A 57,671-nucleotide genomic window follows, 5' to 3' on the forward strand; every position below is an offset into this window, starting at 1 on the left:
CCGAGCTGCCGCAGGGCACCGATGTCGTCGGCGTGCCCGGGGGCTTTTCCTTCGGAGACTACCTGCGCTGTGGCGCGATCGCGGCCCAGTCTCCGATCGCCCGCGCCGTGCGGGATTTTGCGCACAAGGGCGGCTATGTCCTCGGTATCTGCAACGGCTTTCAGATCCTGACGGAAACCGGCCTGCTGCCCGGCGCGCTGTTGCGCAATGTCGGCCTGACCTATGTCTGCAAGACGGTCGAGCTGCGGGTCGAGACGACGGACTCGGCCTTCACCTCGGGATATGGCCGCGGCCAGGTGATCCGCATCCCGATCGCGCATCACGACGGAAACTACAATATCGACGAAGACGGCCTGAAACTCCTGCGGGATCAGGACCGCATCGCTTTTACCTATGTCGACAATCCGAACGGTTCGGTGGCCGATATCGCCGGTGTGCTGTCGGAAAACCGGCGGGTTCTGGGCATGATGCCGCATCCGGAACGCATGTGCGAACCGGTCCATGGCGGCACGGATGGATCGGTGCTTTTCCGCTCGCTGATCGGCATGATGGCGCTTGGCTGACGGGTCGCCTTTCCGCCCGCGCTTGAGGCCGGCTGCGCTGCTGCCTAGAATTGCGCAATGAGCCGCGAAACACATCTTGACGACCGGACCGGGTCCGGGGCCACGCGCACGGGCGCTGGGTCCTCTGGCGAGACGGACCAGGGCAGGCGCGGTCTTGCCCGGCTTTACATGGCGGCCTTTGCGATCCTGGCGATCGCGGTCGTCTGGATGACCAATTCCTATCTGTCCGAGCGGCTTGTCGAATCCACGCGCAATCGCGCGCAGATCCGGCTTGCGCTTTATACCGGCCATGTCCTGTCCGAGTTGCAGCGTACATCCGTGGTGCCCTTGTTGCTCGCCCGCGATCCGGCGCTTGCCTCGGCGCTGAGTTCCGGCCAGTTCGAGCTGACCTCGCAAAAGCTGATCGCGGCACAGCAGGAAATCGGCGCGGCGTGGATCCTGCTTCTGGAGTCCAGCGGACGCGCGGTGGCGGCAACCGACCGGACCCGGATCGGATCGAACCATGGCAATGAACCCTATTTCGTCAGCGCGCTGCGCGCCTCCGATACCGTGTTCACGGTGGCCGAACGGCAATCGGGCGGATACGACTTCACCTATGCGCGGGCCGTTGTCTCGGACGGGCGCATCCTGGGCGTGATCGTCGTGGGGGTGGATCTGACAAAGTTCGAACGGGTCTGGGCCGGCATCTCGGACGCCGTCGCCGTCGTCAACAGCGAAAACCGTGTCCTGCTGTCGACCGAGCCGCGCTGGCGCGGTCTTCCCCTGGACCAGGCGCTTGCGGTCCGCCCCCCCATGACGGCAATCGAACGGGCCGTGCAGGTGACGGCGGACTGGGCCAAGACGCCGCCTGATGCCTATGTTCGGGGCGAGGCCGTGATGCGCAACGAGGCCCGGATCCCCTTCCGCGGCTGGCGTCTGGTCAGCTTCACGACCTATGATTCCGTGCGCGAGCGCGTGAATGCGGTGCTTGCGCTCGAGGTCATGGGATTTGCCGTCCTGATGGCCCTGGGCTTTTATCTCTCGACCCTTCGCACCCGCCGGCAATTCATCGATGCGCGCAGGGAATCGGCGGAATTGCGGCGCCTGAATGCGCGCTTGCAGCAGGTAATCGCGGAACGCGAAAAGGTGCGAAAGGATCTGGAGGTCGCCGAGCAGACGCTTGCGCAATCCTCCAAGCTGGCCGCCCTGGGCGAAATGTCCGCCGCCATCAGCCATGAGCTGAACCAGCCTCTGGCCGCGATGAAGACCTACCTGGCCGGGGCACGGCTGTTGCTGCAGCGTCAGCGCACCGAAGAGGCGCTGGCCTCGTTCCAGCGCATCGACGATCTGATCGAACGGATGGGGGCGATCACGCGCCAGCTGAAAAGCTATGCCCGCAAGGGTGGCGAGGCGTTCGAGCCCGTGGACATGCGCGAGTGCATTTCCTCGGCCCTGTCGATGATGGAGCCGACCTTGCGAAACCGGTCCGTCCGCATCAATCGGGTGATCGCGCGCGATCCGGTCATGGTCATGGCCGATCGCGTGCGGCTTGAACAGGTCATCATCAACCTGCTGCGCAATGCCGTGGACGCCACCCGCGATGTTCCCGACCCCGAGATCGAGATCATCCTGACCGCGGGGGAAACCGTCACGCTGGCCGTGCGCGACAATGGCCCGGGCATTGCCGAACTGGATCGCCTGTTCGAACCCTTCTACACGACCAAGAAGCCCGGAGAGGGGGTCGGTCTGGGGCTGGCCATTTCGTCGGGGATCGTGCGCGATCTGGGCGGCAGACTGACGGCGCGCAATGCGCCGGACGGGGGGGCTGTATTCGAGGTGCAGCTTCCCATATTGAAGGACAAGACACAGGCAGCCGAATGAAGAGGGTTTCATGGCACGCGCAATGAAGGTGGCGGTGGTCGACGACGAACAGGACATGCGTCAGTCGATTGGCCAGTGGCTTGCGCTGTCCGGCTTCGACGCGCAGACCTTTGCCAGCGCCGAAGAGGCGTTGAAGGAAATCGGTCCCGACTGGCCCGGAGTCGTCGTCAGCGACATCAAGATGCCCGGCATGGACGGCATGGCCTTCCTGAAAAAGCTGATGAGCATCGATTCGGGCCTGCCGGTCATCATGATCACGGGCCATGGCGACGTTCCCATGGCGGTCGAGGCGATGCGTGTCGGCGCCTATGACTTCCTGGAAAAGCCCTTCAACCCCGACCGCATGACCGCGCTGGTCAAGAAGGCGGGGCAGGCGCGGCGCATGACGCTGGACAACCGCGCCCTGCGCAAGGAATTGTCGGACGGCTCGACGATCATGAAGAAGCTGATCGGGGCATCGCCCGCGATGCAGCGGCTGCGCGAGGATATTCTTGATCTGGGCCAGGCCGACAGCCACGTCCTGATCGATGGCGAAACGGGGACAGGCAAGACGCTTGTTGCTCATGCCCTGCATGCCGTCGGTCCACGTGCCGCGCGGCGTTTCGCCCTGATCTCTTGCGCGGCCTGGTCCGAAGATCAGCTTGCGGCGCGGCTTTTCGGCCCGATCGAAGAGGGCGGCCAGATTCCCCTGGTCGAGGAGGCACGCGGCGGCACGATCGTGCTGGAGGATATCGAGGCTCTCAGCCAGCCGCTGCAGGCGCGCCTGCTGACCTTCATCAACGATCAGGGCACCCCGCCGGAAACCCGCATCATTGCCATCTGCAACAATCATCAGCAGGGCATGACCGTCGAGGACGTGCTGCGCCCCGACCTGTATTTCCGACTTGCCGCGCTCAAGATCACCGTGCCGCCGCTGCGCGCGCGGGGCGAGGATATCCTGACCCTGTTCACGCGCATGACGGAAACCTTTGCCGAGGAATATGGCTGCGAAGCGCCCCAGATCACGGCGCGAGAGGCTGCCCAGCTTCTGCAGGCGCCATGGCCGGGCAATGTGCGCCAGCTGATCAACGTCGCCGAACGGGCCGTCCTGCAGAACCGGCGCGGATCGGGGTCGATCGCCTCGCTTCTGATGGCCGACAACGAGGAAACCGGCCCGACGATCACGACCGAAGGCAAACCGCTGAAGGAATATGTCGAAAGTTTCGAAAAGATGCTGATCGACAATGCAATGCGCCGCCACAAGGGGTCGATCGCCGCGGTGATGGAGGAGTTGTGCCTGCCACGCCGCACATTGAACGAAAAGATGGCCAAATACGGCTTGCAGCGGGCGGACTACCTCTGAAGCGCGCCTTTTCCGGGTCTGGCGTTTCGGCGCAATGCTTCGGCGATCCGTGCGTCGGAATGAAAATTCCGATTGTATTTGGCGTGTCTTACCCGCTAATGTCACGAAACATCGGGAACTGTCCGCCTTTGGATGCGGATGGTCCGATCCAGCGAATTTGCCGCCTTCCCGACAGCCGGGCCCGAATGTCCCGGCAGGGGTTGTGCAGGCCGATAGGCCGCAAGGCCAAACATTCGCCCCGCAGCCCGTTTCGGCCGGGGCCAGAGTTGGGCGCCGCAAGGCGTCTGGGAACGAACCGCGATGAGACGCGAGAGGACCACTGAGCGATCGTCAGGCTGCCCATCGGGCGCCAACGGTCTTCTGTCCTCCGCGCCATTCGCCTCACGGAATGAACGCCAGACGCCCGCCCCGGCCAGACCGGCCCGGCGGGTTTCGGCATTCGGAAAGATTACATGGCCAAGAAAATGCTCATCGATGCCACCCACCCGGAAGAGACCCGGGTCGTGGTGGTTGACGGAAACAAGGTCGAGGAATTCGACTTCGAAACCGCAAACAAGCGCCAGATTGCTGGCAATATCTATCTTGCAAAGGTAACGCGCGTCGAACCGTCGCTGCAGGCCGCCTTTGTCGACTACGGGGGAAACCGCCACGGTTTCCTGGCATTCTCGGAAATCCACCCCGATTACTACCAGATCCCCGTCGCCGACCGTCAGGCCTTGCTGGCCGAAGAGCGCGCCGCAGTACGCGAAAGCGATGACGAGGACAGCAGCCGCGCGCGCCGCAAGGCCGAGCCGAAGGCAGAATCGGCAGGAGCGGAGCAGGCTGCAACGACGGCCCAGGAAATCCCCGGAATGGCCGTTGTCGATCTGGCGGATGAAGAGGATGCCGATAGCGGGCCGATCCCCGTGCCCGGCGCCGAGCAAGAGCCCGCGCCCTATGTCGCGGCCGATCATGCCACCGAAACGGACCCCGAGATCGAATCGGTGGCCGATGAGGACGTGGCCGAGGAAATCCGCCCGCCGCGTCGCCCGCGTCCGCGCCGCTACAAGATCCAGGAAGTCATCAAGGTCCGGCAGATCATGCTGGTCCAGGTGGTCAAGGAAGAGCGCGGCAACAAGGGGGCGGCGCTGACGACCTATCTGTCGCTTGCGGGCCGCTATTGCGTTCTGATGCCCAATACCGCGCGCGGTGGCGGCATCAGCCGCAAGATCACCAATGCCGCCGATCGCAAGCGCCTGAAGCAGATTGCGTCCGAGCTGGATGTGCCCGAAGGGGCGGGTCTGATCATCCGCACGGCCGGCAGCGAACGCACGAAGGCCGAGATCAAGCGCGACTACGAATACCTGCTGCGCCTGTGGGAGAAGATCCGCGAGCTGACGCTGAAATCGATCGCGCCCGCGCCGATCTACGAGGAAGGCGACCTGATCAAGCGCGCCATCCGCGACTATTACTCGCGCGATATCGATGAGGTCCTGGTCGAGGGAGAGCAGGGCTATCGGACGGCCAAGGACTTCATGAAGATGATCATGCCGTCCCATGCCAAGAACGTGAAGCTGTACAACGAATCCCAGCCCCTGTTCGCGCGCTACCAGGTGGAAAGCTACCTGGCCAGCATGTTCAACCCCGTCGTCCAGCTTCCCTCGGGTGGCTATATCGTGATCGATGCGACCGAGGCCCTGGTCGCGATCGACGTCAACTCGGGCAAGGCGACCAAGAAGGGCTCGGTCGAGGAGACGGCCCTGCAGACGAACCTCGAAGCGGCCGAGGAAATTGCCCGCCAGTTGCGCCTGCGCGATCTTGCCGGTCTGATCGTGATCGACTTCATCGACATGGAGGAGCGCAAGAACAACGCGGCCGTCGAGAAACGCCTGAAGGAAAAACTGAAAAGCGACCGCGCCCGTATCCAGGTCGGCCGGATCTCGGGCTTCGGCCTGCTGGAGATGAGCCGCCAGCGTCTGCGCCCCGGCATGGTGGAATCGACCACCGCGCCTTGTCCGCATTGCCATGGCACGGGCATCATCCGCTCGGATGACAGTGTGGCGCTGCAGATCATTCGGCAGATCGAGGAAGAGGGCACCCGCAAGCGTTCGCGCGAGGTGCTGGTGCGGGCGCCGGTTCCGGTCATGAACTACCTGATCAACAACAAGCGCGAACATCTTGCGCAGATCGAGGCGCGCTATGGCATGTCGGTCAGGATCGAGGCCGACCCGACCATGATCAGCCCCGATTACTCGGTCGAGAAGTTCAAGACCGCGACGCGCAATGTTCCCGAGTTCCACCACCAGGTGGTCAAGGTGGATGTCCTTGCCGAGGATGACGATGTCGTCGAGGACGAGGGGATCGAGGATCAGGCGCCCGACAGCGTCGAGGCTTCGACGGCCGAAGGCGAGGCACCGAAGAAGAAAAAGCGCCGTCGCCGTCGGCGCCGGAAGGGCAATGGCGCATCGTCGGACGTGGCTTCGCCCTCGACGGAAGCGTCGGGTGAATCCGAGTCCGATGCCGCCGATGCGTCCTCCACGGAGAGCGCGGCAGAGATGCCGGATGCCAATGAGGACGCTCAGGCGGCAAGTTCCGCGCCGGCCGAAGCACCCGAGATCGAAGCGGCGGCCGAACCCGCCAAGGTCGAGGAGAAGCCCAAGCGCACGCGCACACGTGGCGGACGCAAGTCGGCCAAGACCAAGGCTGCCGAGGCTGGAGACGATGCCGCCGCGCCGTCCGTTGCCGCACAGGTCAGTGACGCCGAATCTGCTTCGGATGAAGCCTCTGCAGGCGAAACCGAAGAGCCGGCCAGAAAGACGACCCGCAAACGCAGCTCGCGTTCGCGCAGCAAGGCGGCCGAGGCGACCGATGCTGCCGGTGCGGATCAGGCAGAGGAAACCCCGAAGCCAAAGACGCGATCGCGCAGCAAGCGAAAGAAAGAGGCAGACGCGGCCCCGGCCGAAACGGTCGAAACGACTGAAGCCCCGGTGGTTGCAGAGCCGACAGATACGACAGCAATGTCCGAAAGCGTCCAAGCCGAGGCAGAGCCGGAAGCGCAGGCAGAAATGCGGGATCAACCCGGTCCCGAAAATCAGGCGCCTGCACCGGCGGCCGAACCGGCTGGATCTTCCGGCCCGGCCCAGAGCAATGGCGAAGCCTCGCTTGTCACGGAACATGCTGGGGTCGAAAGCGGTCTCGACAGGCACGAAGATACGGTCGAGTCTCAGGCCACCGGCTCTGCGCCGATCGGATCTGCCGAGCAGGCCGAGACCCCATCAGAATCGCAATCCCCGGAGCCTCGGTCGTCGGAACCGCAGGCCCAGCAACAGGCCGCGGCGACCGAGGAATCCGGCAAGCCGCGCCGGCGTGGCTGGTGGTCTCTGGGCCGCTGATTGCCATGTAACAACAGGGAAATGCCGGGCGCACTGCCCGGCATTTTCACTTGGCCATCCGCCATCTGGATATATCGCGTTGCCCAAACTGGCCCTACGCGCCGCGTTGGTTCCGTGGTGACCTAAGGCAGAAGGTCACGGCCGCGGCGCGCGTGACATGATGACATGCCCCATTTCAGGTGATCGCGATGATCGATACTGTCCATGCGAACGATCCTTCGGCCGTGATCGAGGCCGACCGTGCTCATGTCTGGCACCATCTGACCCAGCACAAGCCCTTTGAAACCGTCGATCCCCGCATCATCGTCGAGGGCCGCGGCATGCGTGTCTGGGACATCAAGGGCAAGGAATATCTGGATGCCGTTTCGGGCGGCGTCTGGACGGTCAATGTCGGCTATGGGCGCGAATCCATCGTCCGGGCCATAGCGGACCAGCTGATGAAGCTGAACTACTTCGCCCAGTCGGCGGGGTCGATCCCCGGATCGATCTTTGCCCAGCGCCTGATCGACAAGATGCCGGGGATGAGCCGGGTCTATTACTGCAATTCGGGGTCCGAGGCGAACGAAAAGGCGTTCAAGATGATCCGCCAGATCGCGTACAAGCGTTATGGCGGCAAGAAATACAAGATCCTGTATCGCGAGCGCGACTATCACGGCAGCACGCTGGCGGCCATGTCGGCGGGCGGTCAGGACGAACGCAACGTGCAATACGGACCCTTTGCGCCGGGTTTCGTGCGTGTGCCGCATTGCCTGGAATATCGCCGCCACGAACAGGAAGGTGCCCCGTCCGAGCATTATGGCGAATGGGCGGCCGATCAGATCGAGCAGGTCATCCTGCGCGAAGGCCCCGATACGGTGGGCGGCCTCTGCCTGGAACCCGTTACCGCCGGTGGTGGTGTGATCACCCCGCCTGACGGCTATTGGGAAAAGGTGCAGGAGATCTGTCGCAAATACGATATCCTGCTGCATATCGACGAAGTCGTCTGCGGCCTTGGCCGCACCGGAACGTGGTTCGGCTATCAGCATTACGGCATCCAGCCCGATTTCGTGACGATGGCCAAGGGCGTTGCATCGGGATATGCCGCCATTGCCTGCTGCGTGACGACCGAGGCCGTCTTCGAGATGTTCAAGGACGACCCCTCGGACAAGCTGGGCTATTTCCGCGACATCTCGACCTTTGGCGGCTGCACGGCGGGGCCGGCCGCCGCGATCGAGAACATGCGCATCATCGAAGACGAAAATCTGCTGGAAAACACCCGGAAGATGGGCGAGCGGCTGATGAACAACCTGCATGAGCTGATGTCGCGTCACCGGGTGATCGGTGATGTGCGCGGCAAGGGGCTGTTCTGCGGTGCAGAGCTTGTGGCGGACCGAAGCACCAAGGAGCCGGTCGAAGAAGCCAAAGTTGCCGCGGTCGTGGCCGAATGTGCCGCGCAGGGTGTCATCATCGGGGCATCGAACCGCTCGGTTCCGGGGCGCAACAACGTGTTGTGTCTCAGCCCGGCGCTGATCGCCACGCCGGACGATATCGACGAGATCACCACGGCGATGGACCGCGCGCTGACCAAGGTCTTTTCCTGACGCGCAGCAAATCCGGGCTTGACCCAAGGACCGATCGGGGCACTCTGCTGTAAGTCCAGTTTGCGTCACCCGATCGGTCCAGCCATGCCCGTCGCCGCCGAAGGCTTCTTTCTTGACCCCGGCTACAGGGGCACGCTGCAACAGCAGATCCAGGAGATGGTGCTGGAAGGCATCCGCGCCGGGCGCTTGCGGGCGGGGGACAGGATGCCATCCTCGCGCGCGCTTGCGCGCCATCTTGGGGTCAGCCGCATCACCGTGACGCTGGCCTATACCGAACTGGTCGCGAATGACGTGCTGGAGGCAAGGGGGCGTTCGGGCTACTTCGTCTCGGCCGCGGCGCCGGCCCTTCCGCCCGCGCGGTCGGCCCCGCCCGAACTGGATACGGGCATCGACTGGGCCGCGCGTATCGGCACGCGCCATTCGGACCACGGCATGCCGCCACGCATTCAGGATTGGCACGCCTATCCCTATCCCTTCATCTACGGTCAGGCCGATCCGACATTGTTCGATCACCAGAACTGGCGCAAATGCGCCCTGATGGCCCTGGGACGAAGGGACTTTGATGTCCTGTCGCACGACTTCTATGAACGCGACGATCCGATGCTGGTCGATTACATCCTGCGCGCCATTCTGCCGCGACGCGGCATCACGGCGCGACCAGACCAGATCCTGTTGACGATGGGGGCGCAGAATGCGCTTTGGATCGCGGCTCATGTCCTGCTGCGCCCGGGCCAATCCGCCGCGATCGAGGAACCGGGCTTTCATGGGTTTCGCACCATCCTGAACCAGCATGGCGTGGCCATCCATCCCGTCGCCGTGGACGAAGGCGGAATGCCCCCCGAGGCGATACCCAGGGGCGTGTCCACGATCTTTGTCACACCCAGCCACCATTTCCCGACCAATGCCACGATGCCCGCCATCCGGCGCGCGGCGCTTCTGGATCTGGCTCGGCGCAGGGATTTCCTGATCATCGAGGATGATTATGAATTCGAAACATCGTTTCTGCGCCCGGCACAGCCCGCGTTGAAATCCCTGGATCGCACGGGCAGGGTGATCCATGTGGGATCCTTCTCGAAATCCCTGTTTCCGGGTTTGCGTCTGGGCTATCTGGTTGGCGCCGCGCCCTTCATCCGCGAGGCGCGTGCCCTGCGCGTGGCAATGCTGCGCCACCCGCCGGGGCATATCCAGCGTACCCTGGCCCACTTTCTTGCGCTTGGCCATTATGACGCACTGATCAACCGCATGAACACGGCATGGCGCCGACGCCGTCAGGCCATGAGCGAGGCCATCGCGCAGCATGGGTTGAACGTGGCCGGATCGGGGGACTTCGGCGGCTCCAGCTTCTGGATGCGGGCGCCCGATGGCGTCGATACCGAAGAGCTGGCCGCCCGGCTGCGACAGGACGGGGTGCTGATCGAGCCGGGCCATGTGCACTTTACCCGACAGCCGGCGCCGCGAAACCTGTATCGGCTGGCCTATTCCTCGATCCCGCAGGCGCGGATCGCCGAAGGCATCGCGCGGATCGCGCGGGCGATCGGCTGATCTGGCTATATGACCAGACGAAAACTGGCCCTACAGGGCGCCGCAAGGCTGGGCCTAGATCAAGCAGCCACATCCGTAACGGGTCGCGGCCAGACATGTTCAGGGAGGAAGCCATGCGGATGACGACCGAGGAAGCCTTCGTCAAGGTCCTGCAACGTCACGGAATCGAGCACGCTTTCGGTATCATCGGTTCGGCCTTCATGCCGATATCCGATCTCTTCCCCAAAGCGGGCATCAGGTTCTGGGACGTCGCACACGAATGCAACGGCGGCTACATGGCCGATGGATTTACCCGCACGACGGGCAAGATGGCGATGATCATTGCCCAGAACGGACCCGGGATCACGAATTTCGTCACCGCGGTCAAGACCGCCTACTGGAACCATACGCCGATGCTGTTGGTGACGCCGCAGGCCGCCAACAAGACGATCGGGCAGGGCGGCTTTCAGGAAGTCGAGCAGATGCGCGCCTTTGCCGACATGGTGGCCTATCAGGAAGAGGTCCGCGATCCCTCGCGCATCGCCGAGGTGCTCAATCGCGTGATCTCGAAGGGCAAGCGGCTGTCTGCGCCGGTGCAGATCAACGTTCCGCGCGATTACTGGACGCAGGTGATCGATATCGAGCTGCCCGAAATCGTCGAGTTCGAGCGCCCCTCGGGTGGGGAAGAGGCAATCGCTCAGGCCGCGCGCCTGCTGACCGAGGCGCGCTTTCCGGTCATCCTGAACGGTGCGGGCGTGGTGCTTTCGGGCGCGATCGAGGCAAGCCGCGCCCTGGCCGAAAGGCTGGATGCGCCGGTCTGCTGCAATTACCAGCACAACGATGCCTTCCCGGGCTCGCATCCCTTGTCGGTCGGACCGCTTGGCTACAATGGCTCGAAGGCCGCGATGCAGCTGATCGCGAAGGCGGATGTGGTGCTGGCGTTGGGTACCCGCCTGAACCCGTTTTCGACCCTTCCCGGCTATGGCATCGATTATTGGCCGCGTGAGGCCAAGCTGATCCAGGTCGATATCAACCCCGACCGGATCGGGCTGACCAAGCCCGTTGCGGTCGGCATCGTCGGAGATTCCCGCAAGGTGGCCGAGGCGATCCTTGCGCGGCTGGGCGATGGCGCGGGCGATGCGGGGCGCGAGGAGCGCCGGGCGCTGATCGCGCAGACCAAGTCGGCCTGGGCGCAGGAGCTCTCCTCGATGGATCACGAAGCCGACGATCCGGGGACCGACTGGAACGAACGCGCGCGCAAGGCCAAGCCCGACTGGATGAGTCCGCGCATGGCCTGGCGCGCGATCACGTCCGCATTGCCGAAGGATGCGATCATCTCGTCCGATATCGGCAACAACTGTGCGATCGGCAATGCCTATCCGACATTCGAGGCAGGGCGGAAATACCTGGCGCCGGGTCTCTTCGGCCCCTGCGGCTATGGCTTTCCCGCCATCATCGGCGCCAAGATCGGCAATCCGGACGTGCCTGTCGTGGGTTTCGCGGGCGACGGCGCCTTTGGCATTTCCATGAACGAGATGGTTTCGCTGGGTCGGCCGGACTGGCCCGCAATCACCATGGTGATCTTCCGTAACTACCAATGGGGCGCGGAAAAGCGCAACACGACCCTTTGGTACAACGACAATTTCGTCGGCACCGAGCTGAGCGAGCGCGTAAGTTACGCCGGCATCGCGCAGGCATGCGGGCTGAAGGGCGTTCAGGTGCGCACGATGGACGAACTGACCGACGCACTGGCCCAGGCCGTGCGCGACCAGAAGCAAGGCGTGACGACCTTCATCGAAGCCCTGATCAACCAGGAGCTGGGCGAGCCGTTCCGTCGCGATGCGATGAAGGCGCCTGTCGAGGTCGCCGGCATTGACCCGGCCGACATGCGGCCGCAAAGGGGCGCATGATGGATCTGCCCCTGGGTCTTGGCGCGCCGGGGGCAGCCTTTCTGCTGGTCGCCGTGCTGGGCGCGGCAATCGTGCGGGGTTTCGCGGGGTTCGGCTTTTCGGCGCTTGTCGTTTCTGCCGCGGGGTTTGTGGGTGACCCGATGCGTGCCGTGCCGGTCGTGTTGTTCTGCGAGGTCGTCATGACGCTGCAGGTCGCGCGCGGCATTGTGGCGGACATCGATTGGGTCCGCGTTGGCTGTCTGCTGATTGGCGCCCTGATCGGGCTGCCAATCGGGCTGAGCTTTCTGCTGGCGATTGGCGTCGATGGGGCGCGCGCTGCGATTTCGGTCTTCATTCTTGGCATTTGCATCCTGCTCGTGTCCGGCTGGCGCTTGCGCCGTGCCCTTGGGGCCCTGGGAAATGTCGGGCTTGGCCTTGTCTCGGGCGTTGCCAATGGCGCGGCCATGGCAGGACTGCCGGTGGCCGCGGCGATGAGCGCACAGCCGATCCCGCCGCGGGTCTTTCGGGCCACGCTGATTGTCTATTTCGCCGCGCTTGACCTTCTGTCGCTGCCGGTCATGTGGCGGGCTGGACTGATCGGGCGTGACACGGTGCTGGCCGCCCTTGCCACGATGCCTGTTCTTCTGCTGGGCAATGGGCTCGGTCAGTGGGGTTTTGCGCGGTCGCGTCCGGCCGGTTTTCGGTTGATCGCGGTCGCATTGCTGGCAAGTCTGGCCTCGATGGGGCTTGGCAAGGCGGTGCTTGGGCATGTCTGAACACACCATCCTGGTCATCAATGCCGGGTCGTCCTCGATCAAGGCCGCGCTGTTCGATGCCGGGCTTGACGTGATGATGCGCGCCAGCGTGACCGAAATCGGCGGGGCATCGCGGCTGGAAATCGGCACGGAAGTGGGCCCCTGCAGCGCGCCGACGCATCAGGCCGCGCTGCGCCAAGTGCTGGCGGCCCTGGCCCGGAACGGCTATCCGCTTGACCGGATTCGCGCTGCGGGACATCGCGTGGTGCATGGCGGCCAGAATTTCACCCGGCCCGCGCGCGTCGATCCGGCGGTTCTGGCGGGGATCGAGGCCTGCATCCCGCTGGCGCCTCTGCATAACCCACACAACCTGGCCGCCATCCGTGCCCTCGGCGATCTTGCGCCAGATCTTCCTCAGGTCGCGGTGTTCGACACGGCCTTTCACGCAACGGTCCCCGAAATTGCCGCGCGTTATGCAATCCCCGACGGCGAGAATGCGCGCGGAATTCGCCGATACGGGTTTCACGGCATCTCCTATGCCTCGCTGGTCGAACGGTTGCCCGATGCGCTGGACGGCAGGCTTCCGGGCCGGGTCCTGGCGCTGCATCTTGGCAATGGCGCGTCGATCTGCGCGATCAGGGAAGGCAGGTCGGTGGCCACGACCATGGGCTATTCGCCGCTATCGGGCCTGACGATGGGGACGCGCGCCGGGGATATCGATGGCAATGCCGTCCTGCGACTGGCCGAGATACACGGGATCGAAGCAGCCGCGCGCATTCTGAACCGCGAAAGCGGCCTGGTCGCCCTGGGCGGGGCGTCGGACATGCGCGTATTGCATTCAAGGGCGGATGCCGCGGCAAGATTTGCAATCGAGCATTTTTGCTATTGGGCTGCGCGCCATTCGGGGTCCATGATTGTCGCCATGGGAGGATTGGATGCGATCGTGTTCACCGGCGGTATCGGTGAGAACGACGCCGAGGCGCGCGGTCGCATCTGCGCGCATCTGGCGTGGCTTGGTGTCGAAATCGACCCGGCGCGCAATGAACGAAACGAGGCGCGGATCGATTCCGGTGGTCTGCCGGTGCTGATCCTGCCGGCTGCCGAAGAAAAACACATTGCGCAGCAGACTCGACAGGTGCTGGGGGACTGAACCCGGCCCGAAAGGGGGGAAGAAAGAAATGACGCACCAAGCGCCACAGCCGGAATTGTCGCCGCGCATTGCTGACGAGGTGCGGCAAACCACCTGCTACATGTGTGCCTGTCGCTGCGGCATCAACGTGCATCTGAAATCGGGCCGTGTCGTTTATATCGACGGCAATCGCGACCATCCGGTCAACCGGGGCGTTCTGTGCGCCAAGGGAGCATCCGGCATCATGCAGGTCACGGCGCCATCGCGCCTGCGCGCACCGCTGAAGCGGGTCGGCCCGCGTGGCTCGGGCGCCTTCGAAGAGATCAGCTGGGACGAGGCGCTGGAGATCGCGACCGGTTGGCTGAAGCCGCTGCGCGAAACCGCGCCCGAAAAGCTGGCCTTCTTCACCGGGCGCGACCAGTCCCAAAGCTTTACGGGCTTCTGGGCACAGGCCTTCGGCACGCCGAATTACGCGGCACATGGTGGTTTCTGTTCCGTCAACATGGCAGCGGCCGGGATTTACACGATGGGCGGGGCATTCTGGGAGTTCGGCGCGCCCGACTGGGACAGGGCGAGGCTGTTCATCCTGTTCGGCGTGGCCGAAGATCACGACAGCAACCCGATCAAGATGGGTATTGGCAAGCTGAAGGCGCGCGGCGCGCGGGTGATTTCGGTCAATCCCGTGCGTTCGGGATATTCGGCTGTTGCGGATGACTGGTATGGGATCACCCCGGGAACGGACGGGCTGCTGATCCTTTCGCTGATCCATCTGTTGCTGAAGGCGGGAAAGATCGATCTGGACTATCTGGCACGGTGGACGAATGCGCCCTGCCTGTTCGGGCCGGATGGGCTGCTAATGCGCGACTCCGAAGATCGGCTTGTGGTCGTCGATCGTCGCAGCGGCAAGCTCGTTCCAATCGATGCGCCGGGGATTGTGCCCGATCTTGGCGCTGAACATGACGGCATGCGGACGGTCTTTCGCCACCTTGCGGAACGCTATCTGTCCGACCAGTACGCACCCGAGAAAGTGGCAGCAAGGACGGGGATATCTGCAAGCCGTATCAGGGCCTTGGCGGGCGAAATTGCGACTGCGTTCGACCAGCCCGTGACGATACACCAGCCTTGGACAGATTTTCGGGGCGAGCGACATGACCGCATGGTCGGGCGGCCGATTGCGTTCCATGCAATGCGTGGCATCTCGGCCCATTCGAATGGCTTTCAGACGGCACGGGCATTGCATCTGCTGCAGATTCTGCTGGGAGCGGTGGAAACACCGGGGGGATTCCGGTTCAAGCCACCTTATCCCAAGCCCTTTGACGCCCATCCGGCCCCCCATGCCGAATGCCGGCCGGGCCAGCCGCTGAAAGGGCCGCATCTGGGCTATCCGCGCGGTCCCGAGGATCTGGCGCTGCGGCCCGATGGCAGCCCGGCGCGGATCGACAAGGCCTTTACCTGGGAAAATCCGCTGTCCGCGCATGGGCTGATGCACATGGTCATTCCCAACGCCCATGCAGGCGATCCCTACCGGATCGATACGCTGTTTCTGTACATGGCCAACATGGCCTGGAACTCGTCCATGAACACGGCCGAGGTCATGCGCATGCTGACCGACCGGGACGAGAACGGCGAATACCGCATCCCGCGCATCATCTACTCGGATGCCTATGCGTCTGAAATGGTGGCTTATGCCGATCTGGTCTTGCCCGATACGACCTATCTGGAACGCCATGATTGCATATCGCTGCTTGACCGTCCGATCGGAGAGCCCGAAGCCGCGGCCGATGCGATCCGCTGGCCTGTGGTCGAACCCGACCGCGATGTCCGCCCGTTCCAGAGCGTCCTGATCGACCTGGCCGTGCGGCTGAAGCTGCCGGGCTTCGTCGATGAAAGTGGTCAGGCCCTTTATCGCGACTATGCAGACTACATGGTGCGGCATGAACGCAAGCCCGGCGTGGGCCCGTTGATGGGCTGGCGCGGGGACGGCAGCAAGACCGGCCGCGGCGCCCCGAATCCAAAGCAGATCGACCGCTACATCCAGAACGGCGGCTTCTGCATCGCCCATATCCCGCCCGAGGCTGCCTTCTTCAAGCCATGGAATTCGGCCTATCAGGATTGGGCGGTCCAGCTTGGCCTCTACGACCGGCCGTTACCCTATTTGTTCTCGCTCTGGAGCGAGCCGCTGCAACGCTTTCGCCGCGCGGCCGAGGGGCATGGGCCGCTCCAGCCGCCGGACCATCTGCGCGCGCGTCTGGCCCGCGCAATGGACCCGCTGCCCTTCTGGGAGCCGCCTTTCGGCGATGCCGATGCGGAAGAATACCCGTTGCATGCGATCACCCAGCGCCCGATGGCGATGTATCATTCCTGGGGGTCCCAGAATGCGTGGCTGCGCCAGATCCATGCGCAGGATCCATTGTATATCCCCATTGATCTGTGGCGTAAGCTTGAGTTCCAGCCGGGCGATTTCGTTCGCGTCAGTTCGTCCACCGGGCAGATCACGGTGCCGGCAGCACCGATGGCCGCCGTGAACGGATCGACCCTGTGGACCTGGAACGCCATCGGCAAGCGACGCGGGGCCTGGGCTCTGGACCCGGATGCGCCCGAAGGCACGAAGGGCTTTCTTCTCAACCACCTGATCCATGAACTTCTACCAGGATCGGGGGCAGGGCGTCTGCCGAACTCCGACCCGGTCACGGGTCAGGCAGCATGGTTCGACTTGCGCGTGCGGATCGAGCGTGTGCCTCCACAACCCGTTTCGCAGCCTGTCTTCGAGCCGTTGATATCCCCCGTCCCACCAGCGCCAAGGAACCGCCCATGACCGCGCTTCCCCCAAGAACGGACCGCAAGCTGGGTCTGGTCATCGATCTGGATACCTGCGTGGGCTGCCATGCCTGTGTGACCGCCTGCAAGGGCTGGAACGATCAGGCATATGGCGCACCTCTATCCGACATGAATGCTTATGGATCAGACCCTTGCGGGACATTTCTGAACCGCGTTCACAGCTATGAACTGACCCCTCCGGACGGCCCCCCGCAGGTCGTGAACCTGCCCCGCTCGTGTCTGCATTGCGACGATGCGCCCTGTGTCACGGTCTGCCCGACCGGGGCCAGTTACAAGCGCGCCGAAGATGGGATCGTACTGGTCAACGAAGACGCCTGCATCGGGTGTGGATTGTGCGCATGGGCCTGTCCTTACGGAGCGCGGGAGATGGACGCCGCCGCGGGCGTGATGAAGAAATGCACCCTGTGCGTTGACCGCATCTACAACGAAGCCTTGCCCGAAGAGGACCGTATCCCCGCCTGCGTGAGGACCTGTCCGACCGGCGCGCGCCATTTCGGCGATCTGGGTGATCCGGATAGCGCGGTCAGCCGGCTGGTCGCCGAACGTGGCGGCGTCGAGCTGATGCCCGAACAGGGCACGCGCCCGGTGAACCGTTACCTGCCGCCGCGCAAGAAAGGGCCGGCGCCGGTTGTCCAACCCCTGCAGCGCGACGAGGAACCGACCGGGGTCGCGGCCTGGCTTGACCGCATTCTGGGGGTGTTCTGATGCATCCGGCACCTTCAATCATCATCTTCACCACGTTGTCCGGCGCGGGGTTTGGCATGCTCGCATGGCTTGCGCTGGGGGCCGTTCCGGTTGGGGGCATGCCAGCGCTGCTTTTCTGGGGCATGGGGTATGCGCTTGCCATCGGCGGGCTTGTGGCTTCGACATTTCACCTTGGAAACCCGCAAAGGGCGCTGTTGGCGTTCACTCAGTGGCGCACAAGCTGGCTGAGCCGCGAGGCCTGGGCGTCGGCCATGACGCTGGTGATCCTGGCGCCGGTTGCGCTGGCGGCGATCCTCGGGATACGTGTGCCCGTGGTGATCGGCGTGATCGGAGCGCTGATGTGCATCGCGACCGTTGTTACGACCGGAATGATCTATGCCCAGATGAAAACCGTGCCGCGCTGGAACACCTGGATGACGCCGGTGCAATTCGTGCTGTTTTCATTGACCGGCGGGGCGATCCTGTCGCTTCAGTTGTCCGATGCGGTCGTGCTGTGTGTCTTGCTTGCCACGGCTTTGGTGGCGGTCTACGCAATGGGGGACGCACGGGTGCGCGAAGTCTTTCCGTCCACGCAGTCGGCCATAGGGTCTGGAAGAAACGTCGAAACGCGCGCACTGTTCGCGCCCCATTCCGGGCCGAACTACGTGATGAAAGAGATGATCCATGTCGTCGGGCGCAAGCATTCCCGACGATTGCGGGTTCTGTCCGTGCTGCTGGCCGCGATCATTCCTGCGCTCTTGATGCTGTTTGCGCCGGGGCAAGACATCCTGCCCATTGTCGCCGTGCTTCACTTGACCGGTGCGCTGGCTGCCCGGTGGCTGTTCTTTGCGGAGGCCGAGCATGTGGTCGGCCTGTATTACGGCGCCGGGCCCGGGACGACACGGAATTGATTAATCCGTCAGTCAATAATACGCCTTGCGTCAACGGCGGGCAGGCGGTTTCATGGACCTGCCCCTTGTTCGTAGCGCGTCCACGCGACCCACGGTCCTGGCGAAGGCGCCGGACGATGGGCTTGCGAAGAGTGGTTGACCGCCGCATCCCGTCGTGCACCTATTCGCAATCATACAACAAGAAAAGCTCAACACGGAGGACACGATGACAGATACCAAGTTCGGACAGGTGAGCCGGCGCGGCCTGATAAAGGGCGCCACGGCCATGACGGCGGCGGGCCTGATCCTGCCTTTCGGTGCGGGAGGCGCACTGGCCGAACCCAAGCGCGGCGGCATCCTGCGCCTGGCTCAGGGAAGCGGCTCGACGACTGACAGCTATGATCCCGCGACGTGGGACTCGCAGTTCGTGCAGGTGCTCAATACCGCGCGCTGCGGCTTCCTGACCGAGATCGCGCCCGATGGGTCGCTGGTCGGCGAAGTCGCCGAAAGCTGGGAGGCCACGCCCGACGCCAAGGTCTGGCGCTTCAAGATCCGCAAGGGAATTACCTTCCATTCCGGCAAGGACCTGACGGCCGAGGATGTCATTGCCTCGATCAACTATCACCGGGGCCCGGATTCGAAATCGGCAGCCAAGCCGATCGTCGATCCGATCGTCGAGATCACGACCGATGGGCCGGATGTCGTGGTCTTCACGCTCGAAGCCGGCAATGCCGACTTCCCCTTCATCATGTCGGATTACCACCTGGCGATCCTGCCGGCGAATGACGGCAAGATCGATCCGACCTCGTCGGATGGCTGCGGTGGCTATGTCGTTGAATCGTGGGAGCCGGGCGTCACCGCGCGCCTGCGCCGCTACGAGAACTACTGGAAGCCCAATCGCGCCTGGTTTGACGGGATCGAGATGACGGCCATTCACGACGCGGCCGCGCGGCAGAACGCCCTGATCACCGGCGAGGTGGACGTGATCGACCCGGTCGATCTGAATACCGTGGCATTGCTGCAGCGCGCGCCGGGCATCCGCATCCTGTCAACCACGGGCACGCAGCATTACACCTTTGCCATGGACACGCGGCAGGCGCCGTTCAATGACAACAATGTCCGCCTTGCGCTGAAATACGCCATCGACCGGCAGGAGCTGGTGGACAAGATCCTGAACGGCTATGGCAGCGTGGGCAACGATCATCCGATCGGCCCGTCGCAGCGCTATTTCAACAAGGATCTGCCGCAGCGGACCTATGACCCCGACAAGGCGAAGTACCACCTGAAGCAGGCGGGGCTGGACAGCGTCTCGGTGCAGCTTTCGGCGGCCGATGCGGCCTTCCCAGGCGCGGTGGATGCGGCGCTTCTGTATTCGGAAAAGGCCGCTGCCGCGGGCATCAACATCGAGGTCGTGCGCGAGCCGAACGACGGCTACTGGAGCAATGTCTGGATGAAGAAGCCCTGGAGCGCGGTCTATTGGGGCGGCCGTCCGACCGAGGACTGGATGTTCACGACGGCCTATGCCGCCGGCGCGGCCTGGAACGATTCGTTCTGGGATCACCCGCGATTCAACGAACTGCTGGTCGCCGCCCGGTCCGAGCTGGACGAGGACAAGCGCCGCGCCATGTATTACGAGATGCAGGAAATCGTCTCGAACGAAGGCGGTGTCGTCGTACCGATGTTCGCCTCGTATGTCATGGCGATGTCGGACCGCGTGGCCCATCCCGAGCAGGTTGCCGCCAACTGGACCTTGGACGGCTTCCGCGCGGTCGAGCGCTGGTGGTTCGCCTGATCCGACCTGTCGTCCCGGCGCGAGCCGCGCCGGGACATCCCGCTTGCGCGTGACGGCGTGGGCAGTCAATTCATGCGATCTGGTATTGGGGGGCGGGCGTGTCCAAAATCTGGATCATGATTGCCAAGCGTCTGGGCCTTGGGGTTCTGACCCTGTTTGCGATCTCGATCATCATCTTTCTTGCGACGGAGCTGTTGCCGGGGGATCTGGCGCGTTCGATCCTGGGCCAGTCGGCGACCGAAGAAACGGTTGCCGCCTTTCAGCGTGAGCTTGGCCTGGATCAGCCTGCGCATGTCCGTTATGCGCAATGGCTCTGGGGTGCGGTGCAGGGCGATTTCGGGACCTCGCTGGCCAATCGCCGCCCAATCGCGGACCTGATCGGCACGCGCCTGGCGAACACCATGTTCCTTGCGATCTATGCGGCCGCGATCGCCGTGCCGCTGTCGCTGATCCTTGGCATCATGGCGGCCTTGTTCCGCAATACCTGGTTCGACCGCGGCGCGAACGCCGTGGCGCTCAGCGCGATCTCGTTCCCCGAATTCTTTGTCGCCTATATCCTGATCTTCGTGCTGGCGCAGTCGGGTCTGTTTCCATCGATGGCCCGGATCGATTCCACGACGACCTTTGCGGACGCGCTTTACAAGACGTTCCTGCCGGCCCTGACGCTGACACTGGTGGTGACGGCACACATGATGCGCATGACGCGCGCGGCGATCATCAACCTGCTGGCCAGTCCCTATATCGAGATGGCTCAGCTGAAGGGCATGCCCCCGGCGCGGATCATCCTGGTGCATGCATTGCCCAATGCGCTGGCGCCGATCATCACGGTCATCGCGCTGAACCTTGCCTATCTGATCACCGGTGTCGTCGTGGTCGAGGCCGTCTTTGTCTATCCGGGGCTGGGGCAGCTGATGGTGGATTCCGTTTCCAAGCGTGACATCCCCGTCGTGCAGGCGGTCGCGCTGATCTTCGCGGCGGCCTATGTGCTGCTGAACCTTCTTGCGGACGTGCTGGCGACCTTGTCGAACCCGCGTCTGATCCATCCGAAATAGGGGGCGTGAATGGAAGTCCTGACGACCCTTTTCTGGATCGCGGTTGCCGTTTCGGTCGGCATGGCGGCGGGCTGGCTGTTCCTGCGTGTGCTCGCGACCGCATTGCCCGGTCGCGCGGGGCGCGTGTTCCGCTCGGCGCCCATATCGGCCGGTTTCGGCATGCTGGTGATCCTGATCTATCTGCTGGTGGCGATCCTTGCCCCTGCCATCGCACCCTTTTCCGAGCGCGAAGTCGTCGGCGGGCAGTTCCTGCCATGGGATGCGACGCATCTTCTGGGAACCGACAATCTGGGCCGCGACATGTTCTCGCGGCTTGTCTATGGCGCGCGCAACACGGTGGGTATCGCATTCGTGACCACGGCGCTGGCCTTTCTGCTGGGCTCGGTCCTTGGGCTTCTGGCGGCCGCTGTCGGCGGCTGGCTGGACCAGGTTCTCAGCCGCGTGGTCGATGTCTTGATGGCGATCCCCGCACTGGTCTTTTCGCTTCTGCTTCTGACGATCTTCGGCACCTCGGTCGTCACGCTGATCCTGGTGATCGCGGTGATCGACTCGACCCGGGTCTTCCGTCTGGCGCGGTCGGTCGGGATGAACATCGTTGTCATGGATTTCATCGAGGCCGCCCGCCTGAGGGGCGAGGGCCTGTTTCACCTGATCGTGCGCGAGATCCTGCCCAATGCCTCGGCCCCGCTGATTGCCGAATTCGGGCTGCGTTTCTGTTTCGTGTTCCTGACCATCTCGGCCCTGTCTTTCCTGGGGCTTGGGATCCAGCCGCCGACCGCGGACTGGGGCTCGATGGTCAAGGAGAACGCCGTGCTGATCACCTTTGGCGACATCACGCCCCTGCTGCCCGCCGGTTGCATCGCACTGCTGACAGTGGCGGTGAACTTCGTCGTGGACTGGATGTTGCACCGCGCCAGCGGCCTGAAGGAGTGAGCCGATGAGCGAAACCGACAAACCCGTCCTGTTGCGGATGCGCGACATTCATATAGATGGCCGGACAGAAGAGGGCTGGCAGCCGATCATAAAGGGCGTGGATCTGACCCTGCACAAGGGCGAGGTCCTGGGCCTGATCGGGGAATCGGGCGCGGGCAAGTCCACGCTGGGCCTTGCCGCGATGGGCTACACGCGCGATGGCTGCCGCATCACGGGCGGCAGTATCGAGTTCGACGGCATCGACCTTGTCAAGGCGACCGAGCGCACGCGCCGAAGCCTTCGCGGGCGGCGGATCGCCTATGTGGCCCAGTCCGCCGCGGCCAGCTTCAACCCGGCGCATCGGCTGATCGACCAATATGTCGAAGGCCCGGTCGTTCACCGCGTGATGAGCCGGCAAGAGGCCGAACGCGACGCGGTCGAGCTGTATCGCCGCATGCGTCTGCCAAACCCCGAGGAAATCGGCTTTCGCTATCCGCACCAGGTCTCGGGCGGCCAGCTGCAGCGCGCGATGACGGCGATGGCCATGTCCTGCCGGCCGGATCTTATCGTGTTCGACGAACCGACGACGGCGCTGGACGTGACGACCCAGATCGAGGTTCTGGCGGCAATCCGTGACATCGTCGCCCAGTTCGACACGGCGGCGATCTACATCACTCATGATCTTGCGGTCGTGGCGCAGATGGCCGATCGGATCAAGGTCCTGCTGCGCGGCGAAGAGGTCGAAGAGGCCGACACGCGCACCATGCTGTCATCCCCGCGCGAGGAATACACCCGGTCGCTGTGGGCGGTGCGCAGCCATGTCAGCCCGGCCAAGCCCAGGCCCGCACCCGACGCGGTTCCGGTTGTGTCGGTGCGGGCCGTGACGGCCGGATATGGGCGGATGGACGTGCTGCACAACGTGAACTTCGACATTCATCGTCGCCGGACCGTGGCGGTGGTCGGGGAAAGCGGCTCGGGCAAGTCCACGACGGCGCGGGTCATAACCGGGCTGTTGCCGCCGCGACAGGGCCAGATCCTGTTTGACGGTCAGCCGTTGCCGCCCGATTACCGTCAGCGCACGCGCGAGCAGCTGCGCCAGATCCAGATGATCTACCAGATGGCCGATACCGCGCTGAACCCCAAGCTGCGCCTGCGCGACCTGATCGGTCGCCCTGCGCGGATGTATCTGGGTCTGAAGGGCAAGGCGCTGGAGGAACGGGTGCGCGAATTGCTGCGCCTGATCGAACTCGAACCTAACGAATTCATCGACCGGCTGCCATCCGAATTGTCGGGCGGGCAGAAGCAGCGCGTCGGGATCGCGCGGGCGCTTGCGGCCGAGCCGCGCTTTGTCATCTGCGACGAGGTGACCTCGGCCCTGGATCAGCTGGTCGCCGAGGGTATCCTGAAGCTGCTGGACCGCCTGCAAGGTGAACTGGACCTGTCCTACATGTTCATCACGCATGACCTGGCCACCGTGCGCGCGATCGCCGACGACGTGGTGGTCATGCAGAATGGCCGGGTGGTCGAACAGGGGCCAAAGGACGACATGTTCCGCCCGCCGCATGACCCCTATACCGAGCTGCTGCTGTCGTCCGTGCCCGAGATGGACCCCGACTGGCTGACGCGCCTTCTGGCCGAACGCGAGAAGGGAAAGGCGGGTGCCGCTGCCGATGCCTGAGCGTCAGGTTGCGGGCTTGTGCCTTTCGGTGCGGCGGGCTTCCCGGTGGGCGCGCACCTCGCGCCCAAGCTGGGCGGTATAGCGGGCCAGATCGACCAGCACGCTTTCGGCTTGCACGGCGACCCGTGCCGCGATTGCATCGGCGATGGCAGTGTGCAGGGCGACGATCCTTTCGCGTGAACGTGCGGTAAAGGTGATCATGTTCATCAGGGGCTGCATTGCCTCGACCGCGCCCGAAAGGTGATAAGACAGCACCGGATTGTCCGCGGCCTCGATCAGGGTCCGGTGAAAGGCGACGTCGGAAGCGCAGAAATCCTCATCCGACAGGCCGGGCAGGGTTTGGCGCGCTATCTCTGCGCGCATCCGTCCCAGGTGGTCGGCCGTTCGACGCTGGGCAGCAAAGGGGATGCAGGCACGTTCCAGCGCAAAGCGCGCCTCGCAAGCGGTTTCGAAATCGACGCCGTTCATCGACAACAGAAGGGTCGAGATCGTCACCTGTTCGGCCGAGGCCTGATCGTAGCTCAGCCGATTGACAAAGGCGCCGCCCGTCGCGCCGCGTTGGGTGCGGATCAGGCTTTGCGCCGCAAGACGCTTGAGGGCCTCGCGCACCGTGGGGCGCGAGACGCCGAAATGGTCGGCCAGTTCCTGCTCGGACGGCAGGCGTTGATCGACGATCAGCTGGCCTTCGATGATCGCGGCGCGGATCGCATCGGCGATCTGGACGGGCTTTTCGCCGCCTTCGTCCTTCAGCGTCAGGCCGTCCATGTGTCCTCTTCAATTGTCAGACAATAAATGTTTGACATTTCGGTTTCCCGACCTGAACGTAAGTTCGACAGGCGCGCGCGTCCACCACTTTCTGGGCCCGCGCGCCGGGCTTGGACGTTCGGGGGGATCATGGCGTCATCCGGGTCATTGTCGGGACGGTTCCGCGGCTTCCGGCTGCCGGTGTGGGAGGTCTGGCTTGCGGTCTACGGCCTCATTCTGCTGGCCTGGATCGGTATCGCGGCAATGTCCATGCAATGGCAGCCAGACGGTTCGGTCCCCGCCGAGTTCTGGGCGATGCTGTGCTCTCCGGCCGCTGCGATCAGCCCGTTTTCGCTGTGGGCCATGTGGGGCTTGATGTCGGTCGCGATGATGTTACCGGGTTTTCTGCCGGTGCTGTCGACCCATTCCGATCTGCGCCGCGCCGGCGCGGGTTCGGGGGGCGAGGCCGCGGGCCTTGTGGCCGGATATCTGGCGGTATGGCTGGGCGCGTCTGCCTTCGGGGCCGCAACCCAGTACGGGTTGTCGCGGCTGGGGCTGGTCAGCCCGCTGGGCCAGAGCCTGTCGCCCTGGCTGAATGCGGGCCTTCTGATCGCGGCCGGACTGTACCAGTTTTCGGCGCTCAAGGCGGCGTGCCTGACGCGCTGCCGAATGCCGCTGACGGTTTTCATGTCGCATTGGCGGCCGGGGCCAGCTGCGGGCTTTGCCCTCGGTCTGCGGTTCGGGGCGCATTGCCTGGGCTGTTGCTGGGCGCTGATGCTTCTGGGGCTGGTCGGTGGCGTGATGAGCCTTGGCTGGATGGGGGCTGCGACGCTGTTCATGGCATTCGAGAAACTGCCCGCCATAGGGCGGCGCCTGACGGCGCCGGCGGGTCTTTTGCTGATCGTGGCGGGGGGCGTGGCCGCGCTCTCGGCCCTGCATCTTGTCTGAGGGAGGAACGTCATGGCCGATAGCTTGCCCGAATGGGCGATCAAGGGCGAATTGATCCTGAACTGCAATTGCACGGTGTTCTGCCCCTGCGTGATTTCGCTGGGCGACCATCCCCCGACCGAGGGCTATTGCATGGGTTGGGCCGGTATCCGGATCGATCAGGGTCACTATGACGGGGAGGACCTGTCCGGGCTGAATGTCGGCCTGCTGCTGGAGATTCCGGGCAAGATGGCGCGCGGAAACTGGAAGGCCGCGGCCTATATCGACGAACGCGCCTCGGACAAGGCCTATAACGGGCTGGTGAAGATCTTCACCGGTCAGGCGCGCGGCACGACCGGCCTGTTCCGCATCCTGGTCAGCGAATTCCTTGGCGCCACGCGTGCGCCGATCGAATACCAGACCGAGGGCAAGACGCGTCGCCTGATGGTCGGCAAGGCGATCAAGGGCGAGGTGGCTCCGGTACCGGGACATGGCGGCAAGGATATCGTCGTGACGAACACCCAGTACTGGATGGGGCCCGACGTCACGGTTGCCAAGGCGTCGCAGGGCCGGGTGCGGGCATTCGGGCGGGTCTGGGATTTCGACGGACGCTCGGCCGAGATCTGCCAGATCGACTGGCATGGACCAAAATGATGGGTGTGTGATGGCTCAGATCACGGCTTCGCGGCGCGTGCGCCGCACGCCCTTTACCCCCGGCGTCGAGGCGGCCGGGGTCCGGGGTTACACTGTCTATAACCACATGCTGTTGCCGACCCGGTTCGGGGCCGACTTTGTCGATGATTACCACCATCTGAAGCAGCATGTTCAGGTCTGGGACGTGGCATGTGAGCGGCAGGTCAGCGTCAAGGGTCCCGATGCGATGCGCCTGATGACGATGTTGTCGCCGCGCGACCTGTCGCGGCTGCGCGATGACCAGTGCTTCTACATGCCCGTCGTCGATCGCGAGGGTGGCATGCTGAACGACCCCGTCGTCCTGCGCGTTGCACCCGATCACTTCTGGATCTCGATCGCCGACAGCGATTTCCTGCTGTATGTGCTGGGGGTGGCTGATGCGCTGGAAATGAATGTCACGATCGAAGAGCCCGATGTTTCACCCCTGGCCGTGCAGGGGCCCAGGGCCGATGATCTGATGGCGCGCGTCTTTGGCGATGAGGTGCGCGAGATCCGCTTTTTCCGCTTCCGGCGCATGGCGTTTCAGGGCCACGAGCTGATCGTTGCGCGATCTGGCTATTCCAAGCAGGGCGGCTTTGAGATCTATGTCGAAGGAACGGAACTTGGGATGCCGCTGTGGGACGCGCTGTTCGCCGCGGGCGAAGATCTGAACGTGCGCGCGGGTTGCCCCAATCTGATCGAAAGGGTCGAGGGCGGTCTGCTCAGCTATGGCAACGACATGACGCGCGAGAACACGCCTTATGAGGCCGGTCTGGGCGTCTTTGTCAATTCGCAGGCCGACTATCTGGGCCGGGCCGCGCTGGAGCGCCGCCCGATCGAGCGGATGATCCGCCCGATCGAGATCATGGGCGACGTTCCGCCCTGTGACAGGCTGTGGCCGGTCTATGCCGACGGAAGGCGCGTGGGGCAGGTGACCAGCGCCGCCTTCAGCCCCGACTTTCAGACGGGGGTCGCGATCGGAATGATCGACGCCACCCATTGGGAGGCCGGAACCGAACTTGAGGTCGAAACCCAGGACGGCATGCGCCGGGCCCTGGTGCAATCGAAATTCTGGATCTGAGGAGGAAGCCATGTTCAAGGCGTTGGTCGTCCGCAAGGACGAGGAAACGGGCAAGACGTCCGCTGCTGTCGAGGAGATTTCCGAAAACGACCTGCCCGAAGCCGAGGTGACGGTCGCGGTCGAATATTCGACCGTGAATTACAAGGACGGTCTGTGTATCGGGCCGGGTGGCGGTCTTGTGCGCAAATATCCCCACATTCCCGGTATCGACTTTGCGGGGACTGTCGAAACGTCGTCGGACCCCCGCTACAAGCCCGGCGACAAGGTCATTCTGACCGGGTGGCGCGTCGGAGAGGCCCATTGGGGCGGCTATGCGCAGAAAGCACGCGTGCGCGCCGACTGGCTGGTGCCCTTGCCCGAAGGCCTGACAACCCGTCAGGCCATGGCGGTTGGCACGGCCGGCTTTACCGCCATGCTGGCCATCATGGCGCTTGAGGATCACGGCCTGAAGCCCGGCCACGGTCCGGTTCTGGTGACCGGAGCGGCGGGCGGCGTGGGCTCGGTTGCCACGGCCATTCTGGCGAAGCTGGGCCATGAGGTTGCCGCCGTCACCGGCCGGCCGGAGACCGAAGACTACCTGCGCGGTCTTGGCGCGTCCCGGATCGTTCCGCGGGAAGAGCTGAACGAAGTGACGCGCAAACCTCTGGAGAGCGAGACCTGGGCGGGATGTGTCGATTCGGTCGCTGGGGCCATGCTGGGGCGGGTGCTCAAACAGATGAAATACGGCACCTCGGTCGCGGCCGTGGGGCTGGCGGGCGGCGCGGCGATCGAGGGGGCGCTGATCACGCCCTTCATCCTGCGCGGGGTAAACCTGCTGGGGATCGATTCCGTCATGCAGCCCTATGACAATCGCGTACGCGCCTGGCAGCGTATCGCGCGCGATCTTGATCTGGACAAGCTGGAGGCGATGGTTCAACCCGCAACGCTGGAAGACCTGCCGCGTCTGGGGGCCGAGATCCTGAAGGGGCAGGTGCGCGGCCGTGTCGTGGTGGACGTGAACGCCTGAGCGCCGAACCGCGCGGCCGGGGCATCGATGGTTGTTCCGGCCGCAACCGATGCTAGACTTGACGCCGTCTCTGCGCTATCAAGCCTTTCGTTAGCGCTAACACAGCCGCAAGGGACGGGCATATGGTTTCTCGCGTCATTCCGGTCGATCCGTTCGACCTCGTGATTTTCGGCGGCACGGGCGATCTTGCACGCCGCAAGATCCTGCCGGGCCTCTACAACCGCTATCTTGCGGGGCAGATGCCGGACGAAGCCCGCATCATCGGTGCCGCGCGCGCCGAGCTGGATGAAGACGGCTATCGTCAGATGGTCGCCCAATCGATCGAGGAATTCGTCCCGGCCCAGAAGCGTGACGCTGCCGTGATCGACAGCTTCCTGCAGCGGGTACATTACCTGCGGATCGATGCCCGCGGCACGGACGGCTGGGAAGATCTGGCCCGCATGATCCGCAAGGACGTCGTTCAGGCATTCTATTTCTCGGTCGCGCCGTCGCTGTTCGGCGATCTGGCGGAAAGGTTGCATGCCCACGGCATCTCGGGGCCGGAGTCACGCATCGTCGTGGAAAAGCCCTTTGGTCACGACCTGAAATCGGCGCGGGCGCTGAATGCGACGCTTGCGGCGCATTTCGATGAAAGCCAGATCTATCGTATCGACCATTATCTGGGCAAGGAAACGGTCCAGAACCTGATGGCGGTGCGCTTTGCCAACATCCTGTTCGAACCGCTGTGGAACGCGCGCCATGTCGATCATGTGCAGATCACCGTGGCCGAAACGGTCGGCGTAGGCGGGCGGGGGCAATATTATGACCAGTCAGGCGCGATGCGCGACATGGTGCAGAACCACCTGATGCAGCTTCTGTGCCTGATCGCGATGGAGCCGCCCTATCGCTTTGACCCCGACGCGGTGCGCGACGAAAAGCTGAAGGTCATCCGCGCGCTGCAGCCAGTGCGCCCCGACGACATCGTGCGCGGCCAATATCGTGCGGGCAAGGGGCCCGATGGAACCCCGCAGCCATCCTATCTTGACGACGTTGGCAATCCGGATTCACGCACCGAAAGTTTCATCGCCATGCGGGTCGAGATCGCCAACTGGCGCTGGAAGGGCACGCCCTTCTATCTGCGCACGGGCAAGAAGCTGCGCGCCCGGGCGTCCGAGATCGCGGTCGTGTTCAAGGAGGTCCCGCATTCGATCTTCGGCGATGACGAGGGCTGGCGCGAGAATGTCCTGTCGATCCGTCTTCAGCCGAACGAGGGCATGACGCTGTCGGTGATGATCAAGGAACCCGGGCCGGGCGGCATGCGCCTGACCGAGGTGCCCCTGGACATGACCTTTGCCGAGGCCTTGGGGGCGGACGGGCAGGACATTCCCGATGCCTATGAGCGGCTGATCATGGACGTGATCCGGGGCAACCAGACGCTGTTCATGCGCGGCGACGAGGTCGAGGCCGCCTGGGCCTGGACCGACCCGATCATTGCAGGCTGGGAGGCGCGCGGCGACCGGCCGCGGCCCTACGATCCGGGGTCATCGGGGCCCGAGGATGCGCTGATGCTGCTGCATCGCGATGGCCGACGCTGGAGGGAGATCCGCGAATGAACCTGCATGAATATCCCGACCGGGAATTGATGATGATGGCGCTTGCCGATCGCATCGCCGCCCAGCTGGGCGATGCGCTGCGCGGAAAGGATCGTGTTACCCTGTGCGTTCCGGGTGGAACCACTCCCGGCCCGGTATTCGATACGCTTTCCGACGTCGCGCTGGACTGGGACCGGGTCACTGTCTTTCTTTCGGACGAAAGATGGGTTCCCGAAGATCACGAGCGGTCGAATGCCCGGCTGGTAAGGGAACGTCTGTTGCGCAACCGCGCCGCCGCGGCGACCTTCCTGTCGCTCTACGCCGATGCGCCGCAGCCCGAGGACGTCATCGACGATCTGGCCCGCGCGATCGAGCCGCATCTGCCGATCGACGTCCTGTTGCTGGGGATGGGGGCAGACATGCACACGGCTTCGCTGTTCCCCGGGGCCGATCGCCTGGCCGATGCGCTGGCCGATGACGCGCCCATTCTGGTGCCCATGCGCGCGCCCGGCGCGCCCGAGCCGCGCGTGACGCTTTCCGCGCCGGTTCTTGCGGGTGCGATGCACACCCACATCGTCATCACCGGGCAGGACAAGCGCGAGGCACTGGAGCGGGCCCGGAATTTGCCGCCAGAGGAGGCTCCGGTCGCGGTCGTGCTGCCAGAAGCCGAAATACACTGGGCTGCGTGAGGGAAGAATGAGCCATTGGGACGATCTGCGCGCCCATGCGAAGGCGCATGAAAATCGCCGGATCCTTGATCTGTTCGACGCCGACCCGAACCGGGCGCAGGACTTTGCGATCGAGGCCGACGGGCTGTTGTTTGATTACTCGAAGACCTCGATCGATGCCACCGCCCGCGACATGCTTCTGGCGCTGGCTGAAAGCGCCAATGTCGCAGGCCGGCGCGAGGCCATGTTCTCGGGGCAGAAGATCAATGAAACCGAAGGCCGCGCCGTTCTGCACACGGCGCTGCGCAACCTCGACGGTTCGGTGTTCGTCGATGGGCGTGACGTGATGCCCGGCGTGCGCGACACGCTGGCGCGCATGGAGGCATTCTCGAACGATATCCGCTCGGGTCGTTTCCGGGGGCAGGGGGGCGCGATCACGGATGTGGTGAATATCGGGATCGGCGGATCGGACCTTGGGCCCGCCATGGCTTCGATCGCGCTTGCGCCCTATGCCGACAGGCCGCGTGTGCATTTCGTGTCGAACGTTGATGGCGCGCATGTCCATGACGTGCTGGCCCCGCTGAACCCGGAAACGACGCTGGTCATCGTTGCCTCGAAGACATTCACCACGATCGAGACGATGACCAATGCACGCACGGCGCGTGACTGGATGGCCCGGCGCGTTGCCGATCCGGGCGCGCAATTCGCCGCCGTCTCGACCGCCCTGGATCGTACGGCTGAATTCGGGATCGCGCCCGAACGCGTCTTTGGCTTCGAGGACTGGGTCGGCGGGCGCTATTCGATGTGGGGGCCGGTGGGACTGGCCCTGATGATTGCCATCGGCCCCGACCGGTTCCGCGAATTTCTGGCCGGCGGCGCGGCGATGGACGCGCATTTCCGGTCGGCCCCGTTCGGGCAGAACATGCCGGTGATGCTGGCCCTTGTGGGAATCTGGCACAACCAGGTTCTGGGTCACGCGACGCGCGCGGTCCTGCCCTATGAACAGCGCCTTTCGCGCCTGCCTGCCTATCTTCAGCAGCTGGAGATGGAATCGAACGGCAAGCGCGTGGCTATGGATGGCAGCGACCTTGCGGTCCATTCCGGTCCCGTCGTCTGGGGCGAGCCCGGCACGAACGGGCAGCATGCCTTTTACCAGCTGATCCATCAGGGCACGCGGGTGATCCCCTGCGAATTCCTCGTGGGTCGCGAAGGACACGAGCCGGACCTTGCCCACCACCACCGTCTTCTGGTGGCAAACTGCCTGGCGCAGGCCGAGGCCCTGATGCGCGGCCGAAGCCTCGAGGAAGCGCGGCGCATCATGGCCGCCAAGGGCCTGACTGGAGATGAGCTGGAACGCCAGGCGCGCCACCGGGTTTTCCCGGGGAACCGGCCTTCGACAGTGCTGTTCTATCCAAGGCTGACGCCATTCGTCCTTGGGCAGATCATCGCGCTTTATGAACACCGCGTATTCGTCGAAGGCGTGATCCTTGGCATCAATTCGTTCGACCAGTGGGGCGTGGAGCTGGGCAAGGAGCTGGCTGTCGCGCTGGAGCCCATCCTGGCTGGACGCGAAAGCGCGGAGTCCAAGGACGGTTCCACCCGTCGCCTGGTCGCCTGGGCGCGTGGAGAAGCGATCTGACAGAAAGGGCCGGGCGCGGTGACGGATGCCGCGCCCGGTGGGTTATTCGGCCGTCTCGCGCAGGTACTGCGCGCAGCCTTCAAGCGCGGCGTAATCGTCTTCGATGATCCACAGACCGAAGGCGTCCATGAATTCCGCGAACCGCCCCTTGTCACGGAAGGCTTGGCCAAGACCAAAGTGATCGTAATGGGCCGTGAAGGCCCGCGCGACGCCGCCGATCAGGTAGATGCCGCCAAAGGGCAGGTGAACCAGCGCAAGATCCCCCACGACATTGCCCAGGATGCGGACGAAATCCTGGCCCGTGGCTTCGGCGACCGGATCGCCCGCCTGCATGGACTGCATGATCGAGGCCGCGTCGGCGCCGCCTTTGCGACCGGCCTTCTGGCAATGAAAATCGTGCAGCCGCACAAGGCCGCGCCCCGAGAGGACATCCTCGACCCCGGCGAAACCGTGCGCCACCTCGACGAAGCGGCGCAACTGAAGGTCATGTTCCGAATGGACCGGCAGGCTCATATGCCCGCATTCCGAGGCGCCGACGAGTCGCGTCGCGCCCATGTCATGCACCGGAGCGGCGTTGAAACCGGTCCCGACCCCGACCACCAGCCGCACCGAACCCGCGCGCGGCGCCCGCGCCGTGACCAGCGGGCGCAGGCTGTCCGGATCGACATGACCCAGCGCATAGCCTTGTGCCTGCAGGTCGTTCAGAACGGCAACATGCGCGATCCCGGTCGTCGGGGCAATCCGGGCGGGGTCGATCACCCAGTCCAGGTTTGTCAGGCGCGCCACTCCATCACGAACCGGACCGGCGGCCGCGATACAGGCCGCGGACAGGCCGGTCGCGCCCGTCTCGGCCAGGAAGTGGTTGAGGACCTCCTCGATCCCGGAATGTTGGGCATTGGCATAACGACGGATGGTCGCGCGATCCACGCCGCCCGAATGGGCAAGCGCCACACGCGTGTTCGTACCCCCGATATCGGCGACCAGAACCGTCCGATCCGACGTCATTGACTTACCCCCGTTGCAGCGCGGCAGCCCGTGCGTGATAGGACGCCTTGCACGCCAAGCGCAAGGCGCGCGCAATGCAAGGCCGCCATTCGTTTCATTCGCCCGGCTCGCTTGTGGTGGATCGGTGAGCCGATGACTTTGGTCGGGGCGCGGGCCCCGTCGATCGGCCCAGGATCAGGCCGGCCTCGAGCAGGCGGTCAACCGGTCCCGATTGCGGGTTTGCGATCAGCTGCAGCAGCATCGCCGCGGCCTGCCTGCCGGCTTCGCGCACCGATGACCGGGTTGCCGTGAACAGTGGATCGGCCCCGCCATTGCCAAGATAGCTTAGCTCGTCGTCATGCGTGACGACCGAGATGTCCTTGCCCATCCGCAGGCCGCGCGTCTCGATCGCGCGGCGCACCCCCATGGCGATCAGGACCGACGACGCAAGGAATGCCGTCGGCGGATCGGGCAGGTTCAGCATCTGCTCGGCCGCGTCATGGCCGTAGGTTTCGGTCATCTCGGCCGAGCGCATGAGCGCAGGATCGGGATCGATCCCGCGCCCCTGCAGCGCCGTCAGATAGCCTTCGCGCCTGCGGATGGCGAAGTCCATGTCCTCGAGCCCGTTCAGCAAGGCGATCCGGCGATGACCGAGATCCAGCAGAAAGTCGGTCGCCCGCACGAATGCGCGGCGGTTGTTCACGTCAAGCCAGGAATAGGGGGTCTGCACGCCCGAGGCGCGGCCATGCACGACGAATGGCAGACCGAGTTCCGCCAGAAGCGGGATCCGCGCGTCATCACGTTTCGGGCCATGAACGATGAAGCCATCGACATTTCCCTTTGCCTTCATCTCGCGATAGGCGCGGGCGACCTCGCGGTCGGGGACGACCGACAGGACCATGTCATAACCTGCCTGCGAATAGGTTTCTCCCGCGCCGGCGATGAAGTCGGCAAAGACCGGGTTCACGATCTCGTGCCGCGTCGAGACGGGAATGACATGGCCGATCGCCATGGCGCGCCCGGTCGCAAGCCCGCGCGCGCGCATGTTCGGACGATAGCCCACCGCGCGTGCGGCCTCGACGACCCGGCGGCGCGTTTCCTCGCTGACCTCGGGATAGCCGTTCAGGGCGCGGCTGACCGTCGTCTGCGACAGACCCAGATGTGCGGCCAATTGCCTGAGATTCATCCCGTCACCCAAAGCGCTTTGAAAGCACTTTAGGCCATGGCGCGACGAAGGGTCAACGGGACTGGCCTGGCAACGCCAATTTTTCATATGGGAACAAGAAACAATTGACGAAACCCCGCCCGTTTCCGTTATGATGCCTTCAAAGCGCTTTGGCTGTTGATTCCCTTGACCGCCGCGCTTTGACAATTTCGTAGGGAGGACTGCATGAAATATCGCTGCATGACATTCGCGGCCCCGCTGGCGCTTGCCGCCGGGCTGGCCTCGGCGCAGGATCTGAAGTTTCCGGTGGGCGAGGATGCGCGCTTCAACTGGGGCAGCTACAACCAGTTTGCCGAGAAATATGACCTGGCCGGTCAGACCCTGACGATCTTCGGCCCGTGGCGCGGCGAGGATCAGGTGCTGGTCGAATCGATGCTGGCCTATTTCGAGGCCGCGACCGGTGCCGAAGTCAGCTATTCGTCGTCGGAGAACTACGAACAGCAGATCGTCATCGACACGCAGGCGGGTTCGCCGCCCGATATCGCGGTCCTGCCGCAGCCCGGTCTGATTGCCGAGCTTGCCAGCAAGGGATACCTGGCACCGCTTGGCGAAGAGACCGAATCCTGGCTGCGCGAAAACTATGCCGCGGGGGACAGCTGGGTCAGCCTGGGCAGCTACAAGGGGCCGGACGGGCAGACCGCCCTGTACGCTTTCCCCTACAAGATCGACGTGAAGTCGCTGGTCTGGTACGTGCCCGACAACTTCGAGGATGCGGGCTATGAGGTTCCCCAGACGATGGAGGAGCTCAAGGCGCTGACCGAGCAGATCGTCGCCGATGGCGGCACGCCCTGGTGCATCGGGCTTGGATCCGGCGGGGCGACAGGCTGGCCTGCCACCGATTGGGTCGAGGACATGATGCTGCGCACCGCTTCGCCCGAGACCTATGACAAGTGGGTCAGCCACGAGATCCCGTTCAATGATCCGGCCGTGATCAATGCGATCGAGGAATTCGGCTGGTTCGCCAAGAACGACGCCTTCGTGGCCGGCGGCACCGCGGCCGTTGCAGCGACCGACTTCCGCGACAGCCCGAAGGGTCTCTTCACCTCGCCCCCGCAGTGCTATCTGCACCACCAGGCGTCGTTCATTCCGACCTTCTTCCCCGAAGGCACTCAGCTGGGCGTCGATGCCGACTTCTTCTACATGCCGGCCTATGCCGACAAGGATCTGGGCAAGCCGGTGCTGGGTGCCGGCACGCTGGCCATGATCACGCGTGACACGCCGGCTTCGCGGGCCTTCATCGAATGGCTGAAGACGCCGATCGCCCACGAGATCTGGATGGCCCAGTCCGGTTTCCTGACCCCGTTCAAGGGCGCCAATCCCGAGGCCTATGCCAACGATGCGCTGAAGAAGCAGGGTGAGATCCTGCTGAATTCGACCACCTTCCGTTTCGACGCGTCCGACCTCATGCCGGGCGCCGTGGGCGCGGGCACGTTCTGGACCGGCATGGTCGATTACGTCGGTGGCAAGTCGGCCAAGGAAGTGGCCGACGCGATCGAGGCCAGCTGGCCCAAGGAGTAAGGTCAACACTTTCCGCCGGTCCGGGGCAGGGCGTCCCGGGCCGGCCATCTGTTTCAGGAGAGGGCACGATGCATCCGACAATCCAGGCATTGATGACGATCGTGATCGGGGTCGGGGGCTGTGTCGGCTATTTCTATGCGTCGAATCTGCTGCTGGATCGCGTGATCTTTCCGCCCAGGGGCGCGAATGCAGGGCGCAACATCAATCGCGCCAACATGATCCGGCCATGGCTGTTCCTGTTTCCGGCGATCTTTGCGCTGGGGCTCTATCTTGCCTATCCGGTTGTCGCCACAAGCTGGCTGTCACTGTCTCGCGAAGGCACTTTCGTGGGCCTGGAAAACTACAGCCGCATGCTGGCCGAGCCCAAGTTCTGGGAATCGATGCGCAACAACATGCTGTGGCTGATCGTCGTTCCCGCCTTGTCCACCGCATTCGGCCTGATCGTGGCGCAGCTGACCGACCGCATATGGTGGGGCAACATCGCAAAGTCGCTGATCTTCATGCCGATGGCGATTTCCTTCGTCGGTGCGTCGGTGATCTGGAAGCTGGTCTATGACGCGCGCCCGGAAGGCCAGCCGCAGATCGGACTTCTGAATGCCCTGTGGCTGCAGTTTCAGGGGGGATGGGGCTCGCTACTGGTGCTGAAGGCCCTGCCGATCGCGGCCATTCTGGCCTTTGCCGCCGGCGTTGCATGGGGCGTCTGGCGCGTCGGGCGACCGGTCGCGACCGACCCGGCAGGTCTGGCGCGGCGCCCGTTGGCCGGGCTGCTGCGCGTGCTGGCTGTGCTGGCAGGGCTGTCGGTGCTGTATCTCAGCCTGCGCGGGGTCCTTGGCGTGGCCACGGCCGAACTTCCCTATGGCAAGCCGCAGACCTGGCTGACCATCCTGTTTTACAACAACTTCTTCCTGATGGCCGTTCTGGTCTGGATCCAGGCGGGCTTTGCCATGGTCATTCTGTCGGCCGCGCTGCGTGCCATCCCGGAAGAGACGATCGAGGCCGCGATCCTGGATGGCGCAAACCCGTTCCAGATCTTCTTCCGCATCAAGGTGCCCCAGATCATGGGGACGATCGTCGTGGTCTGGACCACGATCACGATCGTCGTGCTCAAGGTCTTCGACATCGTCCTTGCGATGACCAATGGCCAGTGGGAGACGCAGGTTCTGGCCAACTACATGTACGACAAGATGTTCCGCGCCTTCGATATCGGCGTGGGGTCGGCCGCGGCCATGGTGATCATGGCTCTGGTGACCCCGATCCTTGTCTGGAACGTCTACAATGTCCGCAAGGAGATGAGGTAGGCCATGGATCGCGTTGCTGGCCGCAAGTCCGCACTTGTCTGGACGGTTCATCTGTCCGTCCTTTTCCTTGTCGCCCTTTGGGTGGTGCCCACCCTAGGTCTGTTCATCTCGTCGTTCCGCACGGCGGATCAGATTTCGTCCTCGGGGTGGTGGAGCGCGCTGGCCACGCAGGAACGGCAATTGCCCGCAATCCGCGTCGAGGGCGAGCCCGAGCTGCGCGACGGGCTCTATGTGATCGAGGGCACGCTTTTTCCACGCGAACGATCGACGCTAAGCGCCTGGGGTACGTCTTCGCTCAAGCCGCAGGCTTACCAGCCGGGAGACGTGGCCGAGTTGAAGGACGGCATGACGCTGAGCGTGGACGACAAGGGCCGCTACGTCCTGACCTCGCCCGATCCGCTGGAGGGCAAGCGCCTGCCGCGCATCTTTGCGACGGCAACCCAGCCGCCCGAATTCACGCTGGACAATTACCGGCAGGTCCTGGTCGGGGCCAATACCGGCATCAGCATCGGTCAGGCCTTTCTGAATACCGCGACCGTGGCGATCCCGGCCACGGTGATCCCGATCCTGATCGCGGCCTTTGCGGCCTATGCCCTTGCGTGGATGGATTTCCCGGGGCGGGCACTGCTGGTCGCCGCGGTGGTCGGGCTTCTGGTTGTGCCGCTGCAGCTGGCGCTGATCCCGCTGTTGCAGCTGCATAACTGGGTTGGCATCGGCAAGGGCTATCTTGGGATCTGGCTGGCCCATACCGGCTTTGGCTTGCCGCTGGCCATCTATCTTCTGCGCAATTACATGGCCGGATTGCCACGCGACATCATCGAAAACGCGCGTGTGGATGGCGCGACGGAGTTCCAGATCTTCACCCGGATCATCCTGCCGCTCAGCTTTCCGGCGATCGCTTCCTTCGCGATCTTCCAGTTCCTGTGGACCTGGAACGATCTGCTGGTGGCCTTGGTCTTCCTTGGTACGGGCAACGATCAACTGGTGCTGACCGGGGCGCTGGTCAACCTGCTGGGTTCGCGCGGTGGGGATTGGGAAATTCTGGCGGCTTCGGCCTTCGTTTCGATCGCGGTGCCGCTGTTCGTGTTCTTTGCGATGCAGAAATACCTGGTGCGCGGCCTTCTGGCCGGCTCGGTCAAGTGAGGACAAGATGACAATGATCGACAAGAGCCTTTCGGCACGGGCCGGGGCAGACAAGGACTGGTGGCGTGGGGCGGTGATCTACCAGATCTATCCGCGCAGCTATCAGGACACGAATGGCGACGGGATCGGCGACCTTGCCGGGATCACCCGGCGGCTGGACCATGTGGCGCGGCTGGGCGCGGATGCGATCTGGATATCGCCCTTCTTCAAGTCGCCGATGAAGGATTTCGGCTATGACGTGTCGGATTATTGCGATGTCGATCCGATGTTCGGGACGCTTGCCGATTTCGATGCGCTGGTGGCGCGGGCGCATGAGCTGGGCCTGAAGGTGATGATCGACCTTGTGCTCAGCCATACGTCGGACCAGCATCCCTGGTTCGTGGAAAGCCGCAAGGACCGGACCAATCCGCGCGCCGACTGGTATGTCTGGGCCGATCCCAAGCCCGACGGGACACCGCCCAACAACTGGTTGTCGATCTTCGGCGGTTCCGCCTGGCAATGGGACGGAAAACGGATGCAGTACTACCTGCACAATTTCCTGACATCGCAACCCGATCTGAACTTTCACAACCACGACGTCCAGGACGCCTTGCTGGACGTGGCCAGGTTCTGGCTGGATCGTGGTGTCGACGGTTTCCGGCTGGACACCATCAATTTCTACTTTTGTGACAAGCAGTTGCGCGACAATCCTGCCTTGCCGCCGGAATTGCGCAACGACACGATCGCGCCTGCCGTCAATCCCTATAACTGGCAGGAACACCTGTACGACAAGAACCAGCCCGAAAACCTGGACTTCCTGCGCCGCCTGCGCCGCCTGATGGACCAGTACAATGCCGCGGCGGTGGGCGAAGTGGGCGATGCCCAGCGCGGGCTGCAGATCATGGCCGAATACACGGCCGGCGACGATCTGATGCAGATGTGCTATTCGTTCGAATTCCTCTCGCGGGAGCCTCTGACCGCGCCGCGCCTGGCCGAGGTTCTGGGCCGGGTCGATGACATCGCGCCCGACGCCTGGCCCTGCTGGGCGCTGTCCAATCATGACGTTCCGCGCCACATCTCGCGCTGGGGTCTGTCGGATCAGGCGGCGCGCGCCTATGCTACGCTGTTGGTCTGCCTGCGCGGGTCGGTCTGCCTGTATCAGGGCGAAGAGCTGGGCCTGCCCGAAGCCGAAATCGCCTTCGAGGACCTGCGCGACCCCTATGGCATCGAGTTCTGGCCGACCTACAAGGGGCGGGATGGTTGCCGCACGCCCATGGTCTGGCAACACGACGCGCCCCATGGCGGGTTTTCGACAGTGAAGCCCTGGCTGCCGGTCCCGGCCGAGCATCTTGCCCGCGCGGCGGACCTGCAGGTGGACGACCCGAACGGTCTGCCCGCCCATTACCGGCGCGTTCTGGCGCTGCGGCACGAACACGAAGCCTTGCGCAAGGGCACGCAAGGCGCCGTCGAGGCGCAGGGCGACGCCATCGTCCTTGTCCGCAAGGGGGGCGGCGAGGAAATCGCCATCGCGATCAACCTTTCCGATCGTCCGGGTGTTGCGCGGCTTCCCTTTGGCGATGGCACGCCCATCGGACAGGATCTGGGAATGGTCGCGCCAAAGCCCGATGGCACCGTGGAACTGGGGCCGTGGCAGGCAAGCCTTCTGGCACGCAAGACCGATTGATACGGGTTAGGGGGGAACGATGGCCAGTGTCACGCTGCGCGACGTGCAGAAATCCTATGGCGATGTGCATGTCCTGAAAGACATCAACCTGGAAATCGAACGTGGAGAGCTGGTGGTCTTCGTCGGGCCATCGGGCTGTGGCAAGTCCACCCTGCTGCGCATGATCGCCGGGTTGGAATCCATTACCTCGGGCACGCTGGAAATCGAGGGGCAGGTCGTCAACGACGTCCCGCCCGCGCAGCGAGGAATTGCCATGGTCTTTCAGTCCTATGCGCTGTATCCGCACATGACGGTTTACGACAACATGGCCTTCGCGCTGAAGATCGCGGGGCGAAAGCGGGACGAGATCGACACGGCTGTCCGCCGCGCGGCCGAGATCCTGCAACTGACCCCCTATCTGGATCGTCTGCCCAAGGCGCTGTCGGGTGGTCAGCGACAGAGGGTGGCCATCGGTCGTGCGATCGTGCGCGACCCGAAGGTCTATCTGTTCGACGAACCCCTGTCGAACCTGGATGCCGCCTTGCGCGTCGCGACCCGTATCGAGATCGCGCAGCTGAAGGAAAAGATGCCGGACTCGACCATGATCTATGTCACCCATGACCAGGTCGAGGCGATGACGCTGGCCGATCGGATCGTGGTCCTGACCGTCGGCAACGGGATCGGCCAGTTCGGCACGCCGCTGGAACTGTATGAAAGGCCGCGCAACGAATTCGTGGCGCAGTTCATCGGCTCGCCCGCCATGAACCTGCTGGAAGGAGAGGTGATCGGTACCGGTGCGGAAACGACCGTCAGGCTGAAATCCGGCGGTATCGTCCGCTCGGCCGTGCCGACGCGGGACTCGGACATGGGGCTGCCCGTTCGCGTGGGGATACGACCCGAGGATTTCGTGCCAACCGACGGTGAGGCCGTCTTCAGCGGAGAGGTCAAGCTGACCGAGGCCCTGGGCGAGGTGACCTTGCTGCATTTCCACGGGCAGGGAGAGGACATGCCGGTCATTGCCAAGGTGCCGGGCATCCAGTCGGACCTGCGGCACAAGCCGGTCAGCCTGACCGCGCACCCCGACAAGGTGCACCTGTTCCACGCGGGGCAATCGCTGCTGTATCGCTGATCCGTCGTTCGGTTTCGCAGGCCGTCCTACTCGGCCGCGATCTCGATGACGGGCTCCATTTCGGCGAATTCGGCCTCGGAAAGGTGGCACTTGATCTGGTGACCGTCAGCCATCTGCCGCATCGGCGGAACGCTGGTTTCGCACAGATTGCCCGGCACGCGCGATTTCCACCGACAGCGGGTCTGGAAGGGACAGCCCGGCGGCGGATTGATGGCCGACGGAATTTCGCCTTCCAGGACGATATGCTTTTTCTTCACATGCGTGTCGGCAATGGGCACGGCGGAAAGCAGCGCCTCGGTATAGGGGTGATAGGGCGGGCTGAAGACCTGCTCGGTCGTGCCGATCTCGACGACGTGGCCCAGATACATGACCAGAACGCGATCCGACAGATAGCGCACGATGGACAGGTCGTGGCTGATGAACAGCAATGTCGTCCCGTTTTCGCGCTGGATGTCCATCAGAAGGTCGGTCACGGCCGCCTGAACCGAGACGTCGAGTGCGCTGACCGGTTCGTCCGCCACCACGATCCGCGCATCGCCCGCAAAGGCGCGCGCGATGCCGACGCGCTGTTTCTGGCCGCCCGACAGCTGGCGTGGCATCCGGCGGGCGAATTCGCGGGGCAGCTTGACCAGGTCCAGAAGCTGCAACATGCGTTCGCGCCGTTCGGCATCCGTCTTGCCGATGCCAAAGACCTCCAGCGCCCGGATGATCTGCCGCCCCACCGTCATCGACGGATTCAGCGTGTCGAACGGATTCTGGAACACCATCTGGACCGAGGCAATCGTCTGGGCCGTACGTTTCTCGATCGGCGTATCCTGCACCTCGTTGCCCAGCAGGACGATCCGGCCGTCCGTCGCCGTTTCCAGCCCCATCAGAACCTTGGCAAAGGTCGATTTTCCGCAGCCGGATTCGCCGACAATGGCCAGGGTTTCGGCCTCGCGCGCCTCGAAGCTAAGCGATTCATTGGCCTTGACCACGCGCGCGGCCCCGCCGAACAGGGCATTCGCGCGCAGTTCATAGTATTTCTTGAGATCTGCGACCTGAAGAACCGGCGCGCCGATCGGCGTGCGCTCACCCTTGACCGGCGCCGCGGGCGGGGCATCCCAGTCGATCTCGTTCATGCGGATGCAGCGCGAACTGTGGGACGCGTCCCCGGGGACCGGGAACATCGGAATGTCGGCCGCATCGCAACGTCCGGCAACGAAGTAGTCGCATCTGGGGCCGAAATTGCAGCCCTGGGGTCGCTCATGCGGCAGGGGAAAGTTTCCGGGAATGGCAATCAGGGGGCGCCGGGTCTTGTCGGCGCCGGGCAGGGGGATCGAACGAAACAGCGCCTGCGTATAGGGATGGCGCATCTTGTCGAATACGTCGCGGACCGATCCCGTTTCCACCGCCTCGCCGGAATACATCACGGTGATGCGGTCGCAGGTTTCCAGGACAAGGCCCAGATTGTGGCTGATGAACAGCATCGAGGTGCCGTATTTTCGGCCCAGGTCCTTGACTAGGTCCACGACCGCGGCCTCGACCGTGACGTCCAGCGCGGTGGTCGGCTCGTCCAGGATCAGCAGCGCGGGCTTGGACATCAGCGCCATCGCGATGACGATACGCTGCTGCTGGCCGCCCGAAAGCTGATGCGGATAGCTTTTCAGGATCCGCTCGGGGTCGGGCAGGCGCACATCGGCCACGACTTCGAGCGCGCGGGCGCGTGCCTCGGCCTTGCTGATCCCTTCATGGACGATCGGCACCTCCATCAGCTGTTGTCCGATCTTCATCGCGGGGTTCAGCGAGGCCATGGGCTCCTGATAGATCATGGCAATCTGCGAGCCCCGGATGTCGCGCAGCTCCGCCTCGGGCATGGTTGTCAGCTCGCGCCCCCGAAAGCGGATCGAGCCGCCGGTGATGCGGCCGTTGCGCCCAAGATCGCGCATGATCGCCAGCGCCACGGTGGATTTGCCGCAGCCGGATTCGCCCACCAGGCCCATGGCCTCGCCCGGCTGAACCGTGCACGAGAAATCCATCACCGCCGGGATTTCGCGCAGGCGGGTGAAAAAGCTGATCGAGAGATTCTCGATCTCCAGGATCGGTCCGTCATGAGCCTGATCGGTCATCGCGCGTCTCCTGTCGGATATGTCGTTCGGCGGGACATGACGATCATCAGTCCCGCAGGCTTTCCTCGCGCAGGCCATCGGCCAGCAGGTTCAACCCCAGAACGAGGCTCATCAGCGCAAGCGCGGGCACGATCGCGGGGTGCTGCGCAATCGTCATCAGCTTGCGCCCCGCATTGATGGTCGAGCCCCAGTCCGGGCTTTCCGGTGAAAGTCCGAGCCCGAAGAACCCCAATGTTCCCAGAAGGATGGTGGTATAGCCAATGCGCAGGCAGAAATCGACGATCAGCGGCCCGCGTGCGTTTGGCAGGATTTCCCAGATCATGATGTACCATGGCCGTTCGCCGCGCGTCTGCGCCGCCGCGACATAGTCGCGTGTCTTGATGTCCATCACGATGCCCCGGACGATGCGGAAAACCGTGGGCGCATTGACGAAGACGACCGAGACGAACACGATCAGGATATTCCCGGGCATCGAGATTGCGTCCACGGCCGATGGCAGAATGGCGATCGCGCTGTCGGGTTCGCTGATCAGTGACAGATAGACATAGCCCCCAAGGACGACGATCACGGCCACCAGCAGGTTGCGTCGCGGTGGGTTCACGCGAAAACGCGAATTGACCATGGTCAGCAGGAAGATGATCGGGAACAGGAACAGGACAACCGCCAGATATTGCGGCATTCCGGTTTGCACGATCTCGGGCGTGACCAGCAGGTAGAACAGCAGGATCACCGGAAAGGCCAGGATGAGGTTGGCCAGAAAGGACAGGATACTGTCCAGGCGCCCGCCATAATACCCCGCAGGCAGGCCCAGCGTGATGCCGACCATGAAGGCGAAGATGGTCGCAAAAGGGGCGATCAGGATCACGATGCGCGACCCTGCGACCATGCGCGAAAAGACATCCCGGCCAAGGTGGTCGCCGCCCAGCAGATACCAGCCCGAACCGTCCGGCAAGGCCGTGCCCGGCGCCTTGTTCTTCATGCGGCTGACCTGTTCCAGAACGTCCTGCGTGATGATCAGGTCCGAGAAGATCGCGGTGAAGACCCAGAACATGACAAGACCGAAGCCGATCATCCCGATCGTCGAGTCGAACAGCTTGCCATACAGGCCAAGTCGCCGCTTGTAGCGCACCGACAGCGCAAACGTGATGCCCAGCGCGATCCAGACCGGCAGAAAACGGCGGGTCAGCGCCCCGATGATCCCGCCCTGTTCCGGCGGCAGCAGCGCCCCGACCATCGGATAGACCAGCACCAGTATCACAAGCGTGACAAACAGCAGGCGCACGGCAAGATCGGCCAGCGCGAGCGCGCGCGGCGTTTCGGCCACCACGCGCGTGGGCGCGGTCGCGGGTGTATCTGGCGCCAGAGCCGAAAGAACGGTCTGAACCAACAGCGCCGCAAGCAGCGCCAACGCGGCGGCCATGGTGACCGGGTTCAGGAAGGCCAGCGAACCGGTCCAGTCGAGAGGTTGCATGCTCACTCCTGCCTCATGAAATCCGGATGCGCGGGTTCAGCAGGACATAGCCGATATCCGAAATCAGCTGTGTCGCCAGCACGACCATTACCGCCACGACCGAGCAGCCCAGAAGCAGCTGGATATCGTTGTTGCCCGCCGCCTGAACCAGCGTCCACCCGAAACCCTTGTAGCTGAACAGAGTCTCGACGATGACGACGCCGTTCAAGAGCCACGGAAACTGCAGCATGATCACCGTGAACGGCGCGATCAGCGCATTGCGCAGCGCATGTCGCAGCACGATCGTGCGAAAGCTCAGCCCCTTGAGCCGGGCCGTGCGGATGTATTGCGACGTCATCACCTCGGCCATCGAGGCCCGGGTCATCCGCGCGATATAGCCCGTGCCGTACAGGGCGATCGTCAGGACGGGCAGGGCGAAATTCTCGAAGGTCACGTCGTTCATCGCGCCGGTCGCGGTTCCCTTGAACCACTTCAGCCCGAACATCGACGATGCAAAGACCGCGATCAGCAGAACGCCCGATACATATTCCGGAGTGGCGGTCGAGGCGATCGAGAAGGTCGACAGGGTTCGGTCAAGGCGCGACCCCTCGCGCATGCCGGCCAGTACCCCGATCAGCAGGGCCATCGGGACCATCACGACCATGACCCAGAACATCAGAATCCCGGTCAGGCCAAGGTGATAGGCGATCTTTTCGCCCACGGGCGCCTTGAAGAAGGTCGAAAAGCCCCAGTAGCCCTGCAGCACGCCGCAAAAGCGCGGCGCCGTGGCGGGATCCTGCCCGGGCTGGATGCAGCGTCCGGTGACCTTGCCATCCTGCTCGTTCCGCCAGCCCGGCACGACGCCCATCCATTCGCCATAGCGCAAGAGCATCGGGCGCGCGAAGCCGTTGCGTTCAAGCCAGCTTTCCACCTCGGCATCGCTGATGCGGCTACCGGCCTCGGTCTTGGCCAGCTTTTCCAGATTGGGCGGCAGATTGGTCAACACGAAGACGACGAAGGTCAGGCATAGCGCCGTCAGCAACATCACGAAGGTGCGCCGGACAAGAAATGTCAGCATGGGTAAATGGTCCTCGTCCCGCAAAAGGGGCAGGCATCATTGTTCCGAAAGGCCTCGGATCGGGCCGGAGAACATGTCCCCGGCCCGGTCTCGGATCAGGCTTCGATCCACCACTTGTAGTGGTGATGTTCAAAGGTCGGATGCATGTCCGCCCCGCGAACATTCGGCTTGAAGTGCCGATAGACGTTGCGCCAGTAGGGCTGGATCAGCACGCCTTCGTCCTGCATGATCTTCTCGAGCTTCGCCATGACCGTGCGGCGCTTGTCGGCATCGGCGATCGACATGGATTCGGCCAGCAGGGCGTCGAATTCGGCATTCGAGAACCCCGTTTCGTTCCACGGCACGCCCGACTTGTAGGCAAGTGCCAGGACCTGCACGCCAAGGGGGCGCATGTTCCATTCGGTCGCCGAGAACGGGTATTTCAGCCAGTCGTTCCAGAAGGTCGAACCGGGCAGGATCGTGCGCTTGATCTTGATCCCGGCGTCGCGGAGCTGTGCCGCCACGGCGTCGCATGTCGCGGCCTGCCAGGAATCGTCGATCGAGATCAGTTCGAATTCCGTATCGGCATGGCCGGCGGCTTCGATCATCTCTTTCGCCTTGGCCGGATTGAATTCAATCGGCGGCAACTTGGCATATTCGGGATGGATCGGGCAGACATGGTGGTTTTCCGCCGGCGAACCCAGACCGGCATAGCCAAGTTCAAGAACGACCGCATTGTCCACCGCGAGCTGCAGCGCCTTGCGAACGTTCAGATCCGTGTAAGGTTCGGTTTGCTGATTGAATCGAACCGCGATCGTGGCCGCCGTGACCGCTTCGGACTTGGTCCAGCCGATCGTGTCGAAGATCTCGACGAAATCGCCGTCGGTGCGATGCAGCATGTCGATCTCGTCGGCCTCGGCCGCGGCCAGGAAGGATGACGGATCGGTGCCCAGGTCGATATATTCGATCCGGTCCAGATAGGGGCCGCCATAGACCTCGGTCCCCCACCATGTATGGTCGGGATTGCGAACCAGGACCTGGCGGACGCCAACGTCGTTCACCTCGGGCAGATAGGGGCCGGTGCCGATCGGGTTCGCCGATGGATCGCCGCCATCATAGCTGGAATGGACGATCGCCGCCGGGTAGTCTGCCATGCCGACGATGATCGTGATGTCGGGCGCGGGCAGCGTCAGCTTGACCGTGTGATCGTCAACGATCGAAATCGCGCCTTCGCGCGCCTTCTTGGTGGCTTCATCCACCAGCGCACCCATGCGCGTGGCCATCGAGTTGCCCTCGACCGTGGCATCGCACCAGCGTTCGATGTTGCGGGCCACGTCCGCCGCGGTGAAGTCGTCTCCGTTGTTCCATTTCACGCCGCGGCGGACATGCAGCAGGTATTCGGTGGCGTCCTCGTTCGCCTCCCAGCTTTCCAGCAGCATCCCGCGAAGGCTGCCGTCACGGTTGTATTCGACCAGGTAATCCAGCCAGCCACGACCGAAATTGGCAAGTTCGGACCAGTCCCACGTGCGTGGGTCCTTTTGGGCCTTGGTTTCCATCTGCACCCGCAAGGTGCCGCCCATCTTCGGCGTCTGCGCAAATGCGGGCGAGGGCGCGGCGAGCCCAAGCAGCCCATAGGCTGCTCCGGTCCCGACGCCCAGCGCCGAGGCGCGGGTCAGGAATTCACGCCGGCTCATCGTGCCTTCACGCACTTCTTCGGCATAGCGACGTGCGGCGGGATGGATGCCCTTGGCGGTCGGTCCTGTCATGTCTTGTTCTCCCCGGTCTGTTTTGCGGCAAGCCTGCAGTCGGCCGGCCATCATGTCTGCGCCGCGCCCCCGATCTTGTTCTGCTGACGCGGCCTGCGGGGCGTGGAGCCGATGCGTTGTCGAAATTCGGGACCTGTCGGCCCCTTGCGCCAGCTTGCGGCCCAAGGGTCAACGATAACATCCAGCTTTTCAACCCGATTTTGTGGCATCGGTGACAGGGTCTCGGCGGTTGACCTTGCGGAATGCCGACGGGGTCTGGCCCGTTTGCCGTTCGAAGGCGCGCGTGAAATAGCCCGCCGACCCATATCCAAGCCGTCTAGCGATCTCGGCCACCGGCAGGCGCGTTTCCGCCAGAAGCAGCCGTGCCTCGAACATCAGGCGATCTTGCAGAAGGGCCATGGCCGACCGGCCACAACATTTCTGGCATGCGCGCGTCAGATGGGTCGGGGTCACGCCAAGTTCCGCGGCGAGTTCGGCCACTCCCTTGCCGCTGCCAAGGGTGCATTCGATCAGATCGGTATATCGGGTCACCAGCCGCTGCGCGGCATCCGGACCAGGGCTTTCCTGGGCGAGGTTTTCGTGCCGCATCAGCCAGATGCCGATCAGGCCCAGATGGTGCCATGCTGCCTGGCGGGACAGCGGTGCCGCGGAAGCAAGTTCGCGCTGCGCATTTTCTATCAACGAGGAAAGCGCGGCCTGTGCCGCGACGTCGCGCACACGCAGGTGCAACGGGGCCCGGGGCAGCGCAAGGTTGGGTTCGTATCCGAAAAATACAGCACTTCCAAATGTTTGTGGGCCAATTTCAACGCAATGCATCACGCCCGCCGGGACGTGGATCGCGTTGTGCACACCATAGCCGCGGCGAAGCCCGGAAATCGTGATCCGCCCCTGTCCGCGCGTGAACCACAAGAGCATCGGCTCGGCCAGGGCGCGCATCGATCCGGCGCGCCATTTTCCGCCAGAGGCCAGCTGCTGCACCGGAACGACCCTTGCCCTGCAGCGGTCCCATGGCCGCGCATCGGCCTTTTCTTCGGGGCCAGGATCAAGCGCGCGGATCAGCTCCCTTGTGAACAGAACAGGCACGGAGTTCGTCTTTCATCTGGATCCCGGGGCGCAGCCTAGACCTTTGCCACCGGGGTTCAAGCCGGAAGTGCCGCGGCGCGTATCCGCGGCGGTACGGCGCCGTGGCGGTCGGTTCGGACGATCACGGGCGGGACACACGGCGCCACTTTTTCATCCGGTTGCGAAACCAGGTCCTTTGGCGCTTGGCGTATTGGCGCGATGCGGCCTGTGCGCGTCCGATGGCCTGATCCAGCGACAATTCGCCGCGCAGATGCGCCACAAGTTCGGGCGCGCCGATCGCACGCGCCCACAGCGCCAGCGGGTCCCAGATCGGCAGAACCGCTTCGACCTCGGCCAGCGCGCCGGCATCGATCATCTGCAGGAAACGGCGATCTATGCGTTCGGCCAGCCAGTCGCGATCAGCATCGATGACGATCGGCAGACAGCGCGACAGCGGCAAGAGGGGCGGAGGCGTGCGGTCCTGCCATTCGGCCAACCCAATGCCGGTGGCGCGCAGGACTTCCCATGCCCGCTGCACGCGCGCCGGATTGTTCCGGTCGATCCGGGCGGCGGTCTGCGGATCGAGCTCGGCCAGCAAAGCCGCATGACCCTCGCGCGCGATCCGAGCGTCGGCTTCGGCCCGGATCCGGGGCGGGGTTTCGGGAATTTCGGCAAGCCCTTCGGTCAACGCGGTCAGATAGAGCCCGGTTCCGCCAACGATGATCGGGCGGCTGGGGCCATGAAGGATCGGCGCGACCTCGCGCAGCCAATGGCCCACCGAGTAATCCGCCCCCGGCGGCAGGTGGCCGTAAAGCATGTGCGGCGCCCGCGTTTCGTCCAGTTCGGAAGGGCGCGCGGACAGAATGCGCCAGCACGACCATACCTGCAGCGCATCGGCATTCACGATGACGCCGCCCTTTTCCTCGGCTATGCGCAGCGCCAGCTCGGACTTCCCCGAAGCGGTGGGACCGGCGATCAAAACCGGTGTTTCATGGTCTATTTCGTCAATCATTACGTTTTTTTAACCGACTGCCTTCATTCGGAGCGCGGGCTGGATCGGCGACGCATCGCGACTGCATGGGTGTTGCGGTTGAACCCGGGCGCGAATTCCGTCATGTTGCGCGCGATCCAGAACAGCGGCAAGGGAAGCAGGCATGAGCGCGTCGGACGAGCCCAGTGTCAAGTACAAGCGTGTCCTTCTGAAGATCTCCGGCGAGGCCTTGATGGGGGACCAGGGATACGGCCTGCACCCGCCGACCGTCGAGCGAATCGCGCGCGAGGTCAAGTCGGTGCGCGATCTTGGCGTCGAGATCTGCATGGTCATCGGCGGCGGCAACATCTTCCGCGGCCTTCAGGGCTCGGCCCAGGGGATGGAGAGGACCACTGCCGACTATATGGGGATGCTTGCCACGGTGATGAACGCCCTGGCCATGCAGTCGGCACTGGAATCGATGGGGGTCTTCACCCGTGTCATCAGCGCGATTCGAATGGACGAAGTGTGCGAGCCCTATATCCGGCGCCGCGCCGTGCGCCATCTTGAAAAGAAACGCGTTTGCATCTTCGCGGCGGGAACGGGCAATCCCTATTTCACGACCGACACCGCGGCGACGCTGCGCGCCAACGAGATGGCCTGCGAGGCGATCTTCAAGGGCACCAAGGTCGACGGTGTCTATGACAAGGACCCGAAGAAGCACCCCGACGCCAAGCGCTATGATCGCGTGACCTATGACGAGGTGCTGCAAAAGCATCTGGGCGTGATGGATGCCAGCGCGATCGCGTTGGCGCGGGAAAACAACCTGCCGATCATCGTCTTTTCGCTGGATGAACCGGGCGGGTTCCGTGGCATCCTTTCGGGGCGTGGCACCTATACGCATGTCGGCCAGTGACAGGAAATCGGCGCGGAACCGGGCGCTGCCCGGAAATCGGCGCAATCGCTCTCTATACAGCTGCTTGCCCTTGGCGCTATAGAGGTGCGAACGAAAACCCGACATTCGGAACAATCACGGCGATACAGGCATGAGCGAGAACATCGAAATTCAGACTGACGATCTGGAACGGCGCATGGACGGCGCACTGAACGCACTGCGCCAGGAATTCGCATCCCTTCGCACCGGGCGGGCCTCGGCCTCGATCGTCGAGCCGATCATGGTCGATGCCTACGGCGCGATGACGCCGCTGACCCATCTGGCGACCGTCAACGTGCCCGAACCCCGCATGGTGACGGTGAACGTGTGGGACAAGGGCCTGGTCGGAAAGGTCGAAAAGGCCATTCGCGAAAGCGGCCTGGGGATCAACCCCCAGACCAACGGCACGATCATCATGCTGCCGATCCCCGAGCTGAACGAGGAGCGTCGGCGGGAACTGGCCAAGGTCGCCGCGCAATATGCCGAACACGCCCGCGTCGCGATCCGCAACGTGCGGCGCGATGGCATGGATCGCATCAAGAAGGCCAAGGCCGAGGGCATGAGCGAAGACGACCAGAAGTTCTGGCAGGATGAAATTCAGGCCATGACCGATCGTCACATCGCGATGGTCGACAAGGCGCTGGAGGAAAAGCAGGCCGAGATCATGCAGGTCTGAGACCTGCATTGAGGCAAGAGGGGCTGCCGATGGCCGCGAGGGACATCACGACTGGCGCGCCTGCGCATGTGGCCATCATCATGGATGGCAATGGTCGCTGGGCGACGTCTCGCGGCTGGCCACGGCTTGTCGGGCATCGGCGTGGCGCCGAACGGGTGCGCAGCATCGTCGAGGCCGCGCCGCAGCTCGGGATCCGCTATCTGACCCTTTATGCCTTTTCGACCGAGAACTGGAAGCGTTCGACCGAAGAGGTCATCGGCCTGATGGCGCTGTTCTCGCGCTATATTCAGTCCGAGGCCGACCGGCTGGCGCAACAGGGCGTTCGCATGCGCTTCATCGGCGCGCGGCATCGGCTTGACGACAAGCTGCAGGCCCTGATGGCGGGTATCGAGGAGCGCACGCGCAACAACGATCGGTTGCACCTGACGGTGGCGATCAACTACGGCGGACGGGATGAGATCCTGCGCGCCGCGCGCGACTTCGCCAGCGATGTCGCCGCGGGCCGCGCCCGGCCGGAAGATCTGGATGACGCAACGTTCTCGGGCCATCTGGACACGGCGGATATTCCTGATCCGGACCTGGTGATCCGCACAAGCGGCGAGACGCGGATTTCCAACTTTCTGCTGTGGCAATGCGCCTATGCGGAATACGAGTTCACACCGACGCTGTGGCCCGACTTCACGCCCGAGGAAATGGCAGAGATCGTATCCCGCTTCGGGACGCGCGAAAGACGGTTTGGGGGCGCTCTGACGGCATGACGGCAACGGAAGGCAAATGGGGCGACCTGGCCGCGCGGGCCGGGTCCGGGATTGCGATGGCCGTGGCCGGTATCGTTCTGGTCTGGCTGGGCGGCCCGTGGTTCGCGGCGCTGTCGGTGCTTGTCGGTACGCTGATGATCTGGGAACTGGCCGCCATGACCGACCAGTCGCGCCCAAGGGAGGCATTGGCGCTTGCCGGCCTTGCCGCAATTTGCATGGTCGTGGTCCTTTATGGACAGAATCCCTTTCTGATGCCGCTTCTTGTCTTGCCGGCACTGGCGGGTCTGTTGCGTCCGGGCCGCCCGATGCGGTTCGCGTTTGCGATCTATGCCGTATTGATCATGGTGGCCTGCTATGGGCTTGTCGCCTTCCGTGACGGCTATGGCATGCTGTGGATCGTGTGGTTGATCCTTGTCGTGGTCGTGACGGACATTGCCGGCTATTTCGCTGGAAGGATGATCGGTGGGCCGAAATTCTGGCCGCGCTTCAGCCCGAAGAAGACATGGTCGGGGGTGGTCGCGGGCTGGATCGGCGCGGCCATTGTCGGCGCGGTATTTCTTGTCATCTCGACGGCAGGACGCGACCTGATATGGATTTCGGCGCTTCTGTCACTTGCCTCGCAGCTTGGCGACATCGCCGAAAGCGCTCTGAAGCGCAAGGCTGGCGTCAAGGATTCGTCGGCCCTGATCCCGGGGCATGGTGGCTTGATGGATCGGTTCGACGGGCTGCTGGGAGCGGCGATCTTCATGCTGATCGTGGCGCAGCTGACCGACGTTCCCGTGGTGCGGTTCTGATCCGATGCGCAGGATCTCGATCTTTGGCTCGACCGGTTCGATCGGGCAGAGCACGGTTGATCTTCTTCTTCGCGAAGGAGGTCCGGAAACCTTTCGCACCGTCGCGCTGACCGGCGGACGCAATGTCGCGCTGCTGGCCAGCCAGGCGCGTGCCCTGCGTGCAGAAATTGCCGTGATCGCGGATGACTCGTTGCTTGGGGCGCTGAAAGAGGCCCTTGCCGGCACCGGTATTGCCGCGGCTGCGGGCCGAAACGCGATTCTCGAGGCTGCGCAGCGGCCATGTGATTGGACCATGTCGGCCATCGTCGGGGCCGCGGGGCTGGTGCCGGGCTTCCTGGCCCTGTCGCATGGCACGACGCTTGCTTTGGCCAACAAGGAAAGCCTTGTGACCGCCGGCCCGCTTCTTCTGGCCGAGGCGCGGGCGCATGGCGCGCGCATCCTGCCTGTGGACAGCGAGCACTCGGCCATCTTCCAGGCCCTGCAGGGCGAGGAGATGGAGGCCGTGCAGTCGATCACGATCACGGCGTCTGGCGGGGCTTTCCGCGACTGGCCGATCGAGAAGCTGGCCCAGGCGACGGTCGAACAGGCCTCGACGCATCCCAACTGGGCCATGGGACAAAGGATCACGATCGACTCGGCGTCGATGTTCAACAAGGCGCTGGAGCTGATCGAGACGCATGAATTCTTTGGAATCGACCCGGATCGGATCGAGGTTCTGGTGCATCCCGAATCCCTGGTTCATGCCCTGGTCGCCTTTCGCGACGGGGGCGTGATCGCGCATATGGGGGCGCCGGACATGCGCCATGCCATTGGCTATGCGCTGAACTGGCCCGAACGCAGGGATCTGCCGGTCGCGCCGCTGGATCTGGCCCGGGCCGGTTCGCTGACCTTTCGCGTCCCAGACCCGCAGCGTTATCCCGCGTTGGGGTTGGCGCGCGATGTCATGCGGATCGGCGGGCTGGCGGGGGCCGCGTTCAATGCCGCCAAGGAGGCCGCGCTGGACGCCTTCATCGAGGGTCGCATCCGCTTCACCCAGATGGCCGAGGTCGTGGATGACGTGCTGAACCGCCTTTCGCGCGATCCCGCCCTTGGCAAGGTGCCTGCGGATCTCGATATGGTGCTTCAGATGGATGCCGAGGCCAGAAAGGTCGCGGACGATGTGATCGCACGACAATTCGGAGGATAGGGCGTGGAAACGACGGGACTGATCGCATCTTTCGCAAGCTCGGGGCTGACGGTTCTGTCCTTCGTCGTTGCCCTGTCGATCATCGTGTTCGTGCATGAATTCGGCCACTACATCGTTGGCCGCTGGTCCGGGATCAAGGCCGAGGTCTTCTCGATCGGCTTCGGTCCGGCATTGTGGTCGCGCATGGACAGGCACGGCACGCGATGGCAGGTCGCCGCGATCCCTCTTGGCGGCTATGTGAAGTTTCTTGGCGATGCGAATGCCGCTTCGGCCGGGGCCGATGAAGAGACGCTTGCCCATCTGAGCGAGGACGAGCGTCGCCATACGATGCACGGGGCGCCCCTGTGGGCGCGCGCGGCGACGGTCTTCGCCGGCCCCGCCTTCAACTTCGTCCTGTCGATTGTGGTCTTTGCGGCCATGACCTTTGTCAGCGGCGTGGCGACGGACGGCCCCGAGATCGCCTCGATCAGGCCGCTGCCGCAGGTCAACGAATTGCGGCCGGGCGACCGCATTCTGGCCGTGGCGGGGATCGAGACTCCGGACTATGCCGCCCTGGCCGAAGCCGTCGAAAAGCTGCCGCCCAGCGCGACGGTGGAATACCGCGTCCTGCGCGACGGGAAGGAGATCACCGTGACGGGGCCGACGCTGATGCCTCCGATCGTGATGTCGGTACAGCCGCGCAGCGCGGCGCAGGATGCCGGGCTGATGCCCGGTGATGTGATCGTCGCGGCCAACGGGCAGCCGGTGGCGCGCCTGACAGATCTGCAGACCATTATCCGTTCGGGCGAGGGGGCGCCGATCACGCTGGATGTCTGGCGTGACGGTCAGGTATTCCAGACCACGCTGACACCGCGCCCGCGCCCCGTCCCGACCGAGGATGGCGGGCTTGAAACCGCTTGGCTGATCGGGATCACGTCGTCCTTCTTCTTCGAGCCCGCCACGCGCCATCCCGGCCCGGTCGAAGCCCTGGGCATCGGCGTGTCGCAGACCTGGGGCATCATCGAAGGCACCATTACCGGGATTGCCAGCATCATTTCCGGGGCGATCTCGAGTTGCAACATCAATGGCCCGATCGCGATCGCGCAGGCCACCGGCACGGCAGCAAGTGCGGGGCTGGATTCCTTCGTCTGGATGATTGCGGCGCTGTCAACGGCGATCGGCCTGGTCAACCTGTTCCCGATTCCCGTGCTCGACGGCGGACATCTTGTGTTCCATGCCTATGAATGGGCGACCGGCCGGCCCCCGTCCGAACGGTTCATGAATGCGGCCATGGCCCTTGGTCTGGCAATCGTCCTGACGCTGATGCTGTTCGGCCTGACCAACGATCTGTTCTGCACCTGAGAACGGCGTCCGGGGCAGGCCCAATTACTGCCATAATCCGCGGCTAGGCTGCGTGAAGCGATACTTGAACTGGGGCGTTTCCCATGCAGACCTTGCAAAATGGCCTTTCCGGCGGAATGCGCAGCCTGGCGGTAATGCTGGAAGTGGGCCTTGACCGGGTTCTGATCCCGCTTGCCATCGTTGTGGCACTGGCGGGAAGCGCGATGATCGGCGGTGAAATCGCACGCATGTTCCCGCCCGACCATCATCAGATACGCTGACGCGCCCCCCTCGCGACACTATCGGAAAATCATGTCGGCGCGCCCTTTCGGGCGCGTTGTGGCTTTTGACATGGTTCGGCTTTCGGGCTAGTCACGGATCAAGGTCTTGAACCGTGAAATCGGGGGGCAGAAATGAAATCGGCCGGGCAGGGCGTCGATCGCGGCGCGAACGAGATTGCAACCCTTCGGCGGGCTGCGCAGGGTGGGCGCGGAGATTTCCGGCGACTGTTGCGGCCGGTGGCGGTCCTGCTGGTGACGGCGGCCTTTGTCCCGCCCGCGCCGCCCGCAATCGCGCAAAGTTATTCCTTTTCGTCCATCGTCGTCGAGGGCAACGAAAGGATCGAACCGGCCACGATCGCCCGGATTGCCGGGTTACAGTCGGGCAGGACCGTCTCGGCCGGCGAACTGAACGATGTCGTCCAGCGGTTGAATGCCTCGGGCCTGTTCCGCAGCGTTGATGTCGTGCCCTCGGGCGGGACGCTGATCATCAAGGTCGTCGAAAATCCGGTGATCAGCGTCGTTTCCTTCGAAGGCAACGCGCTGATCAAGGACGAGGATCTGTCCAAGATCGTGAAGTCCCAGCCGCGTCGTGTCTATACGCCCGCGCAGGCCGAAGCGGACGCCGCCGCCATCACGCAGGCCTATGCCGAGTCGGGCCGTCTGGCGGCCCGGGTTGAGCCGCGCGTGATCGAACGGTCGAACAACCGCGTCGATCTGGTCTTCGAGATCCGCGAGGGCGCCGTGACCGAGATCGAGCGGCTGTCCTTCACCGGCAACCGTGCCTTTTCCGACCGGCGGCTGCGCCAGGTCCTGCAGACCAAGCAGGCGGGGCTGCTGCGTCGCTTCATCCAGCGCGATACCTTTGTCGCCGACAGGATCGAACTGGACAAACAGCTGCTGACCGATTTCTATCGTTCGCGCGGCTATATCGACTTCCGCGTCCTGTCCGTCTCGCGGGAGTTTTCGCCCGAGCGCGATGCCTTCTTCCTGACCTTTGCCGTTCAGGAAGGGCTGCAATACAGCTTTGGCAATGTCACCACGATCAGCGAATACGAGGGTATAGATCCCGCGCCCTATGCCGAGGTCGTGAATATCCGACAGGGCCAGACCTATTCCCCGACCGCCATCGACACCGTGATCTCGCGCATGGAGGCGATCGCGACCAGGCAGGGCGTAAACTTCCTGACGGTCGAGCCGCGCATCACGCGCAATCCCAGAACGCAGACCCTGGATGTCGTCTTTGCCCTGACAAAGGGGCAGCGTGTCTTTGTCGAGCGGATCGACATCGAAGGCAATGCGACCACCTTGGACAAGGTCATCCGGCGTCAGTTCCGCACCGTCGAGGGCGACCCGTTCAACCCGCGCGAGATCCGTCAGGCGGCCGAACGGATCCGGGCGCTGGGGTTCTTTGAAAACGCCGATGTGCGCGCGCGGCAGGGGACCGGGCCGGATCAGGTCATCGTCGATGTGAATGTCGAGGAGAAACCCACCGGTTCGCTGTCTTTCGGCGCCGCCTATTCCACGTCGGACGGGGTCGGGTTCAACGTTGCGCTGTCCGAGTCGAACTTCCTTGGTCGAGGCCAGTTCGTGAGCGTGTCCATCTCGACGACCGAGTCGGATCAGAACAACTCGATCACGTTCATCGAACCGGCCTTTCTGGATCGTGACCTGAAACTGCGTCTTTCGGCCTATTACCGCACCAGCGACAACAGCAATTCCTACTACTCGACGCGGCGCGCGGGATTCAGCCCGTCGATCGAGTTCCCGTTGGGCGAACTCAGCACGCTGGAGCTGCGCTATGCGATTTCGCGTGACGAGCTGACCGATGTGGACACCGACTCCTCGGCGCTCTTGCAGAACGAAGCCCTGCGCGGCGCCGAGATCACCAGCGCGATCGGCTATACCTATCGCTATGACAGCCGCATCGGCGGGATCGACCCGAACCGTTCGTGGCGGGTTCAGTTTGGCCAGGATTTCGCGGGCGTCGGCGGTGACATCCAATCCGTTCGGACCACCGGACTGCTGTCCTATCAGCAGAAGATCATGCGCGAAGAAGTGACCCTGCGCGCCGAGCTGGAAGGTGGCGCGGTTGTCGCAACCAAGGGCGACACGCGTATCCTGGACCGTTTCGCTGGCCGCAGCCCCGTGCGCGGGTTCGAGCCGAACGGGATCGGTCCGCGTGACCTTGGCGCAGTCAACGAGGGCG

Annotated in this window: 45 protein-coding genes (2 of these 45 running past the window's edge); 36 read left to right on the top strand and 9 right to left on the bottom strand. The window is 63.9% G+C overall.

Annotation, left to right across the window (positions count from 1 at the left end; genetic code table 11):
* The 16 genes from purQ to LV82_RS11720 all read left to right on the top strand — a co-directional run.
* Positions 1-563, top strand: the 3' portion of a protein-coding gene (gene purQ, locus LV82_RS11645; protein ID WP_104071860.1) for a phosphoribosylformylglycinamidine synthase subunit PurQ. Its footprint begins 106 nt before the window's first position; the window shows 563 of its 669 coding nt (coding positions 107-669); its start codon lies off the left edge, out of view; its stop codon occupies positions 561-563.
* A 168-nt stretch (positions 564-731) separates the two neighbouring features.
* On the top strand, positions 732-2,423 hold the full coding sequence (locus tag LV82_RS11650; RefSeq protein WP_245873156.1) for a sensor histidine kinase: 1,692 nt from the start codon (positions 732-734) through the stop codon (positions 2,421-2,423).
* 10 nt (positions 2,424-2,433) lie between these two features.
* Entirely contained in the window at positions 2,434-3,765 is a 1,332-nt protein-coding gene (locus LV82_RS11655; RefSeq protein ID WP_104071864.1) for a sigma-54-dependent transcriptional regulator, read from the top strand.
* A gap of 452 nt (positions 3,766-4,217) precedes the next feature.
* The gene (locus tag LV82_RS11660) at positions 4,218-7,136 is read left to right on the top strand and encodes an Rne/Rng family ribonuclease (RefSeq protein WP_104071866.1); all 2,919 of its coding nucleotides are present in this window, start codon (positions 4,218-4,220) and stop codon (positions 7,134-7,136) included.
* A gap of 188 nt (positions 7,137-7,324) precedes the next feature.
* Complete coding sequence (locus LV82_RS11665) at positions 7,325-8,716, top strand: aminotransferase family protein (protein WP_104071986.1); 1,392 nt, start codon at positions 7,325-7,327, stop codon at positions 8,714-8,716.
* Positions 8,717-8,800: 84 nt separating this feature from the next.
* Positions 8,801-10,258, top strand: coding sequence for a MocR-like pyridoxine biosynthesis transcription factor PdxR (gene pdxR, locus LV82_RS11670; protein WP_104071868.1), 1,458 nt, complete (start codon positions 8,801-8,803; stop codon positions 10,256-10,258).
* 113 nt (positions 10,259-10,371) lie between these two features.
* Complete coding sequence (xsc, locus tag LV82_RS11675) at positions 10,372-12,147, top strand: sulfoacetaldehyde acetyltransferase (protein ID WP_104071988.1); 1,776 nt, start codon at positions 10,372-10,374, stop codon at positions 12,145-12,147.
* A complete protein-coding gene (locus tag LV82_RS11680) occupies positions 12,147-12,902 on the top strand; it encodes a sulfite exporter TauE/SafE family protein (RefSeq protein WP_104071989.1) in 756 nt (251 codons plus the stop codon). Before xsc ends, LV82_RS11680 begins: the two co-directional genes overlap by 1 nt.
* A complete protein-coding gene (locus LV82_RS11685) occupies positions 12,895-14,031 on the top strand; it encodes an acetate/propionate family kinase (RefSeq protein ID WP_104071870.1) in 1,137 nt (378 codons plus the stop codon). The genes LV82_RS11680 and LV82_RS11685 overlap by 8 nt, the downstream gene beginning before the upstream one ends.
* 28 nt (positions 14,032-14,059) lie before the next feature.
* Positions 14,060-16,825, top strand: a complete 2,766-nt coding sequence (locus tag LV82_RS11690; protein ID WP_104071872.1) for a molybdopterin-dependent oxidoreductase — start codon at positions 14,060-14,062, stop codon at positions 16,823-16,825.
* On the top strand, positions 16,822-17,553 hold the full coding sequence (locus LV82_RS11695; protein WP_104071874.1) for a 4Fe-4S dicluster domain-containing protein: 732 nt from the start codon (positions 16,822-16,824) through the stop codon (positions 17,551-17,553). Before LV82_RS11690 ends, LV82_RS11695 begins: the two co-directional genes overlap by 4 nt.
* Positions 17,553-18,443, top strand: a complete 891-nt coding sequence (locus tag LV82_RS11700; RefSeq protein WP_104071876.1) for a dimethyl sulfoxide reductase anchor subunit family protein — start codon at positions 17,553-17,555, stop codon at positions 18,441-18,443. The genes LV82_RS11695 and LV82_RS11700 overlap by 1 nt, the downstream gene beginning before the upstream one ends.
* Positions 18,444-18,648: 205 nt before the next feature.
* Positions 18,649-20,214, top strand: a complete 1,566-nt coding sequence (locus LV82_RS11705; RefSeq protein ID WP_104071878.1) for an ABC transporter substrate-binding protein — start codon at positions 18,649-18,651, stop codon at positions 20,212-20,214.
* Positions 20,215-20,312: 98 nt separating this feature from the next.
* Positions 20,313-21,266 carry an ABC transporter permease gene (locus LV82_RS11710; protein ID WP_104071880.1) on the top strand — a complete coding sequence of 318 codons (954 nt, stop codon included), beginning with the start codon at positions 20,313-20,315 and terminating at the stop codon, positions 21,264-21,266.
* A gap of 9 nt (positions 21,267-21,275) precedes the next feature.
* Positions 21,276-22,199, top strand: coding sequence for an ABC transporter permease (locus tag LV82_RS11715; protein ID WP_104071882.1), 924 nt, complete (start codon positions 21,276-21,278; stop codon positions 22,197-22,199).
* A 4-nt stretch (positions 22,200-22,203) separates the two neighbouring features.
* The gene (locus LV82_RS11720; RefSeq protein ID WP_104071884.1) at positions 22,204-23,856 is read left to right on the top strand and encodes an ABC transporter ATP-binding protein; all 1,653 of its coding nucleotides are present in this window, start codon (positions 22,204-22,206) and stop codon (positions 23,854-23,856) included.
* 3 nt (positions 23,857-23,859) lie between these two features.
* Here the strand turns inward: LV82_RS11720 and LV82_RS11725 are convergent, their stop codons facing one another.
* Entirely contained in the window at positions 23,860-24,621 is a 762-nt protein-coding gene (locus tag LV82_RS11725; protein ID WP_104071886.1) for a FadR/GntR family transcriptional regulator, read from the bottom strand.
* Between the two features lie 129 nt (positions 24,622-24,750).
* On the opposite strand from LV82_RS11725, the gene LV82_RS11730 reads away from it, so the two are divergent.
* The 7 genes from LV82_RS11730 (at position 24,751) to pgi (ending at position 32,164) form a co-directional block, all read left to right on the top strand.
* The gene (locus tag LV82_RS11730) at positions 24,751-25,548 is read left to right on the top strand and encodes a DUF2182 domain-containing protein (protein ID WP_104071888.1); all 798 of its coding nucleotides are present in this window, start codon (positions 24,751-24,753) and stop codon (positions 25,546-25,548) included.
* A 12-nt stretch (positions 25,549-25,560) separates the two neighbouring features.
* A complete protein-coding gene (locus LV82_RS11735; protein ID WP_104071889.1) occupies positions 25,561-26,181 on the top strand; it encodes a DUF1326 domain-containing protein in 621 nt (206 codons plus the stop codon).
* A 10-nt stretch (positions 26,182-26,191) separates the two neighbouring features.
* On the top strand, positions 26,192-27,280 hold the full coding sequence (locus LV82_RS11740) for a dimethylsulfoniopropionate demethylase (RefSeq protein WP_104071891.1): 1,089 nt from the start codon (positions 26,192-26,194) through the stop codon (positions 27,278-27,280).
* Between the two features lie 10 nt (positions 27,281-27,290).
* Positions 27,291-28,286 (top strand): acryloyl-CoA reductase, encoded by a 996-nt coding sequence (gene acuI, locus LV82_RS11745; RefSeq protein ID WP_104071893.1) that lies wholly within the window; start codon positions 27,291-27,293, stop codon positions 28,284-28,286.
* A 122-nt stretch (positions 28,287-28,408) separates the two neighbouring features.
* On the top strand, positions 28,409-29,878 hold the full coding sequence (gene zwf, locus LV82_RS11750; protein WP_104071895.1) for a glucose-6-phosphate dehydrogenase: 1,470 nt from the start codon (positions 28,409-28,411) through the stop codon (positions 29,876-29,878).
* Positions 29,875-30,546: a 6-phosphogluconolactonase gene (pgl, locus tag LV82_RS11755; protein WP_104071897.1), complete on the top strand. Its 672-nt coding sequence runs from the start codon at positions 29,875-29,877 to the stop codon at positions 30,544-30,546. The genes zwf and pgl overlap by 4 nt, the downstream gene beginning before the upstream one ends.
* A gap of 7 nt (positions 30,547-30,553) precedes the next feature.
* On the top strand, positions 30,554-32,164 hold the full coding sequence (gene pgi / locus LV82_RS11760) for a glucose-6-phosphate isomerase (protein ID WP_104071899.1): 1,611 nt from the start codon (positions 30,554-30,556) through the stop codon (positions 32,162-32,164).
* Positions 32,165-32,206: 42 nt separating this feature from the next.
* Here the strand turns inward: pgi and LV82_RS11765 are convergent, their stop codons facing one another.
* Both LV82_RS11765 and LV82_RS11770 read right to left on the bottom strand, forming a co-directional pair.
* Positions 32,207-33,169 (bottom strand): glucokinase, encoded by a 963-nt coding sequence (locus LV82_RS11765; RefSeq protein ID WP_104071901.1) that lies wholly within the window; start codon positions 33,167-33,169, stop codon positions 32,207-32,209.
* Positions 33,170-33,263: 94 nt separating this feature from the next.
* Positions 33,264-34,334, bottom strand: a complete 1,071-nt coding sequence (locus LV82_RS11770; RefSeq protein WP_104071903.1) for a LacI family DNA-binding transcriptional regulator — start codon at positions 34,332-34,334, stop codon at positions 33,264-33,266.
* 204 nt (positions 34,335-34,538) lie between these two features.
* On the opposite strand from LV82_RS11770, the gene LV82_RS11775 reads away from it, so the two are divergent.
* The 5 genes from LV82_RS11775 to LV82_RS11795 all read left to right on the top strand — a co-directional run bounded on the left by LV82_RS11775 (position 34,539) and on the right by LV82_RS11795 (position 41,103).
* A complete protein-coding gene (locus LV82_RS11775; protein ID WP_104071905.1) occupies positions 34,539-35,891 on the top strand; it encodes an ABC transporter substrate-binding protein in 1,353 nt (450 codons plus the stop codon).
* Between the two features lie 68 nt (positions 35,892-35,959).
* Positions 35,960-37,189 carry a carbohydrate ABC transporter permease gene (locus LV82_RS11780; protein ID WP_104071907.1) on the top strand — a complete coding sequence of 410 codons (1,230 nt, stop codon included), beginning with the start codon at positions 35,960-35,962 and terminating at the stop codon, positions 37,187-37,189.
* Positions 37,190-37,192: 3 nt separating this feature from the next.
* Positions 37,193-38,332: a carbohydrate ABC transporter permease gene (locus tag LV82_RS11785; protein ID WP_104071909.1), complete on the top strand. Its 1,140-nt coding sequence runs from the start codon at positions 37,193-37,195 to the stop codon at positions 38,330-38,332.
* Between the two features lie 7 nt (positions 38,333-38,339).
* Entirely contained in the window at positions 38,340-39,995 is a 1,656-nt protein-coding gene (locus LV82_RS11790; RefSeq protein WP_245873151.1) for an alpha-amylase family glycosyl hydrolase, read from the top strand.
* A 19-nt stretch (positions 39,996-40,014) separates the two neighbouring features.
* Positions 40,015-41,103: an ABC transporter ATP-binding protein gene (locus LV82_RS11795; RefSeq protein ID WP_104071913.1), complete on the top strand. Its 1,089-nt coding sequence runs from the start codon at positions 40,015-40,017 to the stop codon at positions 41,101-41,103.
* 26 nt (positions 41,104-41,129) lie between these two features.
* Here the strand turns inward: LV82_RS11795 and LV82_RS11800 are convergent, their stop codons facing one another.
* From LV82_RS11800 to miaA, 6 genes are all read right to left on the bottom strand, one after another.
* Positions 41,130-43,211, bottom strand: coding sequence for a dipeptide ABC transporter ATP-binding protein (locus LV82_RS11800; protein WP_104071915.1), 2,082 nt, complete (start codon positions 43,209-43,211; stop codon positions 41,130-41,132).
* Between the two features lie 46 nt (positions 43,212-43,257).
* Complete coding sequence (locus LV82_RS11805) at positions 43,258-44,682, bottom strand: ABC transporter permease (protein ID WP_104071917.1); 1,425 nt, start codon at positions 44,680-44,682, stop codon at positions 43,258-43,260.
* Positions 44,683-44,695: 13 nt separating this feature from the next.
* On the bottom strand, positions 44,696-45,739 hold the full coding sequence (locus LV82_RS11810) for an ABC transporter permease (protein ID WP_104071919.1): 1,044 nt from the start codon (positions 45,737-45,739) through the stop codon (positions 44,696-44,698).
* A gap of 95 nt (positions 45,740-45,834) precedes the next feature.
* A complete protein-coding gene (locus LV82_RS11815; protein WP_245873152.1) occupies positions 45,835-47,484 on the bottom strand; it encodes an ABC transporter substrate-binding protein in 1,650 nt (549 codons plus the stop codon).
* 189 nt (positions 47,485-47,673) lie between these two features.
* Positions 47,674-48,567 carry a helix-turn-helix domain-containing protein gene (locus tag LV82_RS11820; RefSeq protein ID WP_245873153.1) on the bottom strand — a complete coding sequence of 298 codons (894 nt, stop codon included), beginning with the start codon at positions 48,565-48,567 and terminating at the stop codon, positions 47,674-47,676.
* 121 nt (positions 48,568-48,688) lie between these two features.
* Positions 48,689-49,558 (bottom strand): tRNA (adenosine(37)-N6)-dimethylallyltransferase MiaA, encoded by an 870-nt coding sequence (miaA, locus tag LV82_RS11825; protein ID WP_104071921.1) that lies wholly within the window; start codon positions 49,556-49,558, stop codon positions 48,689-48,691.
* Between the two features lie 142 nt (positions 49,559-49,700).
* Here miaA and pyrH point away from each other — a divergent pair, with 142 nt between their 5' ends.
* The 8 genes from pyrH to bamA all read left to right on the top strand — a co-directional run.
* On the top strand, positions 49,701-50,432 hold the full coding sequence (gene pyrH / locus LV82_RS11830) for a UMP kinase (RefSeq protein ID WP_104071923.1): 732 nt from the start codon (positions 49,701-49,703) through the stop codon (positions 50,430-50,432).
* Between the two features lie 130 nt (positions 50,433-50,562).
* A complete protein-coding gene (gene frr / locus LV82_RS11835) occupies positions 50,563-51,126 on the top strand; it encodes a ribosome recycling factor (RefSeq protein WP_104071924.1) in 564 nt (187 codons plus the stop codon).
* 29 nt (positions 51,127-51,155) lie between these two features.
* Complete coding sequence (gene uppS, locus LV82_RS11840) at positions 51,156-51,884, top strand: polyprenyl diphosphate synthase (protein ID WP_104071926.1); 729 nt, start codon at positions 51,156-51,158, stop codon at positions 51,882-51,884.
* A complete protein-coding gene (locus tag LV82_RS11845; RefSeq protein ID WP_104071928.1) occupies positions 51,881-52,678 on the top strand; it encodes a phosphatidate cytidylyltransferase in 798 nt (265 codons plus the stop codon). The genes uppS and LV82_RS11845 overlap by 4 nt, the downstream gene beginning before the upstream one ends.
* A gap of 4 nt (positions 52,679-52,682) precedes the next feature.
* A complete protein-coding gene (gene dxr / locus LV82_RS11850) occupies positions 52,683-53,864 on the top strand; it encodes a 1-deoxy-D-xylulose-5-phosphate reductoisomerase (protein ID WP_104071929.1) in 1,182 nt (393 codons plus the stop codon).
* Between the two features lie 3 nt (positions 53,865-53,867).
* On the top strand, positions 53,868-55,205 hold the full coding sequence (gene rseP, locus LV82_RS11855; protein WP_104071931.1) for an RIP metalloprotease RseP: 1,338 nt from the start codon (positions 53,868-53,870) through the stop codon (positions 55,203-55,205).
* 83 nt (positions 55,206-55,288) lie between these two features.
* Positions 55,289-55,465: a hypothetical protein gene (locus LV82_RS14940; RefSeq protein ID WP_170063411.1), complete on the top strand. Its 177-nt coding sequence runs from the start codon at positions 55,289-55,291 to the stop codon at positions 55,463-55,465.
* A 132-nt stretch (positions 55,466-55,597) separates the two neighbouring features.
* Positions 55,598-57,671 carry the 5' portion of an outer membrane protein assembly factor BamA gene (gene bamA / locus LV82_RS11860; protein WP_104071933.1) on the top strand. The gene runs 299 nt beyond the window's last position, so the window shows 2,074 of its 2,373 coding nt (coding positions 1-2,074); the start codon lies at positions 55,598-55,600; its stop codon lies beyond the right edge, outside the window.

It is taken from the genome of Albidovulum inexpectatum, from assembly GCF_002927635.1.
GTDB lineage: Bacteria > Pseudomonadota > Alphaproteobacteria > Rhodobacterales > Rhodobacteraceae > Albidovulum > Albidovulum inexpectatum.

Excerpts from the sequence above, each read along its gene's own strand:
- LV82_RS11650 (WP_245873156.1), top strand. The coding sequence starts at position 732 with ATGGCGGCCTTTGCGATCCTGGCGATCGCGGTCGTCTGGATGACCAAT.
- LV82_RS11655 (WP_104071864.1), top strand. The coding sequence starts at position 2,434 with ATGGCACGCGCAATGAAGGTGGCGGTGGTCGACGACGAACAGGACATG.
- LV82_RS11660 (WP_104071866.1), top strand. The coding sequence starts at position 4,218 with ATGGCCAAGAAAATGCTCATCGATGCCACCCACCCGGAAGAGACCCGG.
- LV82_RS11665 (WP_104071986.1), top strand. The coding sequence starts at position 7,325 with ATGATCGATACTGTCCATGCGAACGATCCTTCGGCCGTGATCGAGGCC.
- pdxR (WP_104071868.1), top strand. The coding sequence starts at position 8,801 with ATGCCCGTCGCCGCCGAAGGCTTCTTTCTTGACCCCGGCTACAGGGGC.
- xsc (WP_104071988.1), top strand. The coding sequence starts at position 10,372 with ATGCGGATGACGACCGAGGAAGCCTTCGTCAAGGTCCTGCAACGTCAC.
- LV82_RS11680 (WP_104071989.1), top strand. The coding sequence starts at position 12,147 with ATGGATCTGCCCCTGGGTCTTGGCGCGCCGGGGGCAGCCTTTCTGCTG.
- LV82_RS11685 (WP_104071870.1), top strand. The coding sequence starts at position 12,895 with ATGTCTGAACACACCATCCTGGTCATCAATGCCGGGTCGTCCTCGATC.
- LV82_RS11690 (WP_104071872.1), top strand. The coding sequence starts at position 14,060 with ATGACGCACCAAGCGCCACAGCCGGAATTGTCGCCGCGCATTGCTGAC.
- LV82_RS11695 (WP_104071874.1), top strand. The coding sequence starts at position 16,822 with ATGACCGCGCTTCCCCCAAGAACGGACCGCAAGCTGGGTCTGGTCATC.
- LV82_RS11700 (WP_104071876.1), top strand. The coding sequence starts at position 17,553 with ATGCATCCGGCACCTTCAATCATCATCTTCACCACGTTGTCCGGCGCG.
- LV82_RS11705 (WP_104071878.1), top strand. The coding sequence starts at position 18,649 with ATGACAGATACCAAGTTCGGACAGGTGAGCCGGCGCGGCCTGATAAAG.
- LV82_RS11715 (WP_104071882.1), top strand. The coding sequence starts at position 21,276 with ATGGAAGTCCTGACGACCCTTTTCTGGATCGCGGTTGCCGTTTCGGTC.
- LV82_RS11720 (WP_104071884.1), top strand. The coding sequence starts at position 22,204 with ATGAGCGAAACCGACAAACCCGTCCTGTTGCGGATGCGCGACATTCAT.
- LV82_RS11725 (WP_104071886.1), bottom strand. The coding sequence starts at position 24,621 with ATGGACGGCCTGACGCTGAAGGACGAAGGCGGCGAAAAGCCCGTCCAG.
- LV82_RS11730 (WP_104071888.1), top strand. The coding sequence starts at position 24,751 with ATGGCGTCATCCGGGTCATTGTCGGGACGGTTCCGCGGCTTCCGGCTG.
- LV82_RS11735 (WP_104071889.1), top strand. The coding sequence starts at position 25,561 with ATGGCCGATAGCTTGCCCGAATGGGCGATCAAGGGCGAATTGATCCTG.
- LV82_RS11740 (WP_104071891.1), top strand. The coding sequence starts at position 26,192 with ATGGCTCAGATCACGGCTTCGCGGCGCGTGCGCCGCACGCCCTTTACC.
- acuI (WP_104071893.1), top strand. The coding sequence starts at position 27,291 with ATGTTCAAGGCGTTGGTCGTCCGCAAGGACGAGGAAACGGGCAAGACG.
- zwf (WP_104071895.1), top strand. The coding sequence starts at position 28,409 with ATGGTTTCTCGCGTCATTCCGGTCGATCCGTTCGACCTCGTGATTTTC.
- pgl (WP_104071897.1), top strand. The coding sequence starts at position 29,875 with ATGAACCTGCATGAATATCCCGACCGGGAATTGATGATGATGGCGCTT.
- pgi (WP_104071899.1), top strand. The coding sequence starts at position 30,554 with ATGAGCCATTGGGACGATCTGCGCGCCCATGCGAAGGCGCATGAAAAT.
- LV82_RS11765 (WP_104071901.1), bottom strand. The coding sequence starts at position 33,169 with ATGACGTCGGATCGGACGGTTCTGGTCGCCGATATCGGGGGTACGAAC.
- LV82_RS11770 (WP_104071903.1), bottom strand. The coding sequence starts at position 34,334 with ATGAATCTCAGGCAATTGGCCGCACATCTGGGTCTGTCGCAGACGACG.
- LV82_RS11775 (WP_104071905.1), top strand. The coding sequence starts at position 34,539 with ATGAAATATCGCTGCATGACATTCGCGGCCCCGCTGGCGCTTGCCGCC.
- LV82_RS11780 (WP_104071907.1), top strand. The coding sequence starts at position 35,960 with ATGCATCCGACAATCCAGGCATTGATGACGATCGTGATCGGGGTCGGG.
- LV82_RS11785 (WP_104071909.1), top strand. The coding sequence starts at position 37,193 with ATGGATCGCGTTGCTGGCCGCAAGTCCGCACTTGTCTGGACGGTTCAT.
- LV82_RS11790 (WP_245873151.1), top strand. The coding sequence starts at position 38,340 with ATGACAATGATCGACAAGAGCCTTTCGGCACGGGCCGGGGCAGACAAG.
- LV82_RS11795 (WP_104071913.1), top strand. The coding sequence starts at position 40,015 with ATGGCCAGTGTCACGCTGCGCGACGTGCAGAAATCCTATGGCGATGTG.
- LV82_RS11800 (WP_104071915.1), bottom strand. The coding sequence starts at position 43,211 with ATGACCGATCAGGCTCATGACGGACCGATCCTGGAGATCGAGAATCTC.
- LV82_RS11805 (WP_104071917.1), bottom strand. The coding sequence starts at position 44,682 with ATGCAACCTCTCGACTGGACCGGTTCGCTGGCCTTCCTGAACCCGGTC.
- LV82_RS11810 (WP_104071919.1), bottom strand. The coding sequence starts at position 45,739 with ATGCTGACATTTCTTGTCCGGCGCACCTTCGTGATGTTGCTGACGGCG.
- LV82_RS11815 (WP_245873152.1), bottom strand. The coding sequence starts at position 47,484 with ATGACAGGACCGACCGCCAAGGGCATCCATCCCGCCGCACGTCGCTAT.
- miaA (WP_104071921.1), bottom strand. The coding sequence starts at position 49,558 with ATGATTGACGAAATAGACCATGAAACACCGGTTTTGATCGCCGGTCCC.
- pyrH (WP_104071923.1), top strand. The coding sequence starts at position 49,701 with ATGAGCGCGTCGGACGAGCCCAGTGTCAAGTACAAGCGTGTCCTTCTG.
- frr (WP_104071924.1), top strand. The coding sequence starts at position 50,563 with ATGAGCGAGAACATCGAAATTCAGACTGACGATCTGGAACGGCGCATG.
- uppS (WP_104071926.1), top strand. The coding sequence starts at position 51,156 with ATGGCCGCGAGGGACATCACGACTGGCGCGCCTGCGCATGTGGCCATC.
- LV82_RS11845 (WP_104071928.1), top strand. The coding sequence starts at position 51,881 with ATGACGGCAACGGAAGGCAAATGGGGCGACCTGGCCGCGCGGGCCGGG.
- dxr (WP_104071929.1), top strand. The coding sequence starts at position 52,683 with ATGCGCAGGATCTCGATCTTTGGCTCGACCGGTTCGATCGGGCAGAGC.
- LV82_RS14940 (WP_170063411.1), top strand. The coding sequence starts at position 55,289 with ATGCAGACCTTGCAAAATGGCCTTTCCGGCGGAATGCGCAGCCTGGCG.